Here is a 40385-nt window from a genome sequence, read left to right on the forward strand (position 1 = left end):
GCGGTTCAGGGAGAATCCGGCGTGGGGACCCAAGCTACTTCTCGGTCGCAAGACCTGGATCCACACGGTCGCCCACGCCGGGCTCTCGGCACCCAAGGTGCCAGATTGGCAAGAGATAAGATCCACGCCATGCGTGGATGAGCTTGCCGGGATGGCCAGGGCGCCAGACGCAGAAAGGCCGCCCGGAGGCGGCCTTTCTGTTTTCAAGCAGCCGGCCAGCGGCCGGCTCTACAGCATCGTCTGCCGGAGGCAGTCGATCTTATTTCACCAGCTTGGCGATGGCAGCGCCCAGGTCGCCCGGCGAGCGGACGGTGACAACACCGGCCGCTTCCATGGCGGCGAACTTGCCTTCGGCAGTGCCCTTGCCGCCCGAGGCGATCGCACCGGCGTGGCCCATGCGCTTGCCGGCCGGAGCCGACGCACCGGCGATGAAACCGACGACCGGCTTCTTCACGTGGTTCTTGATGTACTCGGCGCCGGCTTCTTCAGCGTCGCCGCCGATTTCGCCAACCATGATGATGCCTTCGGTCTGCGGGTCTTCGTTGAACAGCTTCAGGCAGTCGACGAAGTTCAGGCCGTTGATCGGGTCACCACCGATGCCGATGCAGGTGGACTGGCCCAGGCCGACTTCGGTGGTCTGCTTGACCGCTTCATAGGTCAGGGTGCCCGAACGCGACACGATGCCGATCTTGCCCGGCTGATGGATGTGGCCCGGCATGATGCCGATCTTGCACTCACCCGGGGTGATGACGCCCGGGCAGTTCGGCCCGATCAGCACGGTGTCCGGATGCGAACGGGTCAGCACGTTCTTGACGCGCAGCATGTCCAGCACCGGGATGCCTTCGGTGATGCAGACGATGACCTTGATGCCGGCAGCAGCGGCTTCCAGGATCGCGTCAGCCGCGTACGGCGGCGGCACGTAGATGACCGAGGCGTTGGCGCCGGTGCTCTGCACGGCGTCGGCAACGGTATTGAAGACCGGCAGGTCGATATGGGTGGTGCCACCCTTGCCCGGGGTCACGCCGCCGACAACCTGGGTGCCGTACTCGATCATCTGAGTGGCGTGGAAGGTGCCCTGCTGGCCGGTGAAGCCCTGCACGATCACCTTGGTGTTCTTGTTGATCAAAACAGACATTGGAATTCCTTGGTGTCGGTATCAGGCGGCGTTCTTGACAGCTTCAACGATCTTCTTGGCGCCATCGTTGATGTTGTCAGCCGGGATGATGGCCATGCCGCTGTCACGCAGCAGCTGCTTGCCTTCTTCCACGTTGGTGCCTTCCAGGCGCACCACGACCGGAACCTTGACGCCCACTTCCTTCACGGCGGCGATGATGCCTTCGGCAATCATGTCGCAGCGGACGATGCCGCCGAAGATGTTGACGAAAATGCCTTCGACCTTGTCCGAGGACAGGATCAGCTTGAAGGCTTCGATGACGCGCTGCTTGTTGGCACCGCCGCCCACGTCCAGGAAGTTCGCCGGCTCGCCGCCGTTGAGCTTGATGACGTCCATGGTGGCCATGGCCAGGCCGGCGCCGTTCACCATGCAGCCGATGTTGCCGTCCATGGTGACGTAGTTGATGTCCAGTTCCGAAGCGATCACTTCGGTCGGATCTTCCTGGGTCTTGTCGCGCATGGCGACCAGGGCCTTCTGGCGGAACGCGGCGTTGTCGTCGCTGTCGAACTTGCCGTCCAGCGCGTACAGGTTGCCGTCGTCCAGGATGGCCAGCGGGTTGATTTCAACCAGGGCCAGGTCCTTTTCGTTGAACAGGCGGTACAGGTTCACCATGATGCTGGCGAACTGGCCGGCCTGCTTGGCGGTCAGGCCCAGCTTGAAGCCGAAATCGCGGCCGTGGTAACCCTGTACGCCTTCGACGAAGTCGACGTTCAGCGAGTGGATCAGCTCCGGAGTTTCAGCGGCGACCTGCTCGATCTCCACGCCGCCTTCCGAAGAGGCGATGTAGGTGATGGTCTTGGTGCCACGGTCGACCAGCACCGACAGGTACAGTTCCTTGACGATCTCGCCGGCGGTGGTCACCAGCACCAGGTTGACCGGCAGTTCAACGCCAGCGGTCTGGTAGGTGGCCATCTTGGTGCCGAGCATCTTGGCCGCAGCGGCCTTCACGTCGTCGGTGGTCTTGCAGAACTTGACGCCGCCAGCCTTGCCGCGGCCGCCAGCGTGGATCTGCGCCTTGACCATCCAGGGGCCCTGGCCCAGGGAGTTGGCAGCGGCAACCGCTTCGTCCGGGGTCGCAGCGACCTTGCCGGCCGGGACCGGGATGCCGTACTCGGCAAGCAGTTGTTTTGACTGGTATTCGTGGAAATTCATGCGTCACCGTGGGAATAGGAACGACCGCACGCAATTCCTCAGGGCCCCGGCGGGGCGCCGGCATGGACCGCGGCGGGCCCACTATTGTGGCCGAGCCGGCGCCGGGGCGCAAAGAAGTCTGTACAAAACGCCAGACGCGGGCAGATTTCCACCGTCATTCAGGCAGTTGCACCCGCGCCGGGGCTGGCCACCGGTGTCCGCACCGGGCCAAATGCGCGATCCGGGCCGCTTCGGCGGCGCCCGGCCGGGGGCCCTATACTGCCCTTTGCAAACGCGACGTGCCGGCCCGGCTTCAGGGGACGTCGGCCAGGTCCGCCGCAGAATCCAGACCCAGGCAGCCAGAAGGGGAGTTCCGGCGTGTCACCCAGTGCTTCATTGATTGACCGCATCGAATCGATTCCGCGGCGTGAACTGTATTTCTTCGCGCTGTACCGGGTGCTGATCGCTACGGTCATTGCCGCCCTGCTCTACAGCCCGTTGTCGGCCATGGTCGGCGAAGCCCACCACCCGCGGCTGGCCGATGTCGTTGCGGTCATCTATCTGGCCCTGTCGCTGCTGGCCCTGGTGGTCGGCCGCAACGAACGCTGGCTGCGCCCGATCGTGGTCAGTGGCGTGCTGGTGGATATCGTGGCTGCCACCCTGCTGTCGCACGCCCTGCCCGGCGCCAGTGCCGGTATCTCGATGTCGCTGCTGTTCAACATCGCCGCCGCCGCCACCCTGCTACCGCTCAGCCTGGGACTGGGCCTGGCGCTGGCCGCCAGCCTGGCCACCGGCGTCGAGTACACCTGGAAGCTGCTGGAAGGCGGCGACCCCACCCGCACCCTCGCCGAACTGGCGATGTTCGCTACCAGCTACCTGGCACTGGCCTTCATCAGCTACCAGGTGGGCAACCGCGCCCGCCGCAACCAGCAGCTGGCCAACCAGCGCGGCGATGAAGTCGCCAACCTGTTCCAGATCAACGAACTGATCATCCGCCGCATGCGCACCGGCGTGCTGGTGGTGGACGCCGACAACCGCATCACCCTGGCCAACGAAGCCGCCTCGATGCTGCTGGGCGACAACGACGGCAACGGCGAAAGCGGGCGCCTGGACCTGGCCAGTGCCGCACCGGAACTGGCGCGCCGGCTGCAGCGCTGGCGCAATGGCTGGGCACAGGACGAACTGCCGCTGCAGCTCAACCCCGACCAGCCGGAAGTGCAGCCACGCTTTGCCCGCCTGCTGGCCGGCAGCGACCTTGCGCTGGTGTTCCTGGACGATTCCAGCGTGGTCTCGCGCCGCGCCGAATCGCTCACTCTGTCGGCCATGGGCCGCTTCTCGGCCAGCCTGGCGCACGAGATCCGCAATCCGCTGGCGGCGATCAACTATGCCGTGCAGCTGCTCGAGGAAGGCACCGGCTTCAACGAAAGCGACCGCCGCCTGCTGCAGATCATCCGCCAGCAGTGCCAGCGCACCAACGGCATCGTCGAGAGCGTGCTGGGCCTGGCACGGCGCGAACGCGCCACGCCCGAGAACGTGGACCTGGTCGCCTTCGTGCGCCGCTTCGTTCTGGAGTACAAGCAGGGCCAGACCCTGGAGACCGACAGCATCGAACCGATCATCAGCGACACATCGGTGATGGCCCAGGTCGACGCCAAGCATCTCTACCAGGTGCTGACCGTGCTGGTGCACAACGCACTGAAGTACGGCCGCATCGGCCAGCAGCCTGCACGGGTGCGGCTGCGCGTGGCCCAGCACGAACGCAGCGCGGTGATCGACGTGATGGACCGTGGCCCGGGTATCCCGGAGAGCGTGGCTGCGCAGCTGTTCCGGCCCTTCTTCACCACGTCCGAGCATGGCACGGGACTGGGCCTGTACATCGCGCGCGAGCTGTGCAGGGCCAACCAGGCCCGCCTGGACTACATCGCGGTGCCGGCCGGTGGCTCCTGCTTCCGCCTGGTGCTGCCCGGTCCACATACGCTGCTGCCGAGCTGATCCCCATTCTGTGCGTCAAACATTTGTCGCTTCCAGCCCCCTCGTTTATCTTTCACGCCCATGAATGAAACCCGCAGCGCCCTCGTCGTCGACGACGAACGCGACATCCGCGAACTGCTGGTGCTGACCCTCGGCCGCATGGGGCTGCGCATCAGTACCGCCGCCAACCTGGCCGAGGCACGTGAGCTGCTGGCCAGCAATCCGTACGACCTGTGCATCACCGACATGCGCCTGCCCGATGGCAACGGCATCGAACTGGTCAGCGAGATCGCCCAGCACTACCCGCGCACGCCGGTGGCGATGATCACCGCATTCGGCAGCATGGATCTCGCCGTGGAGGCACTGAAGGCCGGTGCGTTCGATTTCGTCAGCAAGCCGGTGGACATCTCGGTGCTGCGCGGACTGGTCAAGCACGCGCTGGAACTCAACAACGCCGAGCGCCCCGCACCGGGCCCCAACGCCGAACAGGGCGGACGCCTGCTGGGCCACTCGCAGGCCATGGATGTGCTGCGCACCACCATCGGCAAGGTCGCGCGCAGCCAGGCGCCGGTCTACATCCTCGGCGAGTCGGGCGTCGGCAAGGAGCTGGTTGCACGCACCATCCATGCCCAGGGCGCGCGCGCGGCCGGCCCGTTCGTGCCGGTCAACTGCGGCGCCATTCCCGGCGAGCTGATGGAGAGCGAATTCTTCGGCCACCGCAAGGGCAGTTTCAGCGGCGCACACGCTGACAAGCCTGGCCTGTTCCAGGCTGCGCACGGCGGCACCCTGTTCCTGGACGAAGTGGCTGAACTGCCGCTGCAGATGCAGGTGAAGCTGCTGCGCGCGATCCAGGAAAAGTCGGTGCGCGCGGTGGGCGCGGCCACCGAGGAGCCGGTGGATGTCCGCATCCTCTCGGCCACCCATAAGGACCTGGCCGAGCTGGTCGAGGACGGGCGCTTCCGCCACGACCTGTACTACCGCATCAACGTGATCGAACTGAAGGTGCCGCCACTGCGCGAACGCCGCCAGGACCTGCCCGAACTGGCCGCCGCCGTGCTGGCCCGCCTGGCCCGCAGCCACGGCCGCGCCACCCCGCTGCTGGCGCCCTCGGCGCTGGAAGCCCTGGCGCAGTACGCGTTCCCGGGCAATGTGCGCGAGCTGGAGAACATCCTGGAACGTGCGCTGGCCCTGGCCGAGGAAGACTGCATCGGCGCCGATGACCTGCGCCTGCCACAGCACGCGCCGCGTGCTCCCGGCAGTGCGGCGCCCGCCGAAGCGGTGGCCGACCTGCAGCCGGGCAGCGCTGCCCTGCCCTCCTACATCGAGCAGCTCGAGCGCAGCGCCATCCAGCGTGCGCTGGAAGAGAACCGCTGGAACAAGACCCGTACCGCCGCGCAGCTGGGCATTACCTTCCGTGCGCTGCGCTACAAGCTGAAGAAGCTGGGGATGGAGTAAACCCGGGGGCCGGATCCCTTTCCAAAGGAAAGGGCTCTGACCCGGCGCGTACGACCGAACTGGTAGTGCCGGCCGCTGGCCGGCAACCCCATGCATCGCGTCATCCACGCATGGCGTGGATCTACCTCAATCCTTGGTGACGCGGTTGATCTCGGCCAAGCTGGTAATGCCCGCCGCCGCCTTCTTCAATGCCGACTGGCGCAGGTCATTCACCCCGATCTGCTGCGCCGCCTCGGCAATCTGCAGCGCATTGCCACCGGCCAGCACGATGGTGGCGATCTCATCGGTCATCGGCATGACCTGGTAGACGCCGGTCCGGCCCTTGTAGCCCTCGGTGCATTCGTCGCAGCCCACGGCCTCGTACAGCTCGATGCCCGCATCCAGCTGCGCCTGGGTGAAGCCTTCGGCCAGCAGCGCATGTTCGGGCAGGCTGGACGGTCGCTTGCAGTTGCCGCACAGGCGACGCGCCAGGCGCTGGGCGATCACCAGCGTCACCGAGCTGGTGATGTTGTAGGGCGCGATACCCATGTTCATCAGGCGCGCGATGGTCTGCGGCGCATCGTTGGTATGCAGCGTGGACAGCACCATGTGGCCGGTCTGCGCGGCCTTGATCGCGATCTCCGCTGTTTCCAGGTCGCGGATTTCGCCGACCATGATGATGTCCGGGTCCTGTCGCAGGAACGAGCGCAGCGCCGCGGCGAAGGTCATGCCGCGCTTGTTGTTCTGCTGTACCTGGTTGACGCCCGGCAGGCGGATTTCCACCGGGTCTTCGGCGGTGGAGATGTTGCGCGTCTCGTCGTTGAGGATGCCCAGCGCGGTATACAGCGACACCGTCTTGCCCGAACCGGTCGGGCCGGTCACCAGCACCATGCCGTACGGCTTGTGGATGGCATCCAGGAACAGCTTCTGCTGGTCCGGCTCGTAACCCAGCTTGTCGATGCCCAGCTTGGCCGCGCTGCCATCGAGGATACGCAGCACCACCTTCTCGCCGAACAGGGTTGGCAGCGTGCTGACGCGGAAGTCGATCTGCTTGGTCTTGGACAGGTTGAGCTTGATGCGGCCGTCCTGCGGGACGCGCTTCTCGGCGATGTCCAGCTGTGCCATCACCTTCAGGCGCGCGGCGATGCGCTGGTTCAGCTTCACCGGTGCGCGCGCGACCATCTTCAGCAGGCCGTCGATGCGCAGGCGCACGCGGTAATCGTCTTCGTAGGGCTCGAAGTGGATGTCCGATGCGCCCTTGCGGATCGCATCGACCAGCACCTTGTTGACGAACTTCACCACCGGGGTGTCGTCACCCTTGGCATCGATGCCGGAATCGCCGCCGGTGGCGCCGAGATCCTCGTCGCCGGCCGCCACGTCCAGGTTGCCCATGCCATCGTCATCGCCACCCAGAGCATCGCCGAGGGTGTCATGGCTGGCGTGCCACTGTTCCAGCGTGCGCCGGATCTGGTCCTCGTCGACCAGGATCGGCTCGACCACCAGGTTGGTGTGGAACTTGATCTCGTCCAGCGAGTGGGTCGGGTTGCTGGTGCCGACGAACAGCTTGCCACCGCGCTTGAACAGCGGCAGCACGTTGTGCTTGCGCAGCAGCTCCTCGCTGACCAGGCTCATCGCGTTCTGGCTGGCGTCGAAGGTGGACACGTCGAACAGCGGCATGCCGAACTCGACCGCATTGGCGGCGGCCAGCTGCGAGGCATTGACCAGCTTGTTCTGCGCGAACCACGTCGGCAGCGGCTGGCGCGCGGCGGCGGCCTTGGCCATGGCGTCGCGGGCGGTGGCCTCGTCCAGGGCCCCGTCCTGCACCAGGCGACGGGCCAGGCCGGTGATGCCGACAAGATTGGCGGTGGTGACAGCGTTCATATGAATCCTTGGCTCATGGGGTCATGCCATGCCGTGCTTCTTGCACGGACACCGCACGGGGCAGCAGAACCCGCCGCGACCCAATGGCCACCGGCATCGCCAATCCATGAGCAACACTGCCTTGCCCGGCACTCCCGGCCCGGCAGGCACGATCCTGACTCCCCCGGGGATGATAGCCCCGTCAAGGGGCAGCCAGCATCCCATCGGAGCGCTGAAGTGTGATCAGCAGCCGGTCGGGCGATAGCGCGCTTCGAACGCGCTGCCATCGCAGCTCCAGATGCCCTCGGCGGAGCGGCGCAGGATCAGGTCCTTGCCGTCCAGCGCGCTGTGTCCCTTGAGGGTGCAGCTGATGTGGCCGACACCGGAGTCGCTGAGTTCGGCTTCGACGTTCGAGCAGTGGGCGTTCTGGGCGACACCGATGTAGTTCGGCGTGACCAGGCTGGCCGAACGGCCCTCATTGACGAGGATTTCCACCTTGGTCTTGCCTGGTGTGAGATCGGCCAGCGCGGCGGTCAACTGAGTGCGGACGATGTATGGCTGGAACGCCACCGTCGCGATCGCCGCCAGGATGGCGATGATAGCCACCACGATCATCAGTTCGATGAGCGTAAAGCCCTTTTGAATCTGCATGACTCCCCCTGTGTTTTTGCAGCAATCCCCATTGCTGTGTGCTGATCGGACTTTGCCAGCCCGGTCAGCACAAGGCCCGCCGAAGCGGGCCTTGTGTCTTCTTACCAGCGCGCGGTTCGAGCTAAAGCTCTCAACGCGCAGAAGGCTTACTCAATTACTTGCCCTTGGTGCAACCCTTCGGGATGAACTTGTCGTCCATACCCTTAACAACGCAAGCAAAGCCACCCGGGGTGGTGATAGCACCGGTGCCGTCGGTCACGGTATCGGTGTACTGCAGCGCCAGCTGGGCACCGGCACCGATACGGCTGCCCGGCTCACGGATGGTGCAGGTCATGCCGGTATCGGCGACAGCGATGACCGAGCAGGAACCGGTTTCTTCAGCCTGGAAGCCCGCGGTCGCCGGCGTCGGCACACGACCGGCGCTCTTTTCCATCTCGAACTGGGTCTTGTGCGAAGCCAGGTCGGCCAGCGCAGCGGTGACCTTCGACTTGGCGGTGTAGTCCTGGTATGCCGGCAGCGCGATGGCGGCCAGGATGGCGATGATCGCGACGACGATCATCAGTTCGATAAGGGTGAAGCCCTTCTGGTTCTTCATTTGGTACATCCCCAAGATAGTGGTGGTTGAGTTCAGTGCACGGGATCGGACCGGACAGCGCCGGTTGAGCGGGCCCCATGCCCTGCGGGTGGATCAACGCAGGTTGCGTGCCAACCCCGGCACGCCTCCCCCTGGATTTCCCCGCGCCCATGATGGCAGCAATTTCGCGGATGGGAACCCCCCGCTTCCGAATCTGCGATGGACGCGGCAATGTGACGCAGTACGTCACCTTTGGTCGGCACCCGGCACGAAATCGCACGCTGGGCCCCCTGCCAACTGCCCATCCGGCCTTGAACCCGCTACCATCGATGGCTAGTTACCCGCCTGGGGATGGCGGGTCTTGGGGAGCCAACATGTCTGTCAGTCGCAGTGCGATCAAGAAAGAGCCGGTGGCGCGCGCCACCATGGAACTGCAGCCGTTTGTCTGGGTGGGGACCGACAAGCGGGGCGTGAAGATGAAGGGCGAGCAGCTGGCCAAGAACGCCAACCTGCTGCGCGCCGAGCTGCGCCGCCAGGGCATCAACCCGGGCCAGGTCAAGCCCAAGCCGAAGCCGCTGTTCGGCGCCTCCGGCAGCCCGGTCAAGCCCAAGGACATCGCCTTCTTCAGCCGGCAGATGGCCACGATGATGAAATCCGGCGTGCCGATCGTGTCGGCGCTGGACATCATCGCCAGCGGGCACAAGAACCCGCGGATGAAGAAGCTGGTCGACACCATCCGCACCGACATCGAGGGCGGTTCCTCGATGTACGAAGCGGTCAGCAAGCACCCGGTGCAGTTCGACGAGCTGTACCGCAACCTGGTGCGGGCCGGCGAAGGCGCCGGCGTGCTGGAAACCGTGCTGGACACGGTGGCCACCTACAAGGAGAACATCGAAGCGCTGAAGGGCAAGATCAAGAAAGCGCTGTTCTACCCGATCATGGTGGTGGTGGTGGCGATGCTGGTCAGCGGCATCATGCTGGTGTTCGTGGTCCCGCAGTTCGAGGACGTGTTCAAGAGCTTTGGTGCCGAGCTGCCCGCCTTCACCCAGATGGTGGTGAATCTCTCGCGGTTCATGGTGTCGTGGTGGTGGCTGATATTCCTGATCGTGGTGGGCTCCGCTGTCGGTGCGATCATGGCCTACAAGCGCTCGCCGAAGATGCAGCATGCGATGGACCGGTTCGTGCTGAAGGTGCCGGTGATCGGGCAGATCATGCACAACAGCGCCATCGCCCGCTTCTCGCGCACCACTGCGGTGACCTTCAAGGCCGGCGTACCGCTGGTGGAGGCGCTGGGCATCGTGGCCGGTGCTACCGGCAACACCGTGTACGAAGAGGCGGTGCTGCGCATGCGCGACGACGTCTCGGTGGGTTACCCGGTGAACATGTCGATGAAGCAGACCAACCTGTTCCCACACATGGTCATCCAGATGACCGGCATCGGCGAAGAAGCCGGTGCGCTGGACGCCATGCTGTTCAAGGTGGCCGAGTACTATGAGCAGGAGGTCAACAATTCGGTGGATGCCCTGAGCAGCCTGCTGGAACCGATGATCATGGTGTTCATTGGTACCATTGTGGGCGGCATGGTGATTGCCATGTACCTTCCCATCTTCAAACTCGGCGCCGTCGTCGGATAACACATACATGGCTTTTCTCGACCAGCATCCTGGCCTCGGCTACCCCGCCGCGGCCGCCTTCGGACTGCTGCTGGGCAGTTTCCTGAACGTCGTCATCCTGCGCCTGCCCAAGCGGCTGGAATGGCAGTGGAAGCGCGATGCGCGCGAAGTCCTGGAGGAACCGGACTTCTATGAACCGCCCCCACCGGGGATCGTGGTCGAGCCGTCGCACTGCCCGCACTGCAAGCACAAGCTGAGCTGGTACGAGAACATCCCGCTGTTCAGCTGGATCATCCAGGGCGGCAAGTGCCGCCACTGCAAGGCACCGATCTCGCTGCAGTACCCGCTGGTGGAGGCGCTGACCTCGCTGCTGGTGGTGGCCTGCGTCTGGCAGTTCGGCTTCGGCTGGCAGGGTTTCGGCGCCATCGTGCTGACCTGCTTCCTGATCGCGCTGTCCGGCATCGACCTGCGCACCCAGCTGCTGCCCGACCAGCTCACCCTGCCGCTGATGTGGCTGGGGCTGATAGGCAGCATCGACAACCTCTACATGCCGGCCAAGCCCGCCCTGGTGGGCGCGGCGGTGGGCTACCTGTCGCTGTGGACGGTCTGGTGGCTGTTCAAGCAGCTGACCGGCAAGGAAGGCATGGGCCACGGCGATTTCAAGCTGCTGGCGGCCCTGGGTGCCTGGTGTGGCCTGAAGGGCATCCTGCCGATCATCCTGCTGTCCTCGGTGCTGGGCGCCATCATCGGCTCGATCTGGCTGTACAGTCGGGGCCGTGACCGCGCCACGCCCATTCCGTTCGGCCCTTACCTGGCCATTGCTGGCTGGCTGTACTTCATGTGGGGTGCGCCGCTGGTGGAGCAGTACATGGTGATGAGCGGGCTGCGCTGAGGGGAGTCCCCATGAGCCGCTATGTGGTTGGCCTGACCGGCGGCATCGCCGCCGGCAAGAGTGAGGTGACCCGGCGCTTCGAGGCGCTGGGCATCGTGGTGGCCGACGCCGACCTGGCCGCCCGGGCCGTGGTGGCTGCCGACAGCCCGGCGCTGGCCCGTATTGCCGAGCGTTTCGGCGCCGACATGCTGCTGGCCGACGGCAGCCTGGACCGGGCCCGCCTGCGCGCCCACGTCTTTGCCGATCCGGCCGAGCGGACGGCGCTGGAAGCCATCACCCACCCGGCCATCCGCCTGCTGATGCAACAGCAGTGCGAGCAGGCTGAGAGCCCCTATGCGATTGCGGCCATTCCTCTGCTGACCGAGGTGGGCGGGCGGAAGGCCTATCCTTGGCTGGACCGGGTATTGCTGGTGGATGCACCGGAAGCCGTGCAGCACGCCCGGCTGATGCAGCGCGATGGCATTGATGCTGCGCTGGCCGACCGGATGATTGCTGCGCAGGCCAGCCGCGCACAGCGCTTGGCGCTGGCCGATGACGTGGTGGTCAATGATGGGCAGCCGGAGGACCTGCAGGTGCAGGTGGAACAGCTGCATGCGCGGTATCTGGGCTTGGCCGGGGCTTGAGGCCTGGTTGCCGGCCAGCGGCCGGCACTACCGAAGCGCATCCATGCGTGGCGTGGATCTACTGGCCGATTCGATTGCCGGCCAGCGGCCGGCACTACCAAAGCGCATCCATGCGTGACGTGGATCTACTGGCCGATTCGATTGCCGGCCAGCGGCCGGCACTACCAAAGCGCATCCATGCGTGGCGTGGATCTACTCCAGCTGCTGGCGGGCGCCACCCTGCTCCCGCGCGATTTCGGCAGCGTGCAGCAGCTGAATCAGGGTATTCAGGCCGGCAAGCGTGCGGCTGAGACCAGCCATCGTGGCGGCCTGCGCCGGGCTGGCCCCCTGCACATCCAGCCGCTGGCCGTCGGCGGCGTCGCGGCCATCCATGCGCGCCAGCAGGGCGGGCAGCAGGTCCCTGGGGTCATCCAGCAGAACTTCGACCCGCTCGGCGACGTCGGCGGGCAGCAGGTGGGCGGCATCGCCGATCAGGGCGTGCAACTGGGGGAACAGCGCGCGGGTGGACATGGTGAAGCTCCTCGCAGACGGCAGGCAACCTGCAGATGCAAGGTGGCGGACGGTGCGGGTTGGCGTACCGGACAACTCCCAGATGGATGGAAACTCCGGCGGATTCCCGGGAATCCCCACGCACCGCCCGCCATGAAGCGAGCACAGTGCATTGTCCGCGATGCCGCGCGAGGCATCGGAAGTTTTCCATCTGACAGTTGATTTCAGGACGCCAATCCCGGCCAAGGCACCTACCCCGGCCAGGTCATCAGGCCATCGCCGCGCACGGCAATCTGTAAGGAAATTCCCAAGTGCGGCGCGGGCTTGCGAATGCGTGCGTTGGAACACGCGCAGGACGCGGCAGCGATCACGGTGGTGTCGTGTCGGGCCTGTGATGCAATGTCCGCGTGCAGGGGATTCAGTGTCACAAGCGACACAGGGCGTGATGCAAGGTCGGCAGGGTCCGTGCCGACCAAGGTCGGCACCCACCAAAGCAGGGCTGCTTACAACGGCTTCGGCGAGAACGTCAGGGTGGCGATCACGCCACGCTCGCCACCGGGGCGCACGCTCACCTGCCAGCCGTACAGGTCGCACAGACGGCTGACGATCGACAGGCCGATGCCGCCGCCCTGCGAATGACCGGCGTGCGTGCCGCGGTAGCCACGCTGGAACAGCTTGGCCGCGTCTTCCTCGCTCAGGCCCGGGCCGCTGTCGGTCACCGACACCGAATTGGCGCCCACGAAGACGCGTACTTCGCCATCCTGTGAGTACTTCACCGCGTTGCCGATCAGGTTGCCCAGCGCCACCGACAGCGCCGCCTCGGGTGCATCGATCACCAGGTTGCGCTCGCCTTCCAGCAGCAGCTCCAGCGGCTTGCCACCCAGCTGCGCGCGGTGCGCATCCAGCAGCTGCTCGGCCACGCGGGCCACGTTGCTGGTGCCCTGCCCGCGCTCGTTGCGCGACAGCAGCAGCAGTGCGCCGATCAGGTCGCTGCACTGCTGCTCGGCACGCTGGATACGCTGCAGGCGCTGCAGCACCTTCTCGTCCAGGCCGGGCCGGGTCAGCAGCAGCTCGGTGGCACCGCGGATCACTGCCAGCGGCGTGCGCAGTTCATGGCTGACGTCTGCATTGAACTCGCGATCGCGCTGCACCACTTCGGTCAGCCGCGAGGAATAGTCGTCCAGCGCCTGTGCCAGCTGCCCCACCTCGTCATCGGGAAAGCGCGGCGCCAAGGGCTCGGGCTCACTGGTACCGCCGCGGTACGCACGCAGCCGCGCGGCCAGGTCCGACACCGGCTTCATCACCTTCGACGCCGACCACCAGCCCAGCACCAGCGACAGCACGCTGAACACCAGCACCGACAACACCAGCGCGCGGTTGAGCTGCTTGCCGCCGCGCACGCTGTCGGTCATGTCATAGGCGAGGAAGAACCAGGCGTCGTCGGCCTTGCGTACCGCCAGCTTGTAGGCATACGGCTGCCCCTGCTCGTCGGTGCCACTGAGGTTGTAATTGCCGTTCTGCAAGTCGGCCCACTGCGGCCACGACTCGCGGGCCTTGTCGAACTTGTCAGCCGAGTAGGCGTACGCCCGGATCTGCTGCACGGGCACTGCCGGATTGCGCCCCGGATGCTCGTAGAAGCGCCGCGCATACTCTTCGATGTTGTGGTTGATCACGTCTTCCACCAACTGGTTTTCCACCCGCATGCGGGCCCAGTTGGTGGCGAACGCGAACAGTGTCGTCAGGCAGAAGCCCAACAACACGAACGAGACGATGATGCGGCTGCGCAGGCGCCGCCGGTATGGCGTGCGCCGGCGCTCCCCCTTGGCTGCCACGGAATCAGGCTTCCGGGGTGGCGATGCGGTATCCGATGCCATGGCGGGTCTGGATCAGCGGCACTTCAAACGGCTTGTCGACCACCGCACGCAGGCCATGGATATGCACGCGCAGCGAATCCGAATCGGGCAGTTCCTCGCCCCACACGCGGGTTTCCAGCTCCTGGCGGGTCACCACCGCCGGTGCCGCTTCCATCAGCGCCTGCAGGATCTTCAGCGCGGTCGGGTTGAGCTGCAGCAGCTTGCCCTGGCGGCGCACTTCCAGCGTATCCAGGTTGTATTCCAGGTCGCCGGTTTCCAGCACGCGGGTCTGCACGCCCTTGCCGCGGCGCGACAGGGCGTTCAGACGCACTTCCACTTCCTGCAGCGCGAACGGCTTGATCAGGTAGTCATCGGCACCGGAATCGAAGCCGGCCAGCTTGTTGTCCAGCGAATCGCGGGCCGTCAGCATCAGCACCGGGGTCTGCTTGCGCGCTTCATTGCGCAGTTTGCGGCAGACTTCGATGCCGTCCATGCCTGGCAGGTTGAGATCCAGCACGATCGCGTCGAACTCGTGCACCACGGCCAGATGCAGGCCGGTGACCCCGTCAGCCGCGAAGTCCACCGTATGCCCCCGGTCCTCCAGATAGTCGCCCAGGTTGGCCGCAATGTCGCTGTTGTCTTCGATTACCAGGATTCTCACTGTCACCTCTAATTGACTGTACTGCCGGCGCGCATGACCTGCCTCATGTCCTGCTGTGCCCGTTCCTTCTGCCGAGCGCGCTCGGCAACGGTCATGCACTGCGTCGTGGTCCGGTTGGAACCGATGGGCTTTTCACGTTGGCATATTAGACGACTATCTTCACGCGCCTGTGTCAAAACCGTGTTCACGACCTGCTGATCGTTGAAGACCTGGGTTTGCACCGGTTCAGGCATGGAATCGCGTGCCGGGTACTGCTCCACCGCTGCGCGCATGCGTGCCAGGGCGTCGTTGACGCGGGTGCGCTCGTCCTGCTTGAGTTCCGAATAGGTTTCGCCGTCCTTGAGCTCCACCTCGATACGCGCGATCTGCTGCTGCAGCGGCTGGCCGGGCACGAACACGTCCTTGCCCCTGGATGCCGATGCGGTACTGACCAGGGCGAGTCCTGACAACAGGACGGCCGACATCAAAGCCTGTTTCATGGCAAACAAATCCTTGTCTGTGGCGAATCCCGACTCTATTCGCACCCCCTTCACGCCAGCAAGTGCCAATGGTCGGGGCAGCGGAAGCCCTACCGCGAGCTGGCAGGGTTGAAGTTGTTGAAGGTGCGCTGGTCGTTCAACAGCGCCTTGCCCTTTTCCTCGATCCGGCGGCGTTCGGCCACTGTCAGGCAGCGGCTTTTGGGCATGTTGCTGCCGGTACTGCGCGTGTGCTGGCAGATCTGCCGGCTGTCCTCGTGGGCGCGGGTGAGCAGGGTGTTGATCCGCTCCTGGTCGTTGAAGACCTCCCCCTGCACCTGCGGCGGCAGTTCCTGCACGCTCTGGTGGCCGCCCATCCGCGCGGTGATCCGGGCCAGCGCTTCGCGCACGGTGCTGCGGTCATCAGCGGAAATCTCGCTGTAATCGCCATCATCCAGGGCTTTTTCGACCTGGCGCACCTGCTCGGTCACCGGCGACTGCCGGTCCATCTGCACAACGGATTTCTCCGGCTTGGCCGCAGCAGATCCGGCCAGGCCCAGCAACAACGCGATCATCGTGATGCGGTACATCGCCAGCCTCCGATCCATCCAGGAACGATGGGGGCCACTCTACGGCCGTCACGCCACCTCCACAAGGGACAGCGGGCAGGCATAAAAAAGACCCAGGCGGTGCCCCCGCCTGGGTCTGAAGTTGTATCCCGATACCGATCCTGCTGAGAGGCAGAGCTGCGGTTCGCTGAAGCCTACGCGCGGGCCGATTAAAGGCTTGTTAAAGCCGGCCTCATCCGCCCGTGAGAATCTCAAGCCGCTGAATAATCAGGGTTTTTTAAGCTTCTCGACGTGCTCGATGATGCGCGTGGCCACGTCCACCCCGCACGCAGCCTCGATCCCTTCCAGCCCCGGCGTTGAATTGACCTCCAGCACCAGCGGGCCGCGCGCGGAGCGGATCAGGTCCACCCCGCACACCGACAGTCCCAGTGCCTTGGCCGACCGCACCGCCACCTGCTGCTCGGCACGGCTGGCCTTGGCCGCCACCGCCGTACCCCCGGCATGCAGGTTGGAGCGGAAGTCACCTTCCGGCGCCTGCCGCTGCATCGAGGCAACCACCTGGTCACCGACCACGAAGCAGCGCAGATCGGCGCCCTTGGCCTCGCCGATGAATTCCTGCATCAGGAAATTGGCGTACAACCCGCGCAGGGCCTCGACAATGCCGCGCGAGGCGCTGGCCTTCTCGGTAAGGATCACGCCGCGCCCCTGGGTACCTTCGTTGAGCTTCACCACATGCGGCGGTGGGCCCAGCATGGACAACAGGTCGACGGTGTCGTCGGGGTTGTCGCCGAACACAGTGACCGGCATGTCGATGCCCTTGGCCGCCAGCAGCTGGTGTGCGCGCAGCTTGTCGCGCGAACGCAGGATCGCGTCGGACGGATTCGGGGTGCGTGCACCCATCAGTTCGAACTGGCGCAGCACGGCCGTGCCATAGCGGGTGATCGAGGCACCGATGCGCGGGATGACCATGTCCACGCCGGTCATCGGCCGGCCCTTGTAATGCATCGAAAAGCCATCGGCGGCAATGCGCATGTAGCAGCGCAGCGGATCGAGGATGCGCACGGTGTGGCCGCGCGCGCGCGCCGCCTCGACCAGCCGGCGGGTGGAATACAGGGAACTGTTGCGGGACAGGATGGCGAGCTTCATCGCGGCAGGATCGGGCGGCAGGCGCGCAGCATAGCGCGGGCGTGTGGCGGGTGGATGATGCCCTGCGGCGTGGCTTGCTCAGGCGCAGGCGGCACACTGCGGGGGCAGGCCAGACCGCAAGGAAACCCGATGTCGATCACCGTATTCCCGCGCTTCTCCGAAGTGGATGTACTCGGCCACGTCACCAACACCGCCCTGCCCGTCTGGTTCGAGGAAGGCCGCCAGGAGATCTTCCGGCATTTCAGCCGCGAGGCCAGCATGCGCGACCTGGCACTGATCCTGCGCCGCTACGAGATCGACTTCCTGCAGCAGATACAGGCGGGACACGAAGTGCGCATCGAGACCCGGATCGAGAGCATTGGCCGCTCCTCGCTGTCGATCGTGCAACAGGCGTTCCAGTTCGAGGCCCTGGTAGCCAGCGGGCGCTGCGTGATGGTTCATTTCGACTACACGGCCAACGCCTCGCGCGAGATCGATGCGGAGCAGCGCCAGGCGTTGTCGGGGCTGTTCACCGAGGAATATGCACAGTCGCTGCGGGAAACGAGCGCGCGCGCCGCCGAGGCCTGATCAGCGCGAGGGAAGGCGCAGCCTGAAGCGCCCATCACGGGCGCGCAGCGCCAACCCGGTTTCACGCCATTCCACAGGCAGCTCCAAGGCTGTGTGGCGCGTGGGGTTTCGATGGACGGCATCGGACTCCCAGCGTTCCTCATAGGCTTCGCACTGCAGTGTGCCGTCATCGTCAGCATCGATCACATTGATCCAGGCCATGCTCCGGGCCTTGCCGAAGCCCCCCATCGCATGACGGGCAAAGGCTTGCCAACGACCCTGCCAGCAGACAAGCCACACGCCCTCGATGGGTCGCAGGTTCTCATCAAGCACACTGCCGGCCACCACCAGGCAGCGTCCCGACGGGCTCGCGATCACGGTCTCCAGATCACAGGCATGGCGACCACTGGAGGTCTCGTCAAGGTAAAGGGCATACGGGCAGATGCACGCGAACAGGGCCGGATGCGCAGTCACGCGCAGATCATCGGGAAGCAGCGGGACCGCGCGCAGCACCCGGGCATCAGGCAGGACGTGCCTCAGCTCCCGCGGCAATCCGGCGGCCAGCGCCGGATGTCCGTGCTCCAACCATAGGCCTCGGCAGGAATGCAGCTGGGTCACGCCGCCGGACTGGCTGCGCAGCCACGACGCCGCCCCCGCCTCCCCATCGGTCTGCAGGCGCTCGCCCAGCTGCTGCCGGAACTGGCCGGGATCAGCCGCAAGCACCTGCACCGTCTTTTGGCGCTCGTCGTAGACGATCACTGCTTCGCATCGATCAACATACCCGCTGGCCAGGCGCAGCGCGCCTCCCGGCAGGTCCTGCCATTCACCACTGGCATCACGACTGCCTCCAGTGGATACGCCTTCGACGATGGCGCCATCGCGCAGCATCTGCGTGCTGTACGCCGGTCCGCCCATGCCCAGCTCGCCCCAATCCAACAGCACATCATGTGCGGGCGGCCGTTCGGCAAAGGGCTTCATCGATTGCGAGCGCAGTCGTGAACCGCCCACGGCATTGCCGACCAGATCGATTCGCTGCAGCGCGCCCCCCAACGCAAGGCACACGGCAAGGCCGGCAATCACTCCCAAAGGCGACCACCAGGCCACACAGACGGCGACCAGGGCCAGGAACGGCAACCACTGGGTGTAGCGCCGCAGGGCGGTTCGATCAAGGGACATGCGGATGAGAGAGGCGCCCCAGCGAACCGTCGACGTCTTCAATGCCGATCCGATCGATTGCGGCCGATGCCGGTTCAAGCATCCTGCGCTCCTGGAACTGCGCCAAATCGATTCTCTTCCTCGCTCCCGGGAAGCAGCATGACCGGAAAGAGGACGAACACCCCCAAGGGAATGAACGCGATCACGGTGTACCAGCCTGACTCGTCGATGTCGTGCAATCTCCTCACGGTCAGGGCCAGCATCGGAGGCAGGAAGACGAAGACAGCGCAGACGGTCATGACCCATCCCACCTTCCACAGGATCTCGGACGTTTCCCAATCCAACGACAGGTACCCGACCAGCCAGTAACCGCGATCCATCACGCTGTAGCTCACCGCCATCACGAACCCGGCCAGCAGCGAATACGACCAGAACTCCCGCCGGTCGGATCGTCCGGAAAAATCAAAGCATCGCCTGATGGGCACAAGTGCAGCGATCATTCACGCTCCGGGCAACGGATGTTGGGCGTCAACAGCTGACGATCTTCTAGCATTGCGAAGCCAAGCATCAACTGAACCCCGCAGCTCGACCGGGCCCGGGAGGCCACAGCAGCCGCAGCTGCAGCGGGGCAGTTCCTGTCCTGCAGGCTCTGCGCAAGGATGCATTCGGACTCGACCGATCCGGCCAAGGGATGTTTGCGAAGCGACGTCCAGCCCTGGCATTCACCGGGCATCTCGACCGGGATCCATGCGCGGAAAAGCGGGGTTCGGATATCGCGGAGCGTCTGCCTGATGCAGACCGCTGGAGACATGGAGCGGGCGATGGGAATCGAACCCACGTCAGTAGCTTGGGAAGCTACAGCTCTACCATTGAGCTACGCCCGCGTTGCGGTGGGAAGTCTATGCGCTGGGCCCCGTGTTGCGCAATGGTGCCCATCGCATCAGGCCGGGGGTCAAAGCCCTCTCGTTGCCGAGAGGGCCGGCCCCGCCTGGTTTCTGCTTAGAAGGTGCCGCTGAAGTTGGCGAACAGCGTTGCGTCCTGGGCACGCTTCTGCCCGGCCGAAGCGCTCAGGCCGAAGTTGCTCTGCAGCCCGAACAGTTCGGTGCGGGCGCCCAGCACGACGGTCGCGTAGTCCTTGTCGAACTTCAGGCCCGGCACACGGTAGCTGCCCAGTTCCGGCAGGGTCTGCAGCCACGCGCTGCCCTGCTTGGTATCTTCGAACTCATGGTCGTAGGTCAGCTGCGCGTACGGCTTGAGGGTGCCGCCATCGAAGCGGGCCTGCCAACCGATGCGACCAACGGTCGAATCAACGTTCTGGCGGTCGTAGCCCAGCGCGGTGGCCAGGGTGCCGGCCGCAGCGCTTTCGGTGTAACCATCGATCTTCACCTTTTGCCAGATCACCGAAGCGATCGGGCCGTGGCGGAAGCCGCCTTCGGTGCCGAACTCGTAACCGGCGTTCAGGGCGGCGGTCAGGTTGCTGCCGTCCGGCGAACCACCGTGCTCGCGGGTGGCCGGGCCGAGCTGGACCTTGCGGTTCACGTCATACGACAGCCAGGTGTAGCTGACCTGGCCGTTCACCCAGATGCGATCGCCGTACCAGCCGGCGAACAGACCGGCGGTGGTGTCCTTCTGGGTGAAATCGCCACGGCTGTTGCCGAAGTCGGCGTTGAGGCGGCCGAAGCCGGCGAAGCCGCCGACCACCATGCCGTCGCGCGCCCAGTCGATGCCGAACAGGCCGGCCGGCGCCAGGCCGTCGTACAGATCCGCGTGGTCGTAGCGCTGCAGGTCACCGCGGACGCCGCCCCACCAGGACAGGCCGTCGGCCGGACGACCGCCCAGGTGCATGCTGACCTGATCGGCACGCGAACGACCGATGGTCTGCGCCGAGTGGCTCAGCACCTGCTGCAGGCGCGGGGCTTCCAGCACCGAGACCGCGTACTGGCCCAGCAGCTGGTGGCCCGCCGTGGTCGGATGCACGCCATCGGCGAACAGATAGGTGTTGGCCGCATCCGGGCTGACGTAGCTGGTCGGATTGCAGGTCAGGATGCTCTGGGTCGAATTGGCCGGATCGATCTTGCAGGCGGTGCTGGTGACGTTGGTGAAGCCGTACATGGCCGGATTGGCGGCGACTTCGCCCAGCACGGTGAAGGTATCGAGCGGGATGAACTCGATGCCGGCCTGCTTCAGGCCACCATAAAGAGCCTTGTTGTAGCCGGCTGACAGCGCGGTGGCGGTGGCCGCGTTCGGGCCGCGGAAGGCCGGGGTCAGGCCGACGTTCGGCAGGTTCGGCACCAGCACGTACTGCGCACCGGCCTGCTTCAGCGCACCCACCAGAGCGATCTGGTCGGTGACGGCGGCGCCGATGATGGCCTGTGCCTGCGTCGGCGCAGCTGCGGCGGCGAACAGGTCATTGGCGCCGCCCCACACCGTGTACAGGACATTGCCGTCAGCCTTGCCGCCGTTGGCGGCCAGATAACGGGCCGCCTGCGACTTCAGCGAGGGGATAGTCCCCATTGCGCTCGGCACGTCCACGCCAACGCGGGCACCACCGACCGCGTAATTGTCACCGTTCTGGCCGTTGCCATTGGCGGCGCCATTGAGGCCATAGTAGTTGGCGACCTGCTGCGACCACACCCAGCCCGGGTTGGTGGTGAACTGGCCGGTCACCGGACGCACATCAGCCGGCAGCAGCGGGCGGAAATAGCCGGCATCGGTCAGGCTGTCGCCGAAGAACACGGCCTTGGAATACGGGGATTCGCCTGCCATGGCCGGAAGCGCGGCCAGCGCGATCGCGGCCGCCATCAGGGTGCGGATCGGGCGTTTGCTGAGCAGCATGAAAAAACTCCTGTGGGGATATCGTTGAGGACCCGGCGGACGTACGCCGGCGCACGGTGAATGGTTTCACTGCGCCGCGTTTTGCTCACGCTGCGCCGCCGCATGGATTGTCGCCCGATCGCCGGGAAACCTGCTGTGCCGGAGCTGGCGCCCCGTTCAATTTGCAAGTGTTCCGATCCCGGCGGGCTATCGGCGACAATGCACGGATGAACATCCAGCTCAATGGCGAACCCCGCGCCCTGCCCGCTTCGGCAACCCTTCACGACCTGCTCGAGGCCGAACAGTTGCTGCAGCGCCGGGTGGCGGTCGAGGTCAACGGCGAGATCGTCAGCCGCAGCCGCCACGGCGAGCACGTCCTGGCCGAAGGCGACGTGGTGGAGATCGTGCACGCGTTGGGCGGGGGCTGAGACCTCCGGGTGGTGCTGGCCGCTGGCCGGCAATCCGACGCTGTCAGGCACCCTGCATTTGCGGGCCAGCGGCCGGCACTACCCTCGCCCTCCTGCGGACAGCACCGCCTTGCGTGATCCCATCTTCAGGCGGATAGGCGATAATCGCGCCATGAACGTTCATGTCTCCCCCGATTCGCTGGTGATCGCCGGCAAGACCTATGGCTCGCGGCTGCTGACCGGCACCGGCAAGTTCAAGGATCTGGAAGAAACCCGCCTGGCCACCGAGGCCGCGGGCGCCCAGATCGTCACCGTGGCGATCCGCCGCACCAACATCGGGCAGAACCCGGGCGAGCCGAACCTGCTCGACGTGCTGCCGCCGGAGCGCTACACCATCCTGCCCAACACCGCCGGCTGCTACACCGCCGAAGACGCCGTGCGCACCTGCCGCCTGGCCCGTGAGCTGCTGGACGGCCATAACCTGACCAAGCTGGAAGTGCTGGGCGACCAGAAGTCGCTGTACCCGGACGTGGTGCAGACCCTCAAGGCTGCCGAGCAGCTGGTCAAGGACGGCTTCGAAGTGATGGTCTACACCTCCGACGATCCGATCCTGGCCAAGCGCCTGGAAGAAATCGGCTGCGCCGCAGTGATGCCGCTGGCCGCGCCGATCGGTTCGGGCCTGGGCATCCAGAACAAGTACAACCTGCTGCAGATCATCGAAGACGCCAAGGTGCCGATCATCGTTGATGCCGGCGTCGGTACCGCGTCGGATGCCGCGATTGCGATGGAGCTGGGCTGCGACGGCGTGCTGATGAACACAGCCATTGCCGGTGCGCGCCACCCGGTGCTGATGGCCAGCGCCATGCGCAAGGCGGTCGAGGCCGGCCGCGAGGCCTTCCTGGCCGGGCGCATCCCGCGCAAGCGCTACGCCAGCGCCTCCTCCCCGGTGGATGGGCTGATCGGCTGATGACCAATCCTTTCGACAGCGCCGGTTCCAAGGCTCCGCCCAAGCCCTTCACCGTAAGCGAGGGCCGCCGCGAGGTGCGCAGCTTCGTGTTGCGCCAAGGCCGCTTCACCCCCGCCCAGCAGCGCGCGTTCGACGAACGCTGGCCGCGCTTCGGCCTCGACTACACCGGCCAGCCGCGTGACCTGGACGCCACCTTCGGCCGCCCGGCACACAAGGTGCTGGAAATCGGCTTCGGCAACGGTGCCGCGCTGCGCTTCGCCGCCCAGCACGACCCGTCGCGCGATTACATCGGCATCGAAGTGCACGCCCCGGGCGTGGGCAGGCTGCTGAACGCGCTGGCCGACGACAACGCCGACCACGTGCGCCTGTACCACCACGACGCGGTGGAAGTGCTGCAGAACGAGATCGCCGATGGCGCGCTCGATGAAGTGCGCATCTACTTCCCGGACCCGTGGCACAAGAAGCGCCACAACAAGCGCCGCCTGCTGCAGCCGGCGTTCGCCGAACTGCTGGTGCGCAAGCTGCGCCCGGGCGGCCGCCTGCACTGTGCCACCGACTGGGAGGACTACGCCGAGCAGATGTGGGACGTGCTCGATGCCACCGCCGGCCTGGTCAACCGTGCCGGCCCGCGTGGCAGCGTGCCGCGCCCGGACTGGCGCCCGCAGACCCACTTCGAGACCCGCGGCCAGAAGCTCGGCCATGGCGTCTGGGACCTGCTGTACGACCGCACCTGACGATCGCCTGAGGACGCCGCGCCCCACATGGATACCGCGCTGACGCTGACCAACGACATGAAGCTCGTGCTCGGGCTGGTCGGCTTCACGATGGCGATGTTCCTGTTCGAGCGCATCCGCGCCGACGTGGTCGCGCTGGTGGTACTGGTGGTGCTCGGTGTCACCGGGCTGATCGCGCCGGAGGAAATCTTCGGCGGCTTCTCCGGTAACGCGGTGATGAGCATCATCGCCACCACCATCCTCGGTGCAGGCCTGGACCGCACCGGGGCGCTGAACCGGCTGGCCGCGTGGTTGCTGCGACGCGGTCATGGCGTCGAGCAGCGGTTGCTGATGATGACCACCGCCATTGCCGGCCTGAACTCGTCCTTCATGCAGAACCCGTCGGTGATGGCGCTGTACCTGCCGGTGGCTTCGCGACTGGCAGCGCGCACCGGCCTGACCCTGCAGCGCCTGCTGCTGCCGATTTCGGCGGCGATCGTGATGGGCGGTGCGCTGACCATGGTCGGCAATTCACCGCTCATCCTGCTGAACGATCTGCTGGCCTCGGCCAACAACAACCTGCCCTCGGGCCTGGCCACCATCGAGCCGCTGCGCATGTTCGCGCCGCTGCCGATCGGCGTGGCGCTGCTGATCGCCTCGCTGCTGTATTTCCGCTACTACGGCGACCGCAAGCTGATCGAGGAAGAGAACCTGGCCAACGACGGGGTCACCCCGGCGCGCACCGAAAGCTACTTCGCCAAGACCTATGGCATTGAAGGCGATGTGTTCGAGCTGGTGGTCAGTGCCGAAAGCCCGCTGGTCGGCATGACCCTGGGCGAGGCCGAGAACCTGCACGATGCCCCGCTGCTGCTGGCCCTGAAAACCGGCAATGACACCCGCCTGGCGCCGCCGGCGGAGATGCGCATCTGGGTGGGCAGCGTGCTCGGCGCAATGGGTCCGCGCGAGCAGATCAACGACTTCGCGCAGAACCAGTTCCTGCGCATGTCTTCGCGCCTGAAGCACCTGGGTGACCTGTTCAACCCAAGCCGCGCCGGTATTTCCGAGGCGGTGGTACCGCCGACCTCGAACGTGATCGGCAAGAGCGCGGCCGACCTGCGCCTGCGCAAGGAGCGCGGCATCAGCCTGCTGGCGATCAACCGCGACAAGCAGGTGATCCGCGAGGACGCGCGCGACGTGCAGTTGCGTGCCGGCGACATGCTGGTCTTCCACAGCATCTGGACCGACCTGGCACAGGCGGCCAAGAGCCGCGACTTCGTGGTGGTGACCGACTACCCGACCGGCGAACAACGCCCGCACAAGTTCAAGATCGCCATGGCGATCTTCGCGTTGACCATCCTGATCGCGCTGACCAGCAAGCTGCCGGTGGCGCTGACGCTGATGACCGGCGTGGCCGGCATGCTGCTGACCGGCGTGCTGCGCATGGACGAGGCCTATGCCTCGATCAACTGGAAAACGGTGTTCATGATGGCCGGGCTGATCCCGCTCGGCTGGGCGATGGACTCCAGTGGTGCGGCGGCATGGGTGGCCGGCCATACCATCGACAAGCTGCCGACCGGCATCCCGGTGTGGGTGCTGGAGGTGGCGCTGGCGCTGCTGACCACGGCGTTCTCGCTGGTGATCAGCCATGTGGGCGCGACCATCGTGATGGTGCCGATCGCGGTGAACCTGGCACTGGCGGCGGGCGGCAACCCGACCGCGTTCGCGCTGATTGTGGCGCTGTCGGCGTCCAACAATCTGATGACGGCCTCCAACCCGGTGATCTCGATGATCACCGGCCCGGCCAACTACACCCCGCGCGAGATGTGGCGGGTCGGCGGCCCGCTGTCGCTGATCTACACGCTGGTGGTGGTGTTGATGATCAACCTGATGTTCTGAGGGGCTTGATCGGCAGGGCTGCGCCCTGCACCCGCCGAATCAACGTCAACGTCAAAGGCTGGCAATCCGTGGGATGGCGGGGTGGGTCCGGTTGCGGGGGACGCCGTAAACCCGTCCGTGGGGGCTTGGCCGCGGCATCCATGCCGCGGACACCCCCGCAACCGGACCCACCCCGCCTTCGATAGTTTCACGCGGCTGGTGGTGGGTGCCGACCGTTGGTCGGCACCGATCTCGCTCTGGTAGCTGTCGACTTGGTCGACACCGTAGATCCACGCCATGCGTGGCTGAAGCTCTGGATACCCATTGATGTGGATACCCATTGATCCTGTGGGTGCGAACCTTGGTTCGCACACCGGTTGCCTCAAGCCAGGTAAACCTGCCCGTCGCGCACGTCCACCGGCACCGCGCGCAGGCGGTCGCCCTTGCAGGGGCCGGCGACGCAGTCGCCGCTGTCCAGCGCGAACGAGGCGCCATGCGCGGCGCAGACCAGGTGGCCTTCACGGCTCTTCAGGAACTGGCCCGGGGCCCAGTCCAGGCGGCGGCCGGCGTGCGGGCAGATGTTCAGGAACGCGCGCACCTGCGCACCGTCGCGGTACAGCACCAGCGATTCGGCATCGCCATCAACCACTGCTTCGACCTCGGCAAACGCGCCATCGGCAATGGCATCAAGGGCGATCAGGGCGGCAGGGGCAGTCATGGCGAAGGCTCGGACAGTAAACCCGCATTGTCGCACGCCCACTCAGGTGACTGGCTGCGACATGAACACAAGTCATTGATCCGTAATAAGCACAGGCTATATTTAACGAGTTTTTCACTCAATGACAGTGGCGCGTCCCGATACTCTGGTTTCGCTGATCCCAGCCTATCGAGCCGCCATGTTCAATCGCGCATCCGCCTTCAACCAGTTCCGCACCCTGTTCGCGCCGCGCAAGCCGCGCCATCCGTTGGTGCGCGTTGCCGTGGGCCTGCTTGGCCTGGCGATCCTGGCCGCGATGGTGTTCATCGGCGTGTTCGTCGGTGCGGCGATGATCCTGGTGGGCCTGGCGTGGAAGCTGCTGGCCTCGCGCAAGCCGGGTGTTGCCCGTCCGGTCGACCCGACCGTGGTCGAAGGCGAGTACCGCGTGGTGCGCAAGCCGGTGCTGCCGGCCTCGCGCTGATCCAGGTCTTCCGCGCCCGCTGACGGCGGGCGCCATGCGTTCTAGACTGCGGGCACGCCCTTCCTGGATGCCCGCATGTCCGATGTCTCCGATGTGATCCCTGCCGTAGCCCTGCCGCGTGTCCCGGTAGTGGGCGGTGGCAGTTTCCCCGTGCACCGCATCTACTGCGTCGGCCGCAACTTCGCCGACCACGCCCGCGAAATGGGCGCGGCGGTGCCGACGGCCGATGACCGTGGCCGCCCGATGTTCTTCAGCAAGCCGGCCGATGCGATCGTGATCGGCCATGACGACGTCATCCCCTACCCGTCGGCGACCGCCAACCTTCACCACGAAGTGGAGCTGGTGGTGGCGATCGGCCGTGATGCGCCCGCAGGCGAACTGGCCGTGGCCGATGCCGAAGCACTGGTCTACGGCTACGCCGTCGGCCTGGACCTGACCCGCCGCGACCTGCAGGCTGCGGCCAAGGACAAGGGCCACCCGTGGGATGCCGCAAAGGGCTTCGACGCCTCCGCGCCGATCAGCGAAATCGTCCACGCCGAAGAGGTCGGCGACCTGGCCGCGCTCAACCTGTCGCTGGAGGTCAACGGCGAGGTGCGCCAGCAGGCGCTGCTGGACCAGATGATCTGGAACGTGCCGGAGATCCTGCACGAGCTGTCCAAGCTGTGGCAGCTGCGTGCCGGCGACCTGGTGTTCATGGGCACCCCGTCAGGCGTGGCTGCACTGAAGCCCGGCGACCGCTTCAGCGCGCGCCTGGAAAACGTGGCCGAGCGCCACGGCGTGATCGCCGGCTGACACTACCTGCGCTACCCTGCGCGCTGTCCACTTCCCCACCGGAGAAAAACAACAATGGGAATGCTCACCGAGTTCAAGGAATTCGCGATGCGCGGCAACGTCATCGACCTCGCCGTCGGCGTGGTGATCGGCGCGGCCTTCGGCAAGATCGTGACGGCGCTGGTCGAGAAGATCATCATGCCGCCGCTGGGCTACCTGATCGGCCGCGTGGACTTCTCCAGCCTGGCCTGGACCCTGTCGCCGGCCCACCTGGGTCCGGATGGCAAGGAGATTCCGGCCGTGGTGGTTGGCTACGGCGACTTCATCAATACCATCATCCAGTTCGTGATCGTGGCCTTCGCCATCTTCATCGTGGTCAAGGCGATCAACCGCCTCTCGCGCAAGCAGGAGGCTGCACCGGCCGCACCGGCCGAGGAAGTGGTGCTGCTGCGCGAGATCCGCGACAGCCTGAAGAAATAAGGCGGCAGAACGGTAGTGCCGGCCGCTGGCCGGCAATGTCGGAACATGCGGAAGCCGGCCAGCGGCCGGCACTACCGCGACTGCGCGAAAGCCCCGCTCCGGCGGGGCTTTCGCTTTGCCGGACATGGCGGAAAACAGCGTTCGCGCCAGCCATGACCTCCCGCCCATGCGCCGGACTGAACGACTGTTAAGCTCCAAGGCTTGGTCCCTTCCCGGAGCTGTCCATGCGTCGCCGCGTCCTTGCCATCGCATCCTCCCTCGCCCTGCTGGCCGCCCCGGCCTTCGCGGCGCCGCATACCACCACCCTGCCCCCGGCGTCGCTGGCCACCGCCGCACAGCTGCGCGACCAGGCGCTGGCCGATGACACCGGCTGGAAGGTGGTCGAATCGCTCACCACCGAAATCGGCCCGCGCATCGCCGGCAGCGAGGCCGACGCCCGCGCCGTGGCCTGGGCCGAAGCCAAGTTCAAGGCATTGGGCTTCGACAAGGTGTGGAAGGAACCGGTGACCTTCCCGAAGTGGGAGCGCCGCAGTGAACACGCTGCCGTGACCGGCAGGAACCCGCAGCCGCTGCAGATCACTGCGCTGGGCGGCAGCCCGGGCGGCACGGTGGAAGCGGAGGTGGTGCGCTTCGCCGATCTGGCCGCCCTGCAGGCGGCACCGGCCGGTTCGCTGAAGGGCAAGATCGCCTTCGTCGATTACCAGATGCTGCCGTTCCGCGATGGCCGCGACTACGGCCGCGGCGGTGCAATCCGCAGCAAGGGACCGTCAGAAGCGATCCGCAAGGGCGCGGTGGGCTTCCTGATGCGCTCGGCCGGTACCGACTCCCACCGCGTGCCGCACACCGGCATCACCCGTTTCGATGATGGTTTGACCCCGGTGCCGTCGGCGGCACTGTCGGTGCCCGATGCCGACCAGCTGGCGCGCCTGCTGGCCCGTGGCAGCACCACGGTGAAGGTGGCGCTGGACTGTGGCTGGGATGGTACGGCGACCTCGTACAACGTGATCGGCGAGATCACCGGCCGCAGACTGCCGAAGGAAGTTGTGGTGATCGGCGGCCATCTGGATTCGTGGGACCTGGGCACCGGCGCGGTCGATGACGGCGCGGGCGTGGGCATCACCATGGCCGCCGGCCACCTGATCGGCCAGCTCAAGCAGGCACCGAAGCGCACCATCCGCGTGATCGCCTTCGCCAACGAGGAACAGGGCCTCTACGGCGGCAAGGCCTATGCCGAGGCACACGCCAAGGACGTGGCCCTGCACCAGCTGGCCGCCGAGAGCGACTTCGGCGCAGGCCGCATCTACGCCTTCAATACCGGTTCACCGAATCCGGAAGGCTCACGTGAAGCGACCAGGCAGATTGCCGAAGTAATGAAGCCGCTGGGCATCGAGTACCAGGCCGACAAGGGCGGCCCGGGCCCGGACGTCGGCCCGCTGGCCGCCAAGGGCGGTGCGTGGGCGTGGCTGGCGCAGGACGGCTCGGACTACTTCCACCTGCACCACACCGCCGACGACACGCTGGACAAGATCGACCCGAAGGCGCTGGCGCAGAACGTGGCCGCGTATACGGTGTTCGCGTACCTGGCGGCGGAAGCCGATGGCAGTTTCGGCAGCGAAGCCAAGGCGACCACGCCTCCGAACGAATGATGCGGTAGTGCCGGGCCATGCCCGGCGAGCGCAGCGGCAGGAGCGGTGCGAACCAAGGTTCGCACCCACCAAGGCGGGTCCTGAATCAGGAACCCGGCAGGGTCAGAGCCCTCGCCTGCGGCGAGGGATCCGACCCCGATCATGCGACCCCGGATACGGGATCACCCGCGGCGACTTGCCCACTGCGCCAGCAGCACGGCCGTGGCCGAGGCCACGTTCAGGCTCTCCACCGCGCCACTGCCGGGAATCGAGACCCGCATGTCGCATTCGCTGGCCAGGCCGCGGTCCATGCCCTCGCCTTCAGCGCCCATCACGTACACAAGGCGCGACGGCAGCGACGCGCGGAACACGTCATCACCGCCCTCGACCAGGGTTGCGGCCAGGCCGAAACCGGCACTGCGCAGCTGCGCCATCGCCTCTGCAGTCTCCGGCAGCTGCACCAGCGGCACCGACTCCGCCCCGCCTTCGGCCACGCGTGCGGCAGCACCGGACAGCGCCAGCGTGCTGCCGGCCGGCAGCAGCAGCGCCTTGACGCCGAAATGCGCGGCCGAGCGCAGGATCGCGCCGAAGTTGTGCGGGTTGCCGACACCATCCAGCCACAACGCCAGCACCGGGCCCTGCTCCAGATCGGCCAGCCACTGCGCCAGCGGCACGACCGGCGCACGCAGCACGTCGGCCACCAGGCCCTCGTGATGGGTCGTGGCAGCCAGCTTGTTGAGATCGCCTTCCTCCACCACGCGATAGCCCACGCGGTTGGCCACGCACCACTTCAGCACCGGCTGCATGCGCGGAATCAGCGCGTCCACCAGGTACAGCTTGCGCAGCGCCTGCGGGCGCTTGGCGAACAGCGCCTGTACGGCGTTCCAGCCATACAGGCGCAGTTCGTCGTTGCCGCGCCCCGGCGGCGGCGGGGTGCCGCCCTCACGCGGTGGCAGCGGGGTGGCCCGCGGCGGTCGCGACGACGGGCGGCGGGCATTCTTCCAGGGATCATTCACTACGGGACAACTCCAGCTTGCGTTGACGCCAGAAATCGGCGTTCTTGATGCCCAGGGCATCGGGGTCGAAGATTGGATCGAGGCCGAGCTTCTTCTGTCGTTCGTAATCACGCAGGGCGAGCATGGCCGGCTTCTGGATGATGAGGATGGCAATGATGTTCAGCCAGGCCATCAGGCCGACGCCGATGTCACCCAGCGCCCAGGCCAGAGTCGCATTATGGAACGCGCCGAACACCACCATGCCGATGATGCCCAGGCGCAGCACCAGCACGGTCAGCGGGCGCTTCCTGTTGTGGTTCACATAGCTGAGGTTGGTCTCGGCCATGTAGTAGTACGCCATGATGGTGGTGAAGGCGAAGAAGAAGATGGCGATGGACACGAACGCCGAACCCCAGCCCGGCAGCACGGCTTCCACGCCGGCCTGGGCGTAACCGGCGCCTTCGGGAATGCCGGCCAGGCCCTGGAAGATCGGCGGGGCGCCGGCACCTGCCGGCGAGTACACGTTGTAGGTGCCGCTGGCCAGGATCAGGAACGCGGTGGCGGTGCACACCATCATGGTGTCGAAGTAGATGGCGAAGGCCTGCACGTAGCCCTGCTTGGCCGGGTGCGAGACTTCCGAGGCGGCCGCTGCATGCGGGCCCGAACCCTGGCCGGCTTCGTTGGCGTAGATGCCGCGCTTGATGCCCCACTCCACTGCCAGGCCCATCATCGCGCCGAACGCGGCGTGGGTGCCGAAGGCGCTGCTGAAGATGATGTTGAACATCTCCGGCAAGCGGTCGTAGTTGATGATCATGATGACGATGGCCATCAGGATGAAGCCGGCGGCCATGAACGGCACCACCACTTCGGCGAAGTTGGCGATGCGCTTGACGCCACCGAAGATCACCACGCCCAGCAGCAGCGCGACCACGATGCCGATGCCCAGCTTCAGCGCCTGCACCGATTCCATGCCGAAGGCCTGGCCGTCGAGCGGACCGCACAGGGCAGTACCGCGGCAGGCGTTGATGATGCTGTCGGCGATCGCGTTGGCCTGCACGCCCGGCATCAGGAAGCCGGCGGCGATGATCGTGGCGATGGCGAAGGCCAGCGCGTACCACTTCAGGCCCATGGCCTTTTCGATGTAGTAGGCCGGGCCACCGCGGTAGCGGCCTTCAGCGTCCTTGGTCTTGTAGATCTGCGCCAGGGTGCATTCCACGTACGAGGTGGACGCGCCGAGGAAGCCCATCACCCACATCCAGAAGATCGCACCGGGGCCGCCGAAGGCGATGGCGGTGGCCACGCCGGCGATGTTGCCGATGCCCATGCGGCCGGCCATCGACATGGCCAGGGCCTGGAACGAGGACACGCCGGCGTCGGATTTCTCACCCTTGACGGTGAGGCGGCACATCTCGAGGAAGCCGCGGATCTGCATGAAGCGCGTGCGCAGGCTGAAGAACAGGCCGGCGCCCAGGCACACGAAGATCAGTGCCTTGCTCCAGATGATGCTGTTGATGAAATGTACGGTTGCTTCCACGCGCGCTCTCTCCAGTCGGCGGGTTGTAAGGACGTCCCGTCGGCTGGAAGGGACCGGTCGATTCTCCCTGATCGAAGGCCGCTGCGGTAGCGCCAAGAGGATGGGGTCGGATCCCTTGCGCGCCGCGCAAGGGATCCGACCCCAGTTCGCCCGTGTGGCAGGTTGGGGTCAGGGCAGCTGGGTGCGTACCCGGGCGAAGCGGCGCAGGTCGTGCAGGACGCCGCGCTTGTAGACCGCACAGCGCTCCACGCCCTCTTCCTGGAAGCCGTTCTTCTCCAGTACACGGGCCGAGCCGAGGTTGAAGTCGACCACGGTGGCCTGCAGCCTGAACAGGCGTAGTTCGTCCATCACCCACGGTGCGAACAGGCCGACCACGCGGGTCATCACGCCTTGGCCCCAGTAGGCCTGGCCGAGCCAGTAACCCAGTTCGGCGGTATGCCCACGCTCGGCCACGCCCTGCTGGGCACCGACGCTGCCGCAGGCCTGGCCGTCGATCTCGATGGCCAGGTTCAGCGTGCCAGGGGCCAGCACGCGGCCCGCCAGGAAGGCCTCGCCATCCTCGCGCGTGTACGGGTACGGAAAGCGATCACGCAGGCCCCGCGATACCTCGGCGTCGTTGGCATGGCGCAGCAGGGATTCCAGGTCTTCCGGGCGCCAGGGGCGCAGGCGGAAACCTTCTCCCTGTAGTGGCGGGGTCAGAGCCCTTTCCCTTTGGGAAAGGGATCCGACCCCGTCGGCAGGCCGGTCAGGCATGCCCGCCCACCGAGGGCGATTCGGCTTCCTGCTTCTCCAGCTCGCGCTTCACCGCTTCCGGCGAGCGGGTGTACGGGGCCAGCCGCGCGTAGAACGCCGGCACCACGAACAGCGACAGGAACGTCGAAAGAGTCACGCCGAAGATGATCACGATGCCGATCGTGCCACGGCTGGCCGAGCCGGGGCCACCGGCCACCACCAGCGGAATCGCGCCGACCACGGTGGCGATCGAGGTCATCAGGATCGGGCGCAGGCGCACCATCGCCGATTCGATGATCGCCTCGCGCACGGTTCTTCCGTCGTCGCGCAGCTGGTTGGCGAATTCGACGATGAGGATGCCGTTCTTCGCTGCCAGGCCGACCAGCATGACGATGCCGATCTGACTGAACAGGTTCACCGTGCCGCCGCTCACCCACAACCCGACCAAGGCACCGAGCACGCCCAGCGGCACGGTCAGCATGATGGTGAGCGGGTGGATGAAGCTCTCGAACTGCGCGGCCAGCACCAGGTAAACCACCAGCAGGGCCATGGCGAAGGTCAGCAGCACCGCGCCACCCGCACTCTGGTACTCGCGCGATTCGCCCTTCCAGTTCACCTGCGCGTACTGCGGCAGTTCCTCGCGGGCCACGTTCTGCGCCCAGGCGATGGCCTCGCCCAGCGGATAGCCCGGTGCCAGGCCGGCGGTGATGGTGATCGAGCGCAGGCGGTTGAAGCGGTTCAGCGTGCCCGCCTCGGCCACTTCGCTGAGGGTGACCAGGTTGGACAGCGGCACCAGTTCGCCGGAGGTGGCACGCACGCGGATCGCGGCCAGGTCGGCCGGGCTGGCACGGCCATCGCGACCGGCCTGCACCAGCACGTCGTACTCTTCGCCGTTGTCGACGAAGGTGGTGACGCGGCGCGAGCCCATCATGGTTTCCAGTGCCGAACCGATCGCGGTGACCGGCACGCCGAGATCCGCCGCACGCTGGCGGTCGATGTTCACCCGCATCTGCGGCCGGGTTTCCTTGTAGTCCGAATCCGGGCCGACCAGGCCCGGATTGTCGGCCATGCGCAGCAGGATGCGGTCACGCCACTGCGCGATCTCGGCGTATTCCGGGCCGCCCAGCACGATCTGGAATGGCTGGCCGCCACTGCGCACCAGCCCGCCGCCCACCTGCGTACGCACGCGCACGCCGCGGATGGTGTCCAGTTCCTTCTGCAGTGCGTTGGCCACGTCCGGCGTGGCCTCGCTGCGCTGGCGCCACGGCTGCAGGAAGATGCTGACGCGGCCGGTGTGCATTTCCTCGCTGGCACCGAAGCCGCCGGGCACGCGGGGGTTGGCACGCACGATCGGCTTGTCGGCGCCCACGTGCGGGGCCAGCAGCGCTTCCACTTGCTGTACCTGCTGCACGGTGTAGTCGTAGCCGGCGCCTTCCGGGCCGTCGATCATGATCTGGAACGAACCGCGGTCTTCGGCCGGCGCCAGCTCCGACGGCAGCAGTTTCAGCAGGCCCCAGCTGGCGGCCAGCGCGGCCACCATCACCAGCAGGTAGATCCAGGTGCGGTCCACGTGATGGTCGAGCACGCGACCATAGCCGGAGGCCAGGCGCTCCAGGTTGCGGTTGACGAAGCCATGCAGGCCGCGCGGTGCCTGCCCGGTGTGCGGCTTGAGCAGTTTGGAGGCCATCATCGGCGTCAGCGTCAGCGCCACGAACGCGGACAACGCAACCGCTGCCGCCAGCGCCACCGCCAGTTCGCGGAACAGGCGGCCGGTATTGCCTTCCAGGAAACCGACCGGCAGGAACACCGCCACCAGCACGGCGGTGGTGGCGATCACCGCGAAGGCGACCTGCGTGGTACCGCGCTTGGAGGCCACCAGCGGGGGCTCGCCCAGGTCGATGCGGCGCTGCACGTTTTCCACCACCACGATCGCATCGTCCACCACCAGGCCGATGCACAGCACCAGGGCCAGCAGGGTCAGCAGGTTGATCGAGAAATCGAACGCATACAGCGCGATGAACGCCGCGACCAGGCAGACCGGCACCGTCACCGCCGGGATCAACGCGGCGCGGAAACTGCCGAGGAACAGCCAGATCACCGCCAGCACCAGGATCATCGCTTCCACCAGCGTGGCATAGACGCGGTCAACTGCGGCTTCGATGAAGGTGGTGTTGTCGAAGGCGACGAAGATCTGCGTGCCCTTGGGCAGGGTCAGTGCCACCCGCTCGGCTTCAGCGCGCGCGGTACGCGCCACGTCCAGCGAGTTGGCGGTGGACGTCTTGACGATGCCCAGGCCGATGCCCGGCTCGCCGTTGCTGCGGTAGTACGCGCGACGCTCGGCCGAAGCCAGTTCGATCTTCGCCACGTCGCCCATGCGCACCACGTAGCCGTCGCGGCCCTTGCCCAGCGGGATGGTCGCAAAGTCTTCCGGCTTGATGTAGTTGCGCTCCACGCGCAGGGTGAAGTCACGGTCGGTCGACTCGATGCGGCCGGCCGGCAATTCCACGTTCTCGTTGCGCAGTGCGGTTTCCACATCGCCAGTGGTCAGCCCGCGCGCGGCCAGCTGGTCACGGTCCAGCCAGATGCGCATCGCATAGCGCTGGCGGCCACCGATGCGGACCTGGGCCACGCCATCGAGGCTGGAGAAACGATCGACCACGTAGCGGTCGGCGTAGTCGCTCAGCTCCAGCGTGTCCATGGTCGAGGACACCATGTTGAACCAGATGATCGGGTCGGCATCGCTCTCGACCTTGGCGATTTCCGGCGGACGCGCTTCTTCGGGCATGCGGTCGGCGACGCGGCTGACCGCATCGCGCACGTCATTGGCCGCCGCTTCGATATCGCGGTTGGAGGTGAACTCGATGCTGACCTGCGAGCGGCCGTTGGTGCTGCGCGCATTGATCGTATCGATGCCTTCGATACCGGCCAGCGCATCTTCCAGCACCTGGGTGATGCGGCTTTCGATGACCGCCGCCGAGGCGCCGGTGTAGTCCACCGACACCGACACGATCGGCGGATCGATGGCGGGCAGTTCGCGCAGGGTCAGGCGGGTGAAGGACATCACGCCCAGCACCAGCAGCAACAGGCTCATCACCACGGCGAACACCGGCCGCTGGATGGAGATGTCGGACAGCTTCATCCGCCGTGGCCCTCGGCCGCGACCGGCGCCGGTGCATCCGCCGGCTTGGCACCGCTGGCCGGGGCCGCATCCTTGGCCGCGACCTTCAGGCCCGGGCGCAGCTTGCCGGTGCCATCGACCACGATGCGCTGGCCGGCTTCCAGGCCCTGCTTGATCTCAACCACGCCGGCACGGCGCGCACCGGTCACCACGTCCACGCGCTCGACGCTGTCGTCGCTCTTGATGCGGTACACGAACGTGTCGCGGCCCACCTGCACCACGGCGATTTCCGGCACCACCAGCGCCGGGCGCTCGGGGCGGAACAGGCGCACGTCCAGCAGCATGCCCGGGCGCAGCGCATGGTCGCTGTTGGCGAAATCGCCGCGCACGGTCACCGCACGGGTCGCCGGGTCGATGCGTGCGTCGATGGTACTGACCACGCCCTCGAAGGTGCGGCCCGGCCACGCCACGCTGGTGGCACTGACCTTGTCACCGACGCCCAGTGCAGCCAGTTCCACTTCCGGCACCTGGAAATCGATGTGCATGTGCTCGATGTCGTCGAGCGTGGCGATGACCGTGGTCGGGGTCACCAGCGAGCCCGGGCTGACCTGGCGGATGCCGAGCACGCCGGCGAACGGTGCGCGCACACGGCGATCACCGATGTCGGCCTGCATCTGCATCACGCGCGCCTCGGCGGCATCACGGATCGACTTCTGCGTATCCAGTGTGGCGCTGGACACCAGCCGCTGGGAGGCCAGCTCGCGCTGGCGCTTGTACAACTGGTCGGCCTCGTGAAAGGTGGCCTGCGCCTGCACCAGCGCCGCTTCCTGGGCCTGCCCGCGCAGCGTCACGATCGGTGCGCCGGCGGCGATGTGCTGGCCGCTTTCGAAATGCACCTTCTCGACGATTTCGCTGACCTTGGCGGTGACGCTGATCGACTCGCGCGCCTTGGCCGTGCCCAGCGCCTGCAGGGTGTCGTTCCACTGCATGGGCTGCACCACCTGCGCCGTGACCGGCACTGCTTCGCCCTGCCGACGCGCGGCGGCCTCCTGTTTGCCTGCGCACCCGGCCAACACGGCCAGGCTGAGGCCAAGGGCCAGGGTCGAAGCGATACGAGCCAACATGAATGGTCCTGATTGATCCACGGCCGCCGAGTGTAGGCAAGGCCCCGCAAAAGCGGTATGTGCCAAGCGTTTACCATCGTGGAACCGAAGCCGTGATAGCGCCTTGAACCCGTTCCGTGCAAGGCTGCCCTTGGCGGTGTCGGCGTGTGTCGGGTTGTATCCAGCCGTGCACCACGGGCGTTGCCATCGTAGAGTCGAAGCTGCCCGACAGAGGGCGTCGGGCGGGGACGGATCCTGGCGGGGATCCGGCCCCGGTTTTTTTTGCACCCGGCGGATCAGTACCGGTAGTTCACCTTCATCCACAGGCTGCGCCCGGGCTCGTTGATGCGCTCAGGGTCGGCCGGGAAGCCGAAGTCGGCACTGCCGGCCAGGTTCAGGTGCTCGCTGTAGGCGCGGTCGAACAGGTTGTCGACGCCCGCGCTGAGCTGCAGCTGCGAACTGAAACGGTACGCGGCGTTGAGCGCGAACGTGGCGAAACCTGCACTCGGCCCGAGGTCCTGTGCGACCACGTTGCCCTGGCCCTCGGCCACGCGGTGCTGGTGGGTCACCGCACGCAGCAGTGCCCCGGCACTCCAGCGCTGGCCTTCCCAGTTCGCGCTCAGGCGTGCTTCCAGTGGTGGCATCTGCGGCAGCGGACCCTGCTGGTCGCGGTTCTCGCCCCAGGCATAGGCCAGCGTGCCGCCCAGCTTCCACTGCCCGGCCAGGCTCACTTCCAGGCCCGCCTCGGCACCGGCGATGCGCGCGTCGACATTGCGGGCCTGGCTCATGCCCATCATGCCGCTGCCGTGGTACGTGAACAGGATGTAGTCCTGGATCTGCCCGGCGTACGCCGAAACCCACGCCTGCACGCGCGGTCCCTTGTACTGCAGGCCGACGTCGAACTGGGTGGTGCGTTCGGGCTGCACGCCGGTGAACGCGTTCACTGCGCCGGCGGGGCCATGGTTGGGCGAGAACAGTTCCCAGTAGTCGGGCATGCGTTCACTGTGGCCGAGCCCGGCGTACCAGGTCAGGCCGTCGGCCAGGTCCTGCTCGTAGCGCAGGAAACCACTGCCCAGCCATTCCTTGCGACGCTGGCCCGCAGTCGGATTGGGCCTGTTCCCCATCATTCCGCGGATCGATTGCCGCTCATCGCGGACGCTGGCGCGGTCGATGCGCAGGCCACTGATCCAGCGCTGGTCGGTGCCGGCGCCGAGGGTCAACTCGGTGAACACGCCGTAGCGGCGGAACTTGGCATCGGTCTCCCAGGCGGCCTGGCGGTAGGTGTCGCGGCCCATGCCCATGCGGCCACGATGGCGGCTGTCTTCGCCGTCCACACCCGCCACCAGTTGCACGTCCTGCCAGTGCCACTCGGAACTGACCCGCCCGCCCTGGGTACGGCGGTCCACGTTAGACGCCATCGGCATCGGCATCATGCTGTTGGGATTCGGCGTGCGCAGCGTGTAGTTGTCCATCACGTGGTCGGCTTCGTTGTAGTACACGTTGGCCTGCAACGTGTCCCACGCACCGGGCAGGTTTCGTTTTTCGAAGCGCGCGGCATAGCTGGTGCGTTCGAACGCGGCACCGTCCATGCCGCGCCCGGCGTAACGCGCGATGGCATCGCCGGCACCGGCGGAAATCTCCAGCAGCGTGTCGGCATCCGGCGTCCAGCCGATGGCCACGTCACCGTTCCACTTGCGCCACTTCGACGGCACCACGTCACCGTGGCCGTCCTTGTAGTCATCGGCTTCGGAGCGGTTGCCGCTGGCACGCACGTAGCCGGTCGGATTGCCCAGGGTCAGGTCCAGCACCTGGTCATTGCGGTTGCGCGAACCGACCAGCGCACTGGCATCGGCACGCAGGCCGGGTTCATCGAAGCGCGGCGTGTCGCGCTCGAAGCGCACGGTACCGGCCGAGGCACCTGCGCCCCAGCGCACGCTCTGCGGGCCCTTGATGATGGTCAGCCGGTCGAAGCTTTCCGGCGCGATGTAGGACAGCGGATTGTCCATGCGCGACGGGCAGGCACCGATCAGGTTGCCGTCGTTGCTGAGGATGTTCAGGCGCGAACCGAACATGCCGCGCAGCACCGGGTCGCCGTTGGTGCCGCCATTGCGGATGGCAGAGAAGCCGGGAACGGTTTTCAGGTAATCGGCACCATCACTGGCCGGCACCGGCTGCCGCGGCAGGCGTGGGTCGGTCACCCAGTGCAGCGGCGAGGACGGTGCGGCGGCGGTGACCACCATCGTATCGAGGGTACGCGCCTCTTCGGCAGGCGCGGCGTAAGCCAGTGACGTGGTCACGGCCAGGCCAAGGGCAGCCGGCAGGCGCGCGCAGGCGCCCGCGGGGCGGGAAGTCATTTTCATCGGAACAGCTCCAAGGTACGCACGCGCGCACGGCGCCCGGTCAGGCGTCGTGCGGCAGATTCACGGGGATATCAGCGGACGATGGAGACGCGCGGTGGCCCACGTGCGGCATGTGCGGGCCAGTGCGGTGCGGGCAGCACCTGTTGCGACCACGGGAACACCAGGCGCGGCCGCCACAGCAACGGCAATAGCAGCACCAGCACCGCCAGCCATGGCAGCAGGCGCATGGCCAGTACGCAGTATTCGCAGGCCTCGCCATGCATGGCGTGGGGATCGGCCGCGGGGCGGGGCGCTGCCGGCGCGGCGCCGTGCTGATCGTGCCCGGCCATGGCCATGTCGTGCATGTCGTGGCCCATGGCGGCGTGGTCCATGCCCGCCATTGCGGCGTGGTCCATCGGCGGCGCCTGCAGCGCACGGCTGACCAGCGGCGCAAGCACCATCAGCAGCGTCGCCAGGATGGCGAGCTGGAGCAGAAGACGCTGCGGGCGGGACAGGCGGGTCACCCCGCTAGTGTAGAGGCGGGTCCAGGGTTGCCCGTGCGACGAACCGTCGCAGGAGGGGCTTTATCGGCAGGGCTGCGCCCTGCACCCGCTGCGAGCTGGAGCAACAGCAAGAGCCGAAGCAACATCAAAAGCTGGCTTCCTGTGAGTTAGGCGGGGTGGGTCCGGTTGCGGGGGGCGCTGCAAGTACGTCCATGTAAGCTCGGTCGCCGCATCCATGCGGCTCACGCCCCCGCAACCGGACCCACCCCGCCTTCGACAGATCTCTGCGATCTGCAGTAGCAACTGTCTTGTCAGGGGCAGCCGAGGGCCACCTCGGCGTCTCGCTTACGGGCGTTGAGGATCACCAGCATTTTGCGCATGACCGCCACGAGCGCCACCTTGCTCGCTTTGCCCTTGGCCTTCAGGCCAGCGTA

35 protein-coding genes, 1 tRNA gene and 2 pseudogenes are annotated in these 40385 nt (G+C 66.4%); 14 read left to right on the plus strand and 24 right to left on the minus strand.

The window, feature by feature from the left end:
* Positions 1-259: 259 nt before the first annotated feature.
* Both sucD and sucC read right to left on the minus strand, forming a co-directional pair.
* Positions 260-1135 carry a succinate--CoA ligase subunit alpha gene (sucD, locus tag AC5P7E_RS20155; protein WP_005410793.1) on the minus strand — a complete coding sequence of 292 codons (876 nt, stop codon included), beginning with the start codon at positions 1133-1135 and terminating at the stop codon, positions 260-262.
* Positions 1136-1156: 21 nt separating this feature from the next.
* The gene (sucC, locus tag AC5P7E_RS20160) at positions 1157-2326 is read right to left on the minus strand and encodes an ADP-forming succinate--CoA ligase subunit beta (RefSeq protein WP_004154430.1); all 1170 of its coding nucleotides are present in this window, start codon (positions 2324-2326) and stop codon (positions 1157-1159) included.
* Between the two features lie 357 nt (positions 2327-2683).
* On the opposite strand from sucC, the gene AC5P7E_RS20165 reads away from it, so the two are divergent.
* The gene (locus tag AC5P7E_RS20165) at positions 2684-4297 is read left to right on the plus strand and encodes a sensor histidine kinase (protein WP_005414304.1); all 1614 of its coding nucleotides are present in this window, start codon (positions 2684-2686) and stop codon (positions 4295-4297) included.
* 60 nt (positions 4298-4357) lie between these two features.
* On the plus strand, positions 4358-5731 hold the full coding sequence (locus AC5P7E_RS20170) for a sigma-54-dependent transcriptional regulator (protein WP_049452342.1): 1374 nt from the start codon (positions 4358-4360) through the stop codon (positions 5729-5731).
* A gap of 126 nt (positions 5732-5857) precedes the next feature.
* Here AC5P7E_RS20170 and pilB read toward each other — a convergent pair whose 3' ends face one another.
* From pilB to AC5P7E_RS20185, 3 genes are all read right to left on the minus strand, one after another.
* Positions 5858-7591: a type IV-A pilus assembly ATPase PilB gene (pilB, locus tag AC5P7E_RS20175; RefSeq protein WP_005414305.1), complete on the minus strand. Its 1734-nt coding sequence runs from the start codon at positions 7589-7591 to the stop codon at positions 5858-5860.
* 222 nt (positions 7592-7813) lie between these two features.
* Positions 7814-8221: a pilin gene (locus tag AC5P7E_RS20180; RefSeq protein WP_114619185.1), complete on the minus strand. Its 408-nt coding sequence runs from the start codon at positions 8219-8221 to the stop codon at positions 7814-7816.
* 154 nt (positions 8222-8375) lie between these two features.
* Positions 8376-8816 carry a pilin gene (locus tag AC5P7E_RS20185; RefSeq protein ID WP_005410798.1) on the minus strand — a complete coding sequence of 147 codons (441 nt, stop codon included), beginning with the start codon at positions 8814-8816 and terminating at the stop codon, positions 8376-8378.
* Between the two features lie 353 nt (positions 8817-9169).
* Between AC5P7E_RS20185 and AC5P7E_RS20190 the strand changes: the two genes are divergently transcribed.
* Genes AC5P7E_RS20190 through coaE form a run of 3 tightly spaced genes read left to right on the plus strand, consistent with a single transcriptional unit; the run spans position 9170 to position 11923 of the window.
* On the plus strand, positions 9170-10429 hold the full coding sequence (locus AC5P7E_RS20190; protein WP_005410799.1) for a type II secretion system F family protein: 1260 nt from the start codon (positions 9170-9172) through the stop codon (positions 10427-10429).
* A gap of 7 nt (positions 10430-10436) precedes the next feature.
* Complete coding sequence (locus AC5P7E_RS20195) at positions 10437-11300, plus strand: prepilin peptidase (RefSeq protein ID WP_005410800.1); 864 nt, start codon at positions 10437-10439, stop codon at positions 11298-11300.
* 11 nt (positions 11301-11311) lie between these two features.
* Complete coding sequence (gene coaE / locus AC5P7E_RS20200; RefSeq protein ID WP_111687604.1) at positions 11312-11923, plus strand: dephospho-CoA kinase; 612 nt, start codon at positions 11312-11314, stop codon at positions 11921-11923.
* A 198-nt stretch (positions 11924-12121) separates the two neighbouring features.
* Here the strand turns inward: coaE and AC5P7E_RS20205 are convergent.
* The 6 genes and pseudogenes from AC5P7E_RS20205 to rimK form a co-directional block, all read right to left on the minus strand.
* Positions 12122-12433: pseudogene (locus AC5P7E_RS20205) on the minus strand (hypothetical protein); the annotation flags it as partial.
* 482 nt (positions 12434-12915) lie between these two features.
* Positions 12916-14244, minus strand: coding sequence for a sensor histidine kinase (locus AC5P7E_RS20210; RefSeq protein WP_005410803.1), 1329 nt, complete (start codon positions 14242-14244; stop codon positions 12916-12918).
* Between the two features lie 4 nt (positions 14245-14248).
* The gene (locus tag AC5P7E_RS20215; RefSeq protein WP_005410804.1) at positions 14249-14926 is read right to left on the minus strand and encodes a response regulator transcription factor; all 678 of its coding nucleotides are present in this window, start codon (positions 14924-14926) and stop codon (positions 14249-14251) included.
* 8 nt (positions 14927-14934) lie between these two features.
* The gene (locus AC5P7E_RS20220; protein ID WP_005410805.1) at positions 14935-15405 is read right to left on the minus strand and encodes a hypothetical protein; all 471 of its coding nucleotides are present in this window, start codon (positions 15403-15405) and stop codon (positions 14935-14937) included.
* A gap of 89 nt (positions 15406-15494) precedes the next feature.
* Positions 15495-15971 carry a hypothetical protein gene (locus AC5P7E_RS20225; protein WP_114619187.1) on the minus strand — a complete coding sequence of 159 codons (477 nt, stop codon included), beginning with the start codon at positions 15969-15971 and terminating at the stop codon, positions 15495-15497.
* Between the two features lie 246 nt (positions 15972-16217).
* Complete coding sequence (gene rimK, locus AC5P7E_RS20230) at positions 16218-17096, minus strand: 30S ribosomal protein S6--L-glutamate ligase (RefSeq protein WP_005410807.1); 879 nt, start codon at positions 17094-17096, stop codon at positions 16218-16220.
* A gap of 129 nt (positions 17097-17225) precedes the next feature.
* On the opposite strand from rimK, the gene AC5P7E_RS20235 reads away from it, so the two are divergent.
* Positions 17226-17663 carry an acyl-CoA thioesterase gene (locus AC5P7E_RS20235; RefSeq protein ID WP_005414313.1) on the plus strand — a complete coding sequence of 146 codons (438 nt, stop codon included), beginning with the start codon at positions 17226-17228 and terminating at the stop codon, positions 17661-17663.
* Here AC5P7E_RS20235 and AC5P7E_RS20240 read toward each other — a convergent pair whose 3' ends face one another.
* From AC5P7E_RS20240 to AC5P7E_RS20255, 4 genes are all read right to left on the minus strand, one after another.
* Complete coding sequence (locus AC5P7E_RS20240; RefSeq protein WP_114619188.1) at positions 17664-18818, minus strand: hypothetical protein; 1155 nt, start codon at positions 18816-18818, stop codon at positions 17664-17666.
* Positions 18819-18892: 74 nt separating this feature from the next.
* Positions 18893-19297 carry a DUF805 domain-containing protein gene (locus AC5P7E_RS20245; RefSeq protein WP_005410810.1) on the minus strand — a complete coding sequence of 135 codons (405 nt, stop codon included), beginning with the start codon at positions 19295-19297 and terminating at the stop codon, positions 18893-18895.
* Between the two features lie 310 nt (positions 19298-19607).
* Positions 19608-19681, minus strand: a tRNA-Gly gene (locus AC5P7E_RS20250).
* A 115-nt stretch (positions 19682-19796) separates the two neighbouring features.
* The gene (locus AC5P7E_RS20255) at positions 19797-21632 is read right to left on the minus strand and encodes an autotransporter domain-containing esterase (protein ID WP_049460991.1); all 1836 of its coding nucleotides are present in this window, start codon (positions 21630-21632) and stop codon (positions 19797-19799) included.
* Between the two features lie 206 nt (positions 21633-21838).
* Here AC5P7E_RS20255 and thiS point away from each other — a divergent pair, with 206 nt between their 5' ends.
* From thiS to AC5P7E_RS20275, 4 genes are all read left to right on the plus strand, one after another.
* Positions 21839-22039 (plus strand): sulfur carrier protein ThiS, encoded by a 201-nt coding sequence (gene thiS / locus AC5P7E_RS20260; protein ID WP_005410812.1) that lies wholly within the window; start codon positions 21839-21841, stop codon positions 22037-22039.
* A gap of 151 nt (positions 22040-22190) precedes the next feature.
* Positions 22191-22985, plus strand: coding sequence for a thiazole synthase (locus tag AC5P7E_RS20265; RefSeq protein ID WP_005410813.1), 795 nt, complete (start codon positions 22191-22193; stop codon positions 22983-22985).
* On the plus strand, positions 22985-23719 hold the full coding sequence (gene trmB, locus AC5P7E_RS20270; RefSeq protein ID WP_005410814.1) for a tRNA (guanosine(46)-N7)-methyltransferase TrmB: 735 nt from the start codon (positions 22985-22987) through the stop codon (positions 23717-23719). The genes AC5P7E_RS20265 and trmB overlap by 1 nt, the downstream gene beginning before the upstream one ends.
* 27 nt (positions 23720-23746) lie before the next feature.
* The gene (locus AC5P7E_RS20275; RefSeq protein WP_005410815.1) at positions 23747-25594 is read left to right on the plus strand and encodes an SLC13 family permease; all 1848 of its coding nucleotides are present in this window, start codon (positions 23747-23749) and stop codon (positions 25592-25594) included.
* A gap of 361 nt (positions 25595-25955) precedes the next feature.
* Here AC5P7E_RS20275 and AC5P7E_RS20280 read toward each other — a convergent pair whose 3' ends face one another.
* Entirely contained in the window at positions 25956-26291 is a 336-nt protein-coding gene (locus AC5P7E_RS20280) for a Rieske (2Fe-2S) protein (protein WP_062605770.1), read from the minus strand.
* A 178-nt stretch (positions 26292-26469) separates the two neighbouring features.
* Between AC5P7E_RS20280 and AC5P7E_RS20285 the strand changes: the two genes are divergently transcribed.
* The 4 genes from AC5P7E_RS20285 to AC5P7E_RS20300 all read left to right on the plus strand — a co-directional run bounded on the left by AC5P7E_RS20285 (position 26470) and on the right by AC5P7E_RS20300 (position 29648).
* Positions 26470-26751 carry a hypothetical protein gene (locus AC5P7E_RS20285; protein WP_005410817.1) on the plus strand — a complete coding sequence of 94 codons (282 nt, stop codon included), beginning with the start codon at positions 26470-26472 and terminating at the stop codon, positions 26749-26751.
* A gap of 75 nt (positions 26752-26826) precedes the next feature.
* A complete protein-coding gene (locus AC5P7E_RS20290; protein WP_111174305.1) occupies positions 26827-27543 on the plus strand; it encodes a fumarylacetoacetate hydrolase family protein in 717 nt (238 codons plus the stop codon).
* A gap of 54 nt (positions 27544-27597) precedes the next feature.
* Complete coding sequence (gene mscL / locus AC5P7E_RS20295; protein WP_014038282.1) at positions 27598-28002, plus strand: large-conductance mechanosensitive channel protein MscL; 405 nt, start codon at positions 27598-27600, stop codon at positions 28000-28002.
* Between the two features lie 224 nt (positions 28003-28226).
* Positions 28227-29648, plus strand: a complete 1422-nt coding sequence (locus tag AC5P7E_RS20300) for a M28 family peptidase (RefSeq protein ID WP_100438375.1) — start codon at positions 28227-28229, stop codon at positions 29646-29648.
* 161 nt (positions 29649-29809) lie between these two features.
* On the opposite strand, the gene AC5P7E_RS20305 is transcribed toward AC5P7E_RS20300, so the two are convergent.
* The 8 genes and pseudogenes from AC5P7E_RS20305 to AC5P7E_RS20340 form a co-directional block, all read right to left on the minus strand.
* Complete coding sequence (locus AC5P7E_RS20305; protein WP_062605768.1) at positions 29810-30643, minus strand: TrmH family RNA methyltransferase; 834 nt, start codon at positions 30641-30643, stop codon at positions 29810-29812.
* Complete coding sequence (locus AC5P7E_RS20310) at positions 30636-32156, minus strand: alanine/glycine:cation symporter family protein (RefSeq protein ID WP_329761760.1); 1521 nt, start codon at positions 32154-32156, stop codon at positions 30636-30638. The genes AC5P7E_RS20305 and AC5P7E_RS20310 overlap by 8 nt, the downstream gene beginning before the upstream one ends.
* Positions 32157-32324: 168 nt before the next feature.
* The gene (locus AC5P7E_RS20315) at positions 32325-32909 is read right to left on the minus strand and encodes a GNAT family N-acetyltransferase (RefSeq protein ID WP_049448778.1); all 585 of its coding nucleotides are present in this window, start codon (positions 32907-32909) and stop codon (positions 32325-32327) included.
* Positions 32902-36027: an efflux RND transporter permease subunit gene (locus tag AC5P7E_RS20320; RefSeq protein WP_005410824.1), complete on the minus strand. Its 3126-nt coding sequence runs from the start codon at positions 36025-36027 to the stop codon at positions 32902-32904. The genes AC5P7E_RS20315 and AC5P7E_RS20320 overlap by 8 nt, the downstream gene beginning before the upstream one ends.
* Positions 36024-37130, minus strand: coding sequence for an efflux RND transporter periplasmic adaptor subunit (locus tag AC5P7E_RS20325; protein ID WP_049448774.1), 1107 nt, complete (start codon positions 37128-37130; stop codon positions 36024-36026). The genes AC5P7E_RS20320 and AC5P7E_RS20325 overlap by 4 nt, the downstream gene beginning before the upstream one ends.
* A 275-nt stretch (positions 37131-37405) precedes the next feature.
* Positions 37406-39469: a TonB-dependent copper receptor gene (locus tag AC5P7E_RS20330; protein ID WP_114619193.1), complete on the minus strand. Its 2064-nt coding sequence runs from the start codon at positions 39467-39469 to the stop codon at positions 37406-37408.
* 71 nt (positions 39470-39540) lie between these two features.
* Positions 39541-39972, minus strand: a complete 432-nt coding sequence (locus AC5P7E_RS20335) for a DUF2946 domain-containing protein (RefSeq protein WP_062605760.1) — start codon at positions 39970-39972, stop codon at positions 39541-39543.
* 290 nt (positions 39973-40262) lie between these two features.
* A pseudogene (locus tag AC5P7E_RS20340) lies at positions 40263-40385 on the minus strand (IS110 family transposase); the annotation flags it as partial.

Source organism: Stenotrophomonas sp. YJH_SMC_25 (assembly GCF_059369595.1).

Bases quoted from the DNA above. Each gene is read 5' to 3' on its own strand.
- AC5P7E_RS20280 (WP_062605770.1), bottom strand. From the start codon at position 26,291: ATGACTGCCCCTGCCGCCCTGATCGCCCTTGATGCCATTGCCGATGGC.
- mscL (WP_014038282.1), top strand. From the start codon at position 27,598: ATGGGAATGCTCACCGAGTTCAAGGAATTCGCGATGCGCGGCAACGTC.
- AC5P7E_RS20285 (WP_005410817.1), top strand. From the start codon at position 26,470: ATGTTCAATCGCGCATCCGCCTTCAACCAGTTCCGCACCCTGTTCGCG.
- AC5P7E_RS20185 (WP_005410798.1), bottom strand. From the start codon at position 8,816: ATGAAGAACCAGAAGGGCTTCACCCTTATCGAACTGATGATCGTCGTC.
- AC5P7E_RS20225 (WP_114619187.1), bottom strand. From the start codon at position 15,971: ATGTACCGCATCACGATGATCGCGTTGTTGCTGGGCCTGGCCGGATCT.
- AC5P7E_RS20180 (WP_114619185.1), bottom strand. From the start codon at position 8,221: ATGCAGATTCAAAAGGGCTTTACGCTCATCGAACTGATGATCGTGGTG.
- AC5P7E_RS20195 (WP_005410800.1), top strand. From the start codon at position 10,437: ATGGCTTTTCTCGACCAGCATCCTGGCCTCGGCTACCCCGCCGCGGCC.
- AC5P7E_RS20325 (WP_049448774.1), bottom strand. From the start codon at position 37,130: ATGTTGGCTCGTATCGCTTCGACCCTGGCCCTTGGCCTCAGCCTGGCC.
- AC5P7E_RS20320 (WP_005410824.1), bottom strand. From the start codon at position 36,027: ATGAAGCTGTCCGACATCTCCATCCAGCGGCCGGTGTTCGCCGTGGTG.
- AC5P7E_RS20245 (WP_005410810.1), bottom strand. From the start codon at position 19,297: ATGATCGCTGCACTTGTGCCCATCAGGCGATGCTTTGATTTTTCCGGA.
- AC5P7E_RS20300 (WP_100438375.1), top strand. From the start codon at position 28,227: ATGCGTCGCCGCGTCCTTGCCATCGCATCCTCCCTCGCCCTGCTGGCC.
- AC5P7E_RS20255 (WP_049460991.1), bottom strand. From the start codon at position 21,632: ATGCTGCTCAGCAAACGCCCGATCCGCACCCTGATGGCGGCCGCGATC.
- coaE (WP_111687604.1), top strand. From the start codon at position 11,312: ATGAGCCGCTATGTGGTTGGCCTGACCGGCGGCATCGCCGCCGGCAAG.
- AC5P7E_RS20290 (WP_111174305.1), top strand. From the start codon at position 26,827: ATGTCCGATGTCTCCGATGTGATCCCTGCCGTAGCCCTGCCGCGTGTC.
- trmB (WP_005410814.1), top strand. From the start codon at position 22,985: ATGACCAATCCTTTCGACAGCGCCGGTTCCAAGGCTCCGCCCAAGCCC.
- rimK (WP_005410807.1), bottom strand. From the start codon at position 17,096: ATGAAGCTCGCCATCCTGTCCCGCAACAGTTCCCTGTATTCCACCCGC.
- thiS (WP_005410812.1), top strand. From the start codon at position 21,839: ATGAACATCCAGCTCAATGGCGAACCCCGCGCCCTGCCCGCTTCGGCA.
- sucD (WP_005410793.1), bottom strand. From the start codon at position 1,135: ATGTCTGTTTTGATCAACAAGAACACCAAGGTGATCGTGCAGGGCTTC.
- AC5P7E_RS20315 (WP_049448778.1), bottom strand. From the start codon at position 32,909: ATGCCTGACCGGCCTGCCGACGGGGTCGGATCCCTTTCCCAAAGGGAA.
- AC5P7E_RS20330 (WP_114619193.1), bottom strand. From the start codon at position 39,469: ATGAAAATGACTTCCCGCCCCGCGGGCGCCTGCGCGCGCCTGCCGGCT.
- sucC (WP_004154430.1), bottom strand. From the start codon at position 2,326: ATGAATTTCCACGAATACCAGTCAAAACAACTGCTTGCCGAGTACGGC.
- AC5P7E_RS20190 (WP_005410799.1), top strand. From the start codon at position 9,170: ATGTCTGTCAGTCGCAGTGCGATCAAGAAAGAGCCGGTGGCGCGCGCC.
- AC5P7E_RS20275 (WP_005410815.1), top strand. From the start codon at position 23,747: ATGGATACCGCGCTGACGCTGACCAACGACATGAAGCTCGTGCTCGGG.
- AC5P7E_RS20265 (WP_005410813.1), top strand. From the start codon at position 22,191: ATGAACGTTCATGTCTCCCCCGATTCGCTGGTGATCGCCGGCAAGACC.
- AC5P7E_RS20170 (WP_049452342.1), top strand. From the start codon at position 4,358: ATGAATGAAACCCGCAGCGCCCTCGTCGTCGACGACGAACGCGACATC.
- AC5P7E_RS20240 (WP_114619188.1), bottom strand. From the start codon at position 18,818: ATGTCCCTTGATCGAACCGCCCTGCGGCGCTACACCCAGTGGTTGCCG.
- AC5P7E_RS20235 (WP_005414313.1), top strand. From the start codon at position 17,226: ATGTCGATCACCGTATTCCCGCGCTTCTCCGAAGTGGATGTACTCGGC.
- AC5P7E_RS20220 (WP_005410805.1), bottom strand. From the start codon at position 15,405: ATGAAACAGGCTTTGATGTCGGCCGTCCTGTTGTCAGGACTCGCCCTG.
- pilB (WP_005414305.1), bottom strand. From the start codon at position 7,591: ATGAACGCTGTCACCACCGCCAATCTTGTCGGCATCACCGGCCTGGCC.